62 protein-coding genes and 5 tRNA genes (1 of these 67 cut by a window edge) are annotated in these 56,653 nt (G+C 33.9%); 43 read left to right on the forward strand and 24 right to left on the reverse strand.

Annotation, left to right across the window (positions count from 1 at the left end):
• Positions 1-471 precede the first annotated feature (471 nt).
• Together EBF09_RS02760 and EBF09_RS02765 are read right to left on the reverse strand one after the other, a co-directional pair.
• On the reverse strand, positions 472-1,515 hold the full coding sequence (locus tag EBF09_RS02760) for a type II asparaginase (RefSeq protein WP_121763624.1): 1,044 nt from the start codon (positions 1,513-1,515) through the stop codon (positions 472-474).
• 132 nt (positions 1,516-1,647) lie between these two features.
• Entirely contained in the window at positions 1,648-2,298 is a 651-nt protein-coding gene (locus EBF09_RS02765; protein WP_121763625.1) for an HAD family hydrolase, read from the reverse strand.
• Between the two features lie 109 nt (positions 2,299-2,407).
• Here EBF09_RS02765 and EBF09_RS02770 point away from each other — a divergent pair, with 109 nt between their 5' ends.
• From EBF09_RS02770 to cmoB, 7 genes are all read left to right on the forward strand, one after another.
• The gene (locus tag EBF09_RS02770) at positions 2,408-3,220 is read left to right on the forward strand and encodes a 3'-5' exonuclease (protein ID WP_121763626.1); all 813 of its coding nucleotides are present in this window, start codon (positions 2,408-2,410) and stop codon (positions 3,218-3,220) included.
• Positions 3,198-4,421, forward strand: a complete 1,224-nt coding sequence (nspC, locus tag EBF09_RS02775) for a carboxynorspermidine decarboxylase (protein ID WP_121763627.1) — start codon at positions 3,198-3,200, stop codon at positions 4,419-4,421. The genes EBF09_RS02770 and nspC overlap by 23 nt, the downstream gene beginning before the upstream one ends.
• A gap of 132 nt (positions 4,422-4,553) precedes the next feature.
• Positions 4,554-5,690 (forward strand): efflux RND transporter periplasmic adaptor subunit, encoded by a 1,137-nt coding sequence (locus EBF09_RS02780; RefSeq protein WP_121763628.1) that lies wholly within the window; start codon positions 4,554-4,556, stop codon positions 5,688-5,690.
• A 10-nt stretch (positions 5,691-5,700) separates the two neighbouring features.
• Positions 5,701-8,832, forward strand: coding sequence for an efflux RND transporter permease subunit (locus EBF09_RS02785; RefSeq protein WP_121763629.1), 3,132 nt, complete (start codon positions 5,701-5,703; stop codon positions 8,830-8,832).
• Positions 8,822-10,237 carry an efflux transporter outer membrane subunit gene (locus EBF09_RS02790; RefSeq protein ID WP_121763630.1) on the forward strand — a complete coding sequence of 472 codons (1,416 nt, stop codon included), beginning with the start codon at positions 8,822-8,824 and terminating at the stop codon, positions 10,235-10,237. The genes EBF09_RS02785 and EBF09_RS02790 overlap by 11 nt, the downstream gene beginning before the upstream one ends.
• A gap of 600 nt (positions 10,238-10,837) precedes the next feature.
• Positions 10,838-11,059 (forward strand): hypothetical protein, encoded by a 222-nt coding sequence (locus tag EBF09_RS02795; protein ID WP_121763631.1) that lies wholly within the window; start codon positions 10,838-10,840, stop codon positions 11,057-11,059.
• Positions 11,040-11,957, forward strand: coding sequence for a tRNA 5-methoxyuridine(34)/uridine 5-oxyacetic acid(34) synthase CmoB (gene cmoB, locus EBF09_RS02800; protein WP_121763632.1), 918 nt, complete (start codon positions 11,040-11,042; stop codon positions 11,955-11,957). The genes EBF09_RS02795 and cmoB overlap by 20 nt, the downstream gene beginning before the upstream one ends.
• A 3-nt stretch (positions 11,958-11,960) precedes the next feature.
• Here cmoB and EBF09_RS02805 read toward each other — a convergent pair whose 3' ends face one another.
• From EBF09_RS02805 to EBF09_RS02885, 17 genes are all read right to left on the reverse strand, one after another.
• Positions 11,961-12,728: a complement resistance protein TraT gene (locus tag EBF09_RS02805; RefSeq protein ID WP_121763633.1), complete on the reverse strand. Its 768-nt coding sequence runs from the start codon at positions 12,726-12,728 to the stop codon at positions 11,961-11,963.
• A gap of 183 nt (positions 12,729-12,911) precedes the next feature.
• Positions 12,912-14,018 (reverse strand): redox-regulated ATPase YchF, encoded by a 1,107-nt coding sequence (gene ychF, locus EBF09_RS02810; protein WP_121763634.1) that lies wholly within the window; start codon positions 14,016-14,018, stop codon positions 12,912-12,914.
• Positions 14,018-15,445 carry a leucyl aminopeptidase gene (locus EBF09_RS02815; protein ID WP_121763635.1) on the reverse strand — a complete coding sequence of 476 codons (1,428 nt, stop codon included), beginning with the start codon at positions 15,443-15,445 and terminating at the stop codon, positions 14,018-14,020. Before EBF09_RS02815 ends, ychF begins: the two co-directional genes overlap by 1 nt.
• The gene (locus EBF09_RS02820) at positions 15,426-16,031 is read right to left on the reverse strand and encodes a DedA family protein (RefSeq protein ID WP_121763636.1); all 606 of its coding nucleotides are present in this window, start codon (positions 16,029-16,031) and stop codon (positions 15,426-15,428) included. Before EBF09_RS02820 ends, EBF09_RS02815 begins: the two co-directional genes overlap by 20 nt.
• A 60-nt stretch (positions 16,032-16,091) precedes the next feature.
• Positions 16,092-16,445: a methionine-R-sulfoxide reductase gene (locus EBF09_RS02825; RefSeq protein ID WP_121763637.1), complete on the reverse strand. Its 354-nt coding sequence runs from the start codon at positions 16,443-16,445 to the stop codon at positions 16,092-16,094.
• A gap of 52 nt (positions 16,446-16,497) precedes the next feature.
• Positions 16,498-17,166 (reverse strand): YggS family pyridoxal phosphate-dependent enzyme, encoded by a 669-nt coding sequence (locus tag EBF09_RS02830; RefSeq protein WP_121763638.1) that lies wholly within the window; start codon positions 17,164-17,166, stop codon positions 16,498-16,500.
• Positions 17,167-17,176: 10 nt separating this feature from the next.
• Positions 17,177-18,244 (reverse strand): RIP metalloprotease RseP, encoded by a 1,068-nt coding sequence (gene rseP, locus EBF09_RS02835; RefSeq protein ID WP_121763639.1) that lies wholly within the window; start codon positions 18,242-18,244, stop codon positions 17,177-17,179.
• 8 nt (positions 18,245-18,252) lie between these two features.
• Positions 18,253-18,798: a CDP-diacylglycerol--glycerol-3-phosphate 3-phosphatidyltransferase gene (pgsA, locus tag EBF09_RS02840; RefSeq protein ID WP_121763640.1), complete on the reverse strand. Its 546-nt coding sequence runs from the start codon at positions 18,796-18,798 to the stop codon at positions 18,253-18,255.
• A complete protein-coding gene (locus EBF09_RS02845) occupies positions 18,799-19,581 on the reverse strand; it encodes an enoyl-ACP reductase (RefSeq protein ID WP_121763641.1) in 783 nt (260 codons plus the stop codon).
• The gene (dapA, locus tag EBF09_RS02850; RefSeq protein ID WP_121763642.1) at positions 19,575-20,492 is read right to left on the reverse strand and encodes a 4-hydroxy-tetrahydrodipicolinate synthase; all 918 of its coding nucleotides are present in this window, start codon (positions 20,490-20,492) and stop codon (positions 19,575-19,577) included. Before dapA ends, EBF09_RS02845 begins: the two co-directional genes overlap by 7 nt.
• Before the next feature lie 7 nt (positions 20,493-20,499).
• Entirely contained in the window at positions 20,500-21,771 is a 1,272-nt protein-coding gene (locus tag EBF09_RS02855; protein WP_121763643.1) for a M16 family metallopeptidase, read from the reverse strand.
• 50 nt (positions 21,772-21,821) lie between these two features.
• Positions 21,822-22,877: a quinone-dependent dihydroorotate dehydrogenase gene (locus EBF09_RS02860; RefSeq protein ID WP_121763644.1), complete on the reverse strand. Its 1,056-nt coding sequence runs from the start codon at positions 22,875-22,877 to the stop codon at positions 21,822-21,824.
• A gap of 185 nt (positions 22,878-23,062) precedes the next feature.
• A complete protein-coding gene (gene nusB / locus EBF09_RS02865) occupies positions 23,063-23,479 on the reverse strand; it encodes a transcription antitermination factor NusB (RefSeq protein WP_121763645.1) in 417 nt (138 codons plus the stop codon).
• Positions 23,480-23,950, reverse strand: coding sequence for a 6,7-dimethyl-8-ribityllumazine synthase (ribH, locus tag EBF09_RS02870; protein WP_121763646.1), 471 nt, complete (start codon positions 23,948-23,950; stop codon positions 23,480-23,482).
• 3 nt (positions 23,951-23,953) lie between these two features.
• Complete coding sequence (gene kdsA, locus EBF09_RS02875; protein ID WP_121763647.1) at positions 23,954-24,754, reverse strand: 3-deoxy-8-phosphooctulonate synthase; 801 nt, start codon at positions 24,752-24,754, stop codon at positions 23,954-23,956.
• Between the two features lie 3 nt (positions 24,755-24,757).
• The gene (locus EBF09_RS02880; protein WP_198672522.1) at positions 24,758-25,378 is read right to left on the reverse strand and encodes a carbonic anhydrase; all 621 of its coding nucleotides are present in this window, start codon (positions 25,376-25,378) and stop codon (positions 24,758-24,760) included.
• Between the two features lie 24 nt (positions 25,379-25,402).
• Entirely contained in the window at positions 25,403-26,176 is a 774-nt protein-coding gene (locus tag EBF09_RS02885; protein WP_121763649.1) for an OmpA/MotB family protein, read from the reverse strand.
• A 99-nt stretch (positions 26,177-26,275) separates the two neighbouring features.
• Here EBF09_RS02885 and EBF09_RS02890 point away from each other — a divergent pair, with 99 nt between their 5' ends.
• The 3 genes from EBF09_RS02890 (at position 26,276) to ilvC (ending at position 28,418) form a co-directional block, all read left to right on the forward strand.
• Entirely contained in the window at positions 26,276-26,878 is a 603-nt protein-coding gene (locus EBF09_RS02890; RefSeq protein ID WP_121763650.1) for a DedA family protein, read from the forward strand.
• Between the two features lie 197 nt (positions 26,879-27,075).
• Positions 27,076-27,333 carry a ComEA family DNA-binding protein gene (locus EBF09_RS02895; RefSeq protein ID WP_121763651.1) on the forward strand — a complete coding sequence of 86 codons (258 nt, stop codon included), beginning with the start codon at positions 27,076-27,078 and terminating at the stop codon, positions 27,331-27,333.
• Between the two features lie 59 nt (positions 27,334-27,392).
• Entirely contained in the window at positions 27,393-28,418 is a 1,026-nt protein-coding gene (ilvC, locus tag EBF09_RS02900; protein ID WP_121763652.1) for a ketol-acid reductoisomerase, read from the forward strand.
• Between the two features lie 206 nt (positions 28,419-28,624).
• On the opposite strand, the gene rpsO is transcribed toward ilvC, so the two are convergent.
• Positions 28,625-28,900: a 30S ribosomal protein S15 gene (gene rpsO, locus EBF09_RS02905; protein WP_111229175.1), complete on the reverse strand. Its 276-nt coding sequence runs from the start codon at positions 28,898-28,900 to the stop codon at positions 28,625-28,627.
• A 158-nt stretch (positions 28,901-29,058) separates the two neighbouring features.
• On the opposite strand from rpsO, the gene flhA reads away from it, so the two are divergent.
• The 19 genes from flhA to EBF09_RS03000 all read left to right on the forward strand — a co-directional run bounded on the left by flhA (position 29,059) and on the right by EBF09_RS03000 (position 46,609).
• A complete protein-coding gene (gene flhA, locus EBF09_RS02910; RefSeq protein WP_121763653.1) occupies positions 29,059-31,329 on the forward strand; it encodes a flagellar biosynthesis protein FlhA in 2,271 nt (756 codons plus the stop codon).
• Positions 31,330-31,338: 9 nt separating this feature from the next.
• Positions 31,339-32,394 carry a DHH family phosphoesterase gene (locus EBF09_RS02915; RefSeq protein WP_121763654.1) on the forward strand — a complete coding sequence of 352 codons (1,056 nt, stop codon included), beginning with the start codon at positions 31,339-31,341 and terminating at the stop codon, positions 32,392-32,394.
• Positions 32,387-32,623: a hypothetical protein gene (locus EBF09_RS02920; protein ID WP_121763655.1), complete on the forward strand. Its 237-nt coding sequence runs from the start codon at positions 32,387-32,389 to the stop codon at positions 32,621-32,623. Before EBF09_RS02915 ends, EBF09_RS02920 begins: the two co-directional genes overlap by 8 nt.
• Complete coding sequence (gene purN, locus EBF09_RS02925; protein ID WP_121763656.1) at positions 32,620-33,285, forward strand: phosphoribosylglycinamide formyltransferase; 666 nt, start codon at positions 32,620-32,622, stop codon at positions 33,283-33,285. The genes EBF09_RS02920 and purN overlap by 4 nt, the downstream gene beginning before the upstream one ends.
• Positions 33,275-34,237, forward strand: coding sequence for a glycosyltransferase family 2 protein (locus tag EBF09_RS02930; RefSeq protein WP_121763657.1), 963 nt, complete (start codon positions 33,275-33,277; stop codon positions 34,235-34,237). Before purN ends, EBF09_RS02930 begins: the two co-directional genes overlap by 11 nt.
• Positions 34,234-35,664, forward strand: coding sequence for a DUF6056 family protein (locus EBF09_RS02935; protein ID WP_121763658.1), 1,431 nt, complete (start codon positions 34,234-34,236; stop codon positions 35,662-35,664). The genes EBF09_RS02930 and EBF09_RS02935 overlap by 4 nt, the downstream gene beginning before the upstream one ends.
• Entirely contained in the window at positions 35,661-36,041 is a 381-nt protein-coding gene (locus EBF09_RS02940; protein WP_121763659.1) for a GtrA family protein, read from the forward strand. Before EBF09_RS02935 ends, EBF09_RS02940 begins: the two co-directional genes overlap by 4 nt.
• Before the next feature lie 57 nt (positions 36,042-36,098).
• Positions 36,099-36,875, forward strand: a complete 777-nt coding sequence (locus tag EBF09_RS02945) for a glycosyltransferase family 25 protein (RefSeq protein ID WP_121763660.1) — start codon at positions 36,099-36,101, stop codon at positions 36,873-36,875.
• Complete coding sequence (locus EBF09_RS02950) at positions 36,868-37,845, forward strand: capsular polysaccharide synthesis protein (RefSeq protein ID WP_121763661.1); 978 nt, start codon at positions 36,868-36,870, stop codon at positions 37,843-37,845. Before EBF09_RS02945 ends, EBF09_RS02950 begins: the two co-directional genes overlap by 8 nt.
• Positions 37,845-38,795, forward strand: coding sequence for a protein YibB (gene yibB, locus EBF09_RS02955; protein WP_121763662.1), 951 nt, complete (start codon positions 37,845-37,847; stop codon positions 38,793-38,795). Before EBF09_RS02950 ends, yibB begins: the two co-directional genes overlap by 1 nt.
• 45 nt (positions 38,796-38,840) lie before the next feature.
• Positions 38,841-39,719: a glucose-1-phosphate thymidylyltransferase RfbA gene (rfbA, locus tag EBF09_RS02960; protein WP_121763663.1), complete on the forward strand. Its 879-nt coding sequence runs from the start codon at positions 38,841-38,843 to the stop codon at positions 39,717-39,719.
• Entirely contained in the window at positions 39,720-40,751 is a 1,032-nt protein-coding gene (gene rfbB / locus EBF09_RS02965) for a dTDP-glucose 4,6-dehydratase (RefSeq protein ID WP_121763664.1), read from the forward strand. It abuts the gene before it with no gap.
• Positions 40,748-41,149: a sugar 3,4-ketoisomerase gene (locus EBF09_RS02970; RefSeq protein WP_121763665.1), complete on the forward strand. Its 402-nt coding sequence runs from the start codon at positions 40,748-40,750 to the stop codon at positions 41,147-41,149. The genes rfbB and EBF09_RS02970 overlap by 4 nt, the downstream gene beginning before the upstream one ends.
• Positions 41,139-41,609, forward strand: a complete 471-nt coding sequence (locus EBF09_RS02975) for an acyltransferase (RefSeq protein WP_121763666.1) — start codon at positions 41,139-41,141, stop codon at positions 41,607-41,609. Before EBF09_RS02970 ends, EBF09_RS02975 begins: the two co-directional genes overlap by 11 nt.
• A gap of 191 nt (positions 41,610-41,800) precedes the next feature.
• Positions 41,801-42,472, forward strand: a complete 672-nt coding sequence (locus EBF09_RS02980) for a formyltransferase family protein (protein ID WP_232817637.1) — start codon at positions 41,801-41,803, stop codon at positions 42,470-42,472.
• Positions 42,473-42,522: 50 nt separating this feature from the next.
• On the forward strand, positions 42,523-43,524 hold the full coding sequence (locus EBF09_RS02985) for a glycosyltransferase family 2 protein (protein ID WP_121763668.1): 1,002 nt from the start codon (positions 42,523-42,525) through the stop codon (positions 43,522-43,524).
• The gene (locus EBF09_RS02990) at positions 43,517-44,581 is read left to right on the forward strand and encodes a glycosyltransferase family 2 protein (protein WP_121763669.1); all 1,065 of its coding nucleotides are present in this window, start codon (positions 43,517-43,519) and stop codon (positions 44,579-44,581) included. The genes EBF09_RS02985 and EBF09_RS02990 overlap by 8 nt, the downstream gene beginning before the upstream one ends.
• Positions 44,574-45,521, forward strand: a complete 948-nt coding sequence (locus tag EBF09_RS02995) for an alpha-1,2-fucosyltransferase (RefSeq protein WP_121763670.1) — start codon at positions 44,574-44,576, stop codon at positions 45,519-45,521. Before EBF09_RS02990 ends, EBF09_RS02995 begins: the two co-directional genes overlap by 8 nt.
• Positions 45,521-46,609 (forward strand): DegT/DnrJ/EryC1/StrS family aminotransferase, encoded by a 1,089-nt coding sequence (locus EBF09_RS03000; protein ID WP_121763671.1) that lies wholly within the window; start codon positions 45,521-45,523, stop codon positions 46,607-46,609. The genes EBF09_RS02995 and EBF09_RS03000 overlap by 1 nt, the downstream gene beginning before the upstream one ends.
• Before the next feature lie 5 nt (positions 46,610-46,614).
• Here EBF09_RS03000 and rny read toward each other — a convergent pair whose 3' ends face one another.
• From rny to EBF09_RS03020, 4 genes are read right to left on the reverse strand one after another with little or no spacing between them, the layout of a single operon-like run.
• Entirely contained in the window at positions 46,615-48,132 is a 1,518-nt protein-coding gene (rny, locus tag EBF09_RS03005; protein ID WP_121763672.1) for a ribonuclease Y, read from the reverse strand.
• The gene (locus EBF09_RS03010; RefSeq protein ID WP_232817638.1) at positions 48,041-48,724 is read right to left on the reverse strand and encodes a 5-formyltetrahydrofolate cyclo-ligase; all 684 of its coding nucleotides are present in this window, start codon (positions 48,722-48,724) and stop codon (positions 48,041-48,043) included. Before EBF09_RS03010 ends, rny begins: the two co-directional genes overlap by 92 nt.
• Entirely contained in the window at positions 48,705-49,292 is a 588-nt protein-coding gene (locus EBF09_RS03015) for a hypothetical protein (protein WP_121763674.1), read from the reverse strand. The genes EBF09_RS03010 and EBF09_RS03015 overlap by 20 nt, the downstream gene beginning before the upstream one ends.
• Positions 49,292-51,217 carry a TonB-dependent receptor gene (locus EBF09_RS03020; protein ID WP_121763675.1) on the reverse strand — a complete coding sequence of 642 codons (1,926 nt, stop codon included), beginning with the start codon at positions 51,215-51,217 and terminating at the stop codon, positions 49,292-49,294. The genes EBF09_RS03015 and EBF09_RS03020 overlap by 1 nt, the downstream gene beginning before the upstream one ends.
• A 112-nt stretch (positions 51,218-51,329) precedes the next feature.
• On the opposite strand from EBF09_RS03020, the gene EBF09_RS03025 reads away from it, so the two are divergent.
• The 14 genes from EBF09_RS03025 to EBF09_RS03090 all read left to right on the forward strand — a co-directional run.
• Positions 51,330-51,405: transfer RNA gene (locus EBF09_RS03025), tRNA-Thr, on the forward strand.
• A 33-nt stretch (positions 51,406-51,438) separates the two neighbouring features.
• Positions 51,439-51,523, forward strand: a tRNA-Tyr gene (locus EBF09_RS03030).
• A gap of 12 nt (positions 51,524-51,535) precedes the next feature.
• Positions 51,536-51,612, forward strand: a tRNA-Gly gene (locus EBF09_RS03035).
• An 86-nt stretch (positions 51,613-51,698) separates the two neighbouring features.
• Positions 51,699-51,773 (forward strand) — tRNA-Thr (locus EBF09_RS03040).
• A 112-nt stretch (positions 51,774-51,885) separates the two neighbouring features.
• Positions 51,886-53,088: an elongation factor Tu gene (gene tuf / locus EBF09_RS03045; RefSeq protein ID WP_121763676.1), complete on the forward strand. Its 1,203-nt coding sequence runs from the start codon at positions 51,886-51,888 to the stop codon at positions 53,086-53,088.
• 8 nt (positions 53,089-53,096) lie between these two features.
• Complete coding sequence (rpmG, locus tag EBF09_RS03050) at positions 53,097-53,267, forward strand: 50S ribosomal protein L33 (protein ID WP_005021381.1); 171 nt, start codon at positions 53,097-53,099, stop codon at positions 53,265-53,267.
• Positions 53,268-53,298: 31 nt separating this feature from the next.
• Positions 53,299-53,374: transfer RNA gene (locus EBF09_RS03055), tRNA-Trp, on the forward strand.
• 30 nt (positions 53,375-53,404) lie between these two features.
• Positions 53,405-53,584, forward strand: coding sequence for a preprotein translocase subunit SecE (gene secE, locus EBF09_RS03060; protein WP_111229134.1), 180 nt, complete (start codon positions 53,405-53,407; stop codon positions 53,582-53,584).
• A gap of 20 nt (positions 53,585-53,604) precedes the next feature.
• Positions 53,605-54,129 carry a transcription termination/antitermination protein NusG gene (gene nusG, locus EBF09_RS03065; RefSeq protein WP_198672524.1) on the forward strand — a complete coding sequence of 175 codons (525 nt, stop codon included), beginning with the start codon at positions 53,605-53,607 and terminating at the stop codon, positions 54,127-54,129.
• A 25-nt stretch (positions 54,130-54,154) separates the two neighbouring features.
• Complete coding sequence (rplK, locus tag EBF09_RS03070; RefSeq protein ID WP_121763678.1) at positions 54,155-54,580, forward strand: 50S ribosomal protein L11; 426 nt, start codon at positions 54,155-54,157, stop codon at positions 54,578-54,580.
• Positions 54,581-54,602: 22 nt separating this feature from the next.
• Positions 54,603-55,307 carry a 50S ribosomal protein L1 gene (rplA, locus tag EBF09_RS03075; protein WP_121763679.1) on the forward strand — a complete coding sequence of 235 codons (705 nt, stop codon included), beginning with the start codon at positions 54,603-54,605 and terminating at the stop codon, positions 55,305-55,307.
• A gap of 91 nt (positions 55,308-55,398) precedes the next feature.
• On the forward strand, positions 55,399-55,881 hold the full coding sequence (gene rplJ / locus EBF09_RS03080; protein ID WP_121763680.1) for a 50S ribosomal protein L10: 483 nt from the start codon (positions 55,399-55,401) through the stop codon (positions 55,879-55,881).
• Positions 55,882-55,911: 30 nt separating this feature from the next.
• The gene (rplL, locus tag EBF09_RS03085; RefSeq protein WP_121763681.1) at positions 55,912-56,286 is read left to right on the forward strand and encodes a 50S ribosomal protein L7/L12; all 375 of its coding nucleotides are present in this window, start codon (positions 55,912-55,914) and stop codon (positions 56,284-56,286) included.
• Positions 56,287-56,352: 66 nt separating this feature from the next.
• On the forward strand, positions 56,353-56,653 hold the 5' end (the start) of the coding sequence (locus tag EBF09_RS03090; protein ID WP_121763695.1) for a DNA-directed RNA polymerase subunit beta/beta'. 8,345 nt of this gene lie beyond the right edge of the window; 301 of the gene's 8,646 nt are visible here — the first part of the coding sequence; its start codon is at positions 56,353-56,355; its stop codon lies beyond the right edge, outside the window.

Below are 56,653 nucleotides of genomic sequence, written 5' to 3' on the forward strand. Positions count from 1 at the left end.
CCCCCCCCCCCCCCCCCCCCCCCCCCCCCCCCCCCGCCCCCCCCCCCCCCCCCCCCCCCCCCCCCCCCCCCCCCCCCAAATTTATATTTTAGTAACAAAAAGTAGCGTTTTTGGCTTAAAATGCCTATTTTTTGGAATTTATAAGGCTATATATTGTAAAAATTACTTAATTAAATTAAATATGATTTATTTTAAAAGTAAATAAAGTAATATTTACTTTATTTTATTGTGAAATACTTTGTTGATGCGAGGTATATTTTGTTATTACTTTTGGAGAATTTTAAGGTTTTGTTGTAAGTTTTTTAGATTTGCACCTGTGGATAAGACTATGCTTGTATGCTCCTCTTTTTACATATTCTTAAGGATAAGAATAGGAGTATAAAAGGGGATTACCACGGCTAATAAATAAGTCTTGTAGTGTGAAGGGAGAGGATTATTCTCTTGTAATAAAACCCTCTCCTTCCTATTAAGCTAGTATTTTAAAAAATACTCTTGAATCTTTTTTGGATCTTGAGTTTTAGTGAGTGCTAGCATTAAAAGAACTCTAGCTTTTTGTGGATTTAAATCTTCTGTACTTATAAAGCCTAGCTCTTTATCAGCTTCGCTTACTGCTACTCTTCCAGCTACAACTCTTGAGCTAATGGCTACTTTTAGCCCTTTTGGCATAAGCTCTTTTAAGATGTTTTTTTGATCTTCATGGATACTTCCTGCACCACTTCCAGCGATTACTAAACCTTTTGTGCTATTTTCAAAAAGTGCTTTTGCTGCCACTCCACTTCCATCGTTTGAATAAGTGTAGAGAATATCTACTTTAGGTAAAGTTTCTAGCTTACTTACGTCAAAAGGAGAATCTTTTGTGTGCTCTTTTAAAACTTTGTTGTAAAAAAATACTTTACCATCTACGATATAGCCTAAATCCCCAAAATCAGGAGAAGAGAACGCATCTACATTAAGGCTGTGGGTTTTTACAACGCCTCTAGCGCTTTGAATCTTATCATTCATTGCTACCATTACGCCTTTGCCTCTAGCTTCTTTGCTTGCAGCTAGTGCTACTGCATTATAGAGGTTTTTTGGGCCATCTGCGCTCATTGCAGTTGATGGACGCATAGCACCCACTAGCACCACAGGCTTATCGCTTTTTATTGTGAGGTTTAAAAAGTAGGCTGTCTCCTCCATGGTGTCTGTCCCATGTGTGATAACCACCCCATCAATCCCACTTTTAAAAAGTGAATTAATTTCTTTAGCAAGTTTTAGCCAAATAGCATCACGCATATTGGAACTATCAATATTGGCAATTTGCTCCCCACTAATCTGTGCTAAATCTTGGATTTGTGGGACAGCTTTTATAAGCACATCAACTCCTACAACTCCTGCTGTGTAACCAGTAGTCGCCACTGCACTATCAATAGAACCTGCAATTGTGCCACCGGTTGCTAAAATAGCAATTTTTGGTTTAGCTTCTAGCATACTTACTCCTAAAAATAACGCCACCAAACAAAGTAAAATTTTCTTCATTATCTTTGCCCCCAGTTTTAAAATTTGCCTTAAAATTAAGGCTTATTGAATTATAAAGAAGAAATAAGCAAAAATAAATAAAACAAATTTAAAAACTTAAAATTTTTTATGGCTTTGTTAAAAAATGTAATTTTATAAATCTTTTTCAATCATACAAACCGCTTCTAATGCATCTTTTGCTAAAGAATTTGTATATTTTTCTAAAAGTTCTTTGCTCGCATAACCGCTTAGAACACCAATGGAATTTACCCCTGCACTAGAAGCTGCAAGAATATCTAGCGGAGTATCTCCTATCATAAAAATTTGTTGTTTTGCTAAGGGGATATTTATAAGTTCTAGTGCCTTTAAAATAGGTTCTTTATCAGGCTTTGCATGGATAACATCTTCTCTTCCTATCACACAAGCAAACTTTTCTAAAACCCCAAAATGCTCCAAAAGTAGCTTAGAGTATTTGCCAGTTTTTGTGGTAACAACGCCTAAAGTTGCAAATGTATGGGCTTTTAAAATAGCTTCTTTTGCGTTTGTTAAAAGCTGTGTTTTGGCATTGCAAATTTGTCTATAATGCTCTTTGTAAATATCAATATGTTGTTTTAAATTTTTTTCTTGAACGCCTAGAGTTTTAAACATATCTTCTAGTGTATGTCCAATCTGTGAGCTTACTGCATCAAAAGTAGGCTCTTTTTCTCCTAAAGCTTTAAAGGAGTGGCAAAAAGATTCATAAACTGCTTGTGTAGAATCAATTAAAGTGCCATCTAAATCAAATAAAATAATTCTATTTTTCATAAAATATTCTTACCTTTGTATAAAAATTTATCGTAATTTATCAAATTTTAGCTAAAACAATCCGCTTTTTGTTAAAATATGCAGTTTTATTTTAAAAAAAGTAGGAAATATGCCAAAACGCTATGAAAGCCTTATAGCCTCTTTACTTAAGCGTCCAAATTCTTTGAATGAATTTGAAAGCAAGCTTTGTCAAATTGGCGGTTTATTTACAGATAAAGAAAGCGAATTAGAACTTATAAAAAATAGCGGAATCCCTTTGTGGTATGAATATGATAAGGTTTATTTTCGCCCTAAACTTACAGAGCTTAGTGAAGAATCTTATTGTATTATAGATATTGAGACAAACGGACATGATCCAAAAATCCACCAGCCCATTGAAATAGGTGCAATTCTATACCAAAAGGGCAAAGTGCAAAAAACTTTTTCTACTTTTGTTTTTTGTGAATATATCCCACAAAGCATTACAGAGCTAACAGGTATTTCTCAAGAAATGCTAAAAGATGCACCTCCTATACATCAAGCACTAGAGGCTTTTAAGTTATTTTTGGGGGATAGCATTTTTGTAGCGCATAATGTTTTGTTTGATTTTTCTTTTCTTAGCAATTCTTTAAATCGTCATGGGTTTGGGTATTTATACAATCCCACTCTTTGCACGATTAAACTAGCACAAGCTACCTTTAGTGCGCCAAAATATTCCCTTGCATTTTTAAATGAATTTTTAGGGATTTATCATAGTCCTTTACATCGTGCATTAGAAGATTCTAAGGTGGCGTTAGAGATTTTTAAATATTGCTTAAAAAAATTACCAAAAAATATCCATACAAGCTATGATTTGTTACAATTAGCTTCATCGCAGTTTTTAAAAGGTTATAAAAAACAAAGAAAAACGAGGAGTAAAAATGCTATACAAAAATTATCCTAAAAATTTTAAATCCATTCCAAGCCCTTGCTATGTGCTAGAAGAAGAGAAGCTAGAGAAGAATTTGGAGCTTTTAAAAAGAGTGGAAGAAGAAAGTGGGGCTAAGGTGCTTTTAGCGCTGAAAGGCTATGCACTTTGGAGGAGTTTTCCACTTGCTAGAGAATATTTGAGCGGAATTACTGCAAGTGGGATTTATGAGGCAAGATTGGGATATGAGGAGTTTAAAAAGGAAGTGAGTGTTTTTTCTCCCGCATATAAAGAAGAAGAGATAAAAGAGCTTGTAAAGATTTCAAATCATATCATTTTTAATTCTTTTTTGCAGTGGCAAACTTACAAGGGCTATATCTTAGAAGAAAACAAACAAAGAGAATCCCAAAATAAAGAAAAGATTGAAATAGGGCTTAGGGTAAATCCAGAGTATAGTGAAGTAACTCCTGCAATTTATAATCCTTGTGTTGAGGGTTCAAGGCTTGGGATTAACAAAGAAGAGTTTAAAAAAGGAGTGAAAAAGTATGGCTTAGAGGGGATTAGTGGGTTGCATTTTCATACACATTGTGAGCAAAATAGCGATGCACTAAAGAGAACGTTAAAACACTTTATTAAGCATTTTGGGGAGTATATTCCGCAAATGAAATGGGTAAATTTTGGCGGAGGACATCATATTACAAGAGAAGATTATGATGTGGAATTGCTTATTAAGATTATCAAAAAATTTAATAAAACCTATAATAAACAAGTTTATTTAGAACCCGGTGAAGCAATTGGTTGGCAAACAGGATTTTTAATAGGAAGTGTGGTGGATATTGTTAAAAATGGGGTTAATATTGCACTTTTAGATGTGAGTGCAGCAGCCCATATGCCAGATTGCCTTGAAATGCCCTATCGCCCTATGGTAAGAAATAGCTTTTATGCTAAAGCACAGACTAAAAAGAAACACCTTAGCTTAAAATCAGAAGCCAAATACACTTATCGTTTAGGAGGACCTACTTGTCTAGCAGGAGATGTGATAGGGGATTATGGATTTAGTGAAAAGTTAAAAGTAGGAGATAGGATTATTTTTGAAGATATGATTCACTATACAATCGTTAAAAACAATACTTTTAATGGTGTTCCTTTGCCAAGTATTGGAATAATCCATAAAAATGGAGAGTTTGAATTGCTAAAAAGCTTTAGCTATGAGGATTACAAATATAGGAACAGCTAAATTTTGAAAATTACATTTATATTTTATGTTGATTTAACATAAAGTGAATATAATCTACATCACAATTTATTTTTGTAACAATTATTACAAAACAATTTTAACCCTTTTAAAACTAGGAGAAAAGGAAATACAATGAAGTCAATTCATAAAATACTCGCTTTAGCTTTTTGTTCTCTTGCAATTTTTAGTGGTTGCTCTAAAGAACAAAAGCAACAAGCTCCGCAGTCTTTGCCCGTTAGCACTTTTAAGGTTCAAAAGAGTGATGTTGCAGTAGCCTTTGAATATCCTACGCAACTAAAAAGTCTTCAAAGTGTGGGCATTTATGCAAGAGTGGAGGGCACACTTTTGAAGCAAAACTTTATTGAGGGGGGATTTGTAAAGAAAGGAGATAAGCTTTTTAAAATTGATCCTGCAAAATATTTAGCCAATGTAAATATTGCAAAAGCACAGCTTCAATCCGCACAAGCTTCGCTAAAAGAAGCAAATCGTGATTGGGAGCGTTCTAAAAAGCTTTTTAGTCAAAAAGCCCTAAGCCCAAAAGAACGCGATCAATCACTTTCAGCTTATGAGAATGCGAGTGCAAATGTAGCAAATGCTAAGGCAAATTTAGACAATGCGATGATTGATTTAGGATATACAGATGTAATTGCGCCCTCTAGCGGTAAAGTGGGTATTGTAAATTATGATATAGGAGATCTTGTAGGAAGTGCAGGTTCTAATAATGTGCTTACGACTATTACACAACTAGATCCTATCCACGCAGAGTTTTCAATTCCTAGCAATGATTATTATTTTTTGCGTAGTTTAAACCGCGATAATTTAAAGATTCAATATATTTTACCTAGTGGGCAAATTTATGCTAAAGAGGGTGTACTAGACTTCCTTGATAGTGTGCTAGATACAAGCACTTCTACTATTAAAGCAAGAGCCATTGTAGAAAACAAAGAATCTCTATTAATACCGGGTGAATTTTCAAGAATCCGCTTACAAGGCTTAATCGCAAAAGATGCTATTGCAATTCCGCAAGTTGCTGTTTTGCAAGATGCAAAAGGAAGCTATGTGTATAGAGTGGTAGATGGCAAAGCAGTGCAAACACGCATAGTTTTAGGCAATGCAGTGGATAATAGCTTTTTGGTGCAATCAGGATTAAATGAGGGAGACGAGATTATTACAAATCAGCTGATTAAAATCAAGCCTAATGCACCTGTTCGCCTTATGAATGCACCGAGTGGAGCTACTCCCACACAAAATGCCAAAATGGCAAGTTAAGGTTTTATAGATGTTTTCAAAGTTTTTTATTAATCGTCCTGTTTTAGCAATGGTAATGTCTATTATTATTGTAATTGCAGGTTCTTTATCTATTTTTTCTTTAGCGGTGGAGGAATATCCTCAAGTAACTCCCCCACAAGTTGTAGTGCAGACTACTTATCCGGGTGCAAATGCAGAGGTTATCTCAAGCAGTGTTGCAAGTATTTTGGAAAATAGCATTAATGGGGTTGAGGGTATGATTTATATGCAATCTTCTTCTACTTCAAGCGGGAATCTTTCTATTAATGTTTATTTTACGAATGAAACCGATCCTGATCAAGCAACTATTAATGTAAATAACCGCGTTCAAGCTGTGCTTAGTCAGCTTCCTCAAGAAGTGCAAAGAATGGGGGTAACCGTAGATAAAAGATCTTCCACAATTTTAGCGGTATATTCACTCTCTTCAGACACTCCTAGCCAAAATGCAACCTATATTGCAAACTATGCGACTATTAATATTTTAGATGAGCTAAAAAGGATTCAAGGTGTAGGGGATGCTACACTTTTTGGTAGGGAAGAATATTCTATGCGTATTTGGCTCTCTCCAGATAAGCTTACAAAATATAATTTAACTCCATCCGATGTAATTGCACTTGTGCAAGAGCAAAACTCTCAATTTGCAGCAGGAGCTTTTGGGCAAGAGCCAGTTAGAGATGATTTAGAATTTACCTATTCTGTAACAACACAAGGAAGATTTACCGACGCAAAGGAGTTTGAAAATATTTTAATCCGCACAAATCCTGATGGTTCTTCTTTAAGATTAAAAGATGTAGCAAGAGTAGAGCTTGGTGCAGAAGATTATAGTGTAAATGGCTTTTATAATGGAAAACCAGCTGTTGCATTTGGTGTGTTCTTGCAACCTGGAGCTAACGCACTTAATGTAGCAAAGGCGGTAAATGCAAAGCTAGAAGAGCTTAGTAAAAGCTTCCCAGATGGGCTAACTTATGCGATTCCTTATGATACAACTGCTTTTGTTAATGTATCTGTGAAAGAGGTGATTAAAACCTTTATTGAAGCAATCATTCTAGTTGTAATTGTTATTTATTTCTTCTTGCAAAATTTTAGAGCTACGATTATTCCAGTTCTTGCCGTGCCAGTGTCTATCATTGGTGCATTTGCGGGAATGTATATGTTAGGCTTTTCCATAAACTTGCTTACACTTTTTGGATTGATTTTAGCCATTGGTATTGTTGTAGATGATGCGATTATTGTAATTGAAAATGTAGAACGATTAATCCATGAAGAAAAGCTTTCGGTTAAAGCAGCTACAATTAAAGCAATGGAAGAGATCGCAAGTCCGGTTATCGCCATTGTTTTAGTGCTTTCAGCAGTTTTTATCCCCGTAGCATTTATGGGAGGCTTTTCAGGAGAGATTTATAGGCAGTTTGCCATTACTATTGTAATTTCGGTAGTTATTTCAGGTTTTGTTGCTTTGACGCTTACTCCAGCGCTTTGTGTGTCTATTTTAAAAGCAAAAGAACCAAAACCCTTTTATATTGTAAGAAAGTTTAATGAGTTTTTTGATTGGCTAACCCATCAATTTACTGCAAAAGTAGCCCATGCAATTAGAAGAGGCTTGTTGTATGTGATTTTATTCTTTGGACTTATTGGAATTACTTATGGGATTTTTAAGCAAGTGCCAACAGGGCTTGTTCCATCAGAAGATAAGGGAATCTTGCTTGTTTCTATGAAGCTCCCTCCTGCTACTGCATTAAGCAGGACGACAAACACAGCTTCTTTTATGGAACAAAATGTGAGGGCTAATCCAAATGTAGAAGCAGTAATGGCTTTGGCAGGATATGATATGCTTTCAAGTGCGGTAAGAACTTTTGGGGGAACTGCGTTTGTTAAGCTTAAAGATTGGGGAGAGAGAAAGGAAGCTTCGCAACATTCACAAGCAATCGCGGGTGCTTTGACAGGAACTTTAATGCAAAATCCTAATGCAGTGATTTTTGCACTTAATCCACCGCCTATTATGGGGCTTAGCTTGACAGATGGATTTGAAATGTATATTCAAGATAGAACGGGTGGTTCTATTGAAAATTTACAAAAATATACACAAATGGTGCTAGAAGCAGCAAGCAAAAGACCGGAGCTAAAAGGCGTTAGAACTACACTTAGCGTAGATGTGCCTCAATATAGCGTGTCTTTAGATAGACAAAAAGCAAAGTCTTTAGGTGTGAATGTGAGCGATGTTTTCTCCACGCTTCAAGCTACATTTGGTGCTTATTATGTGAATGATTTTAATCTTTTTGGTAGAACTTATAAAGTAAATATTCAATCTGAAAGCCCTTTTAGAGAAAGTCCCGATGATTTAAGGAATGTTTTTGTGCGTTCAAGCAATGGAGATTTAGTGCCTATTAGCTCTCTTGTAAGTTTTAAAAGGGTGATTGGACCAGATATTTTAGAGCGTTTTAATCTTTTCCCAGCAGCTAAGCTTATGGGGGATGCAGGAGATGGATATTCTTCAGGTGATGCGCTAAAAGCCATTGAAGAAGTGGCTAATGAAATCTTGCCAGAAGGTTATACAATCGCTTGGTCAGGAAGCTCTTATCAAGAAAAAGCAAGTAGCGGAACAGGAACGGTTGCTTTTGTTTTTGGATTAGTGTTTGTTTTCTTGATTTTAGCGGCTCAATATGAAAGATGGCTTATGCCTATGGCAGTTTTAACTGCAGTGCCTTTTGCGGTGTTTGGCGCGATTTTGGCAACTTATTTAAGAGGATTAAATGTAGATATTTACTTTAATGTTGGACTTGTAATGCTTATCGCACTTGCTGCAAAAAATGCGATTTTAATTATTGAATTTGCAATGCAGGCAAGAGAAGTAGAGAAAAAGGATATTTATGAATCAGCCATTGAAGCTGCAAGATTAAGATTCCGTCCTATTGTGATGACTTCACTAGCCTTTACCATTGGGGTTTTACCTCTTGCACTTAGCACAGGAGCAGGTGCTGCAAGTCGCCATGCTATTGGAACAGGTGTAATTGGTGGAATGCTTGCTGCTACTTTTATTGCGACTTTCTTTATTCCGCTTTTTTATACTTATTTTGCTAGATTTAGCGAATATTTAGGAAGACGCTTTGGAGGTAAAGATGAAGAATAAAATTACAACTTTAACTTTTGGTTTGGGATTGCTTTTAGCAGGTTGCTCTCTTTCTCCAAAGTATGAGAAGCCTACGACAAATTTACCCCAAAGTTTTGAAGTGGAAAATCCAAAGCTTGATATGAGTGCTATGGTTTCACAAACTTGGTGGAAAGATTTTGAAGATGAGGATTTAGATGCACTTGTAAAAGAAGCCTTAGAAAATAATTATGATTTAGCAGTGGCTATGGAGAGAGTAAGTCAGGCTAGAAGTATGTGGGGTTATGCAAGGAGTGATCGTTATCCTAGTATTGGAGTGCAAGGAGAAGCTACAAGAAATAAGAAGAATCCACAAAATAATAAACCTAACAATTATAATAATTTCTCGCTCTCTGCAGTGTTTAATTATGAGCTAGATTTGTGGGGGAGAGCAAGAGATGCAGATAGGAGTGCATATGCTACGCTTTTAGCTACTAAAGCTTCAAGGGATACGATTATGTTAAGCCTTGTAGCAGGAGTGGCAGAGAGCTACTTTGCACTTTTAACCATTAACAATCAAGTGCAAATTTCACAAAATACGCTTAAAGCACGCACAGAAAACTATGAATATAGAAAAAAAGAGTATGAAGTAGGAAAGATTTCAGAGATTGATATGCAACAAGCAAAATCAGAAATGGAGAGCGTGAGGGCACAACTTCAAAGTCTTTTAATGGAGCAAAATTCCGCACAAACTGCCTTAATGATACTGCTTGGCAGAGATCCGCAAGGGATTTTTAAAGTGGAGCTTCCAACAAAAGCAAAAGCTCTTCCAAAAGCTCCTATTGTTCCTGTGAATCTGCCTTCAGAGCTTTTAGAGCAACGCCCAGATATTGAAGCAGCCGAGCAGGATCTAAAAGCGGCTAACTTCTCTATTGGAGTAGCTAGAAGTGCTTATTTCCCTACTATTTCTTTAACAGGAATGGCAGGATATGTAAATCCAAAGCTAAATGAGCTTATTAAAAATTCTTCATCCACTTGGAATTATGGAGGGAATTTTGTGGGTAATCTGCTGGATTTTGGTAGGACAAGTGCAAATGTAGAGCTTAGTAAATCTCAATATAGAGAAATGGTGTTAAATTACGCTCAAGTAGTGCGAAATGCGTTTGGAGAAGTTAGGGATTCTTTGTTTAATTATTCTATGAGCGAGCAAAGATTAAAGAGCCTAAAAGATAGAGTAGAAGCACTAAGACGCACTTTGGTTTTAGCAGAATTACGCTATCAAGAAGGATATACAAATTATCTTGAAGTATTAAATACGCAAGAAATGCTTTTTAGTGCAGAGTTAGAAGAGCAAAATGCTATGTTAGAGCATTTAAGTTCAGCAATTAATGTGTATAAATCTTTTGGGGGTGGTTGGGATAAAGCCACTTATGAAGATAGGGATTAAAATTCTTAGTTAATGTGTATTTGTGTTGCAAGTAAAACACTCCCTTGTCATTGCGAGGCACATTGTGCCGAAGCATACAAGCGAAGCGTTATCCACAAGCGATAGCGAAGTGCAAATCTAAAAGAGAGTGGAAGATATTTTATTCAAAAGTAAGTTATCTTAGGCGAGAAGTGGGAGCCCTGAATTTGACAAGCAAATTCTTCCCGTTTGTTGCAAGGCAACCAACCCTATGGAACATCGCGACGATAATTTCTTTTGCAATAAAGAGTTTATCCCTTTTCATTGCGAGATTCACTTGTGAGCCGAAGCAATCTAAAAGGCTACCTTGACGGGTTATTCTTTTAGACTGCCACGAGGTTTTAACCTCTCGCAGTAACACGTTGGGTTGTCCTAAAATTATCATTGCGAACGAAGCGTAGCGGAGTGTGGCAATCTATAAGGGAAGCCACCCTTTTGTCATCGTGGAGGTTTCCCTGTCTTAACCTTGTTTAGAGGGTTTAATGTGTTTTTATCTTAAAATTTTCATTTAAGTAAATTCTTAAAAGTTATTTATGTGCTTGTTTTGTTATAATTCATAAAATTTTTCTAATAAGGAAAAGTATGAAATTAGCATTTTTGCTTTTAGGTTGTGCGTTTCTTTTTAGTGGTTGTGTTTATCATAATAGATGTGGTTTAAGTGCATCTGATTGGGAAGATAAGGGATATTATTATGATTCTCAAGGGAATTATAGAGAAACTTGTCCAGAGGATATGCTTCTTTATAAAGATGATGCGCCAAGAAATACTAATGGAATAGAGCAAGATGAAGCTGAACTCTATTAAAAAAACACGCGAATCTTTGCTTACGCATAAGCATATTTTACCACTTTTGGAGGAATTAAAGAAGATTGAAACGATACCAAAAGAAGAGCTCATGGGTGTTAAATTTTCTTTAAAAGAAGCCATAGAAATTCATTTGCCCCATGCTTCTAGGACGACTTTAGAGCTCATTGAAAGTGTTGCTAGAAGTCTTATTCCTTGGAGAAAAGGACCTTTTAAAATCAATAATCTTTTAATTGATAGTGAGTGGAATAGCTCTATAAAATACAATCTTTTGGCTCCCCATCTTAATATTGAAAATAAAGTAGTGGCAGATATTGGTTGCAACAATGGCTATTATATGCTGCAAATGCTTGCAAAAGAACCTTTGAGGATAGTGGGGTTTGATCCTATGCCACTTTGTAAATTGCAATTTGATTTTATAACTTCTCTTGTGGGTGAAGTTCCTTTGAAGTTTGAAATGCTAGGAATAGAAGATTTACCTTTTTATGGAGTGGAGTTTGATAGTGTGTTGTGTCTTGGCGTTTTGTATCACAGGAAAAGTCCATTAGACTGTATCAAGCTTGTTTTTAATTCTTTAAAAAAGGGTGGGGAGGCTATTTTTGATAGTATTATTATCCCAGGGAATGAATTAACTTGTCTTTTTCCAAAGGAGAGATATGCAAAAATGCCTAATGTTTATTTTATCCCTACACTAGAAACTTTTAAAAATTGGCTTTTAAGAAGCGGTTTTAAAGAAGTGCAACACATTGCGACATTAAAAACAGGTATTGAAGAACAAAGAAAAACAGAATGGAGTTCTAAAGAAAGTCTTGAAGATTTTTTAGATTCTACAAAAGAAAAAACGATTGAGGGATATCCAGCACCCCTTAGAGCGTATCTTAAAGCTAAAAAGCTTTAAGAATTAGAAAATTCCACTAATTTGGTTTGCAATTTTATCTTCTAGCACGGGTATAGCTTCTTCTAAAGTCAAATTAAGCTTTGTAGCTTCTGCAAAAAGAGTGGTTTGTTTTTCTGAATAGTCTGTTGTATAGATTTGCTCATTATAATTAGTGCGATTGTCTTGTAATCTTCCACCGCCTTGTGTATCTCTAACATCGCCTCCAAAGCTATTTAAAAAACCTGCTCTTCTTCCATCAGTAACTGTGGCTTGTCTTGAAGCAGAAGCGTTTGTATTGATGGTTCCACCTTCTACTTTTTGGCGAATGTTAATATCTACTTGCATTTGATAAATCGTATCTTCTGTGAGTTTTCCTGCAATCCCACCTACTAAAGCACCAATCGCACCACCTGCAATAGTTCCTGTCATAGAGCCATGGTTATATCCACCTACGCCTGCACCAACTCCAGCACCTAGAACCGCTGCTCCTGTTGCATTATTTTCTTGCTTTATATTGCAATAAAGCACATTAGCTTGTAAAATAAAATTTGCCATTTTAGGATCATCTACGATTGTATAGCCTTTAGCTTGTAGGTTGCCTAGAACTTTTGATAATAAATTAATATTTTGTCCGCTTGTATTCCGCATCGCTATATAAATAGTTTGTTTATTTTTGGCAACAGGATCAATAAAGATACTCTGACTCATTGTGGCTTTAGTTTGCATTGTTGTTGTTACACAACCACTTAAAAACAAAGCACATAAAATACCTAAAAGATAAAAGCGTTTCATTTGTATTCCTTAAATAATTGTTTTGATAAAGGCGATTATATCTAAAAAATAGAAATAAATAATAAATTTTCTTTTGTTCTTGTAAAATTAGTCTAAGTAAAAATGTGCAGTGCTTTGGTTTGTGAGTTTGTGTAATTTATTTAAAGACTAGCAATCTAAAAAGATTGCTAGAATATTTTAAAATCAAACATTAAAGCGGAAATGCATAATATCTCCATCATTTACGATATATTCTTTGCCCTCAACCCTCATTAATCCAGCTTCTTTGCATTTTGCTTCGCCACCCTGTTTAATAAAGTCTTCATAGGAGATAACTTCTGCTCTAATAAAGCCTTTTTCAAAGTCTTTGTGGATTACTCCAGCGGCAACGGGAGCTTTATCGCCTTTATGGATTGTCCATGAACGCACTTCTTTAACTCCTGCTGTAAAATAGCTAATAAGCCCAAGTTTTGCAAATCCAAGCTTGATAATCGCATCTAAACCGCTCTCTTTTACACCAAGTTCTGCTAAAAACTCTTTTTGTTCAGTTTCATCTAAGCTTACTAATTCTTCCTCAATTTTAGAACAAAGCTTAATCACTTCTGCATTATTTTTTTGTGCGTAAGTTTTAAGCGATTTTACAAGTGCATTATCTTCTAGCAAGGAGGCTTCATCTACATTAGCACCATAAATAATATCCTTATTGGTTAAAAAGCGGAGTTCCTTGTCTAAAAGCAAAAAGCTCTCATCCTCTTTTTTGCTAAAATTTCTTACCGCTTCCCCAGATTCAATATGTGCTAGAAGCTCTTTTGCAATTTCTAATTGAGCTTTTGCTTCTTTATCTGTGCCATTTTTTGTATTTTTAGTTAATCTTTCTACTCTTTTTTGGAGGGTTTGCATATCTGCAATTAAAAGCTCTGTTTCTATAATCTCCACATCACGCAAAGGATCAATGCTGCCTTCAACATGCGTGATATTGCTATCTTCAAAGCATCTTACAATGTGTAAGATCACTTCAGTTTCTTTGATATTTGCTAGAAATTGATTGCCAAGCCCCTCGCCTTTGCTAGCACCTTTTACTAATCCTGCAATATCTACAAATTCTACTTGAGAATGCACGATTTTTTCAGGATTTACGATTTTAGATAGCTCATCTAAACGACTATCAGGCACAGGGACAACTGCCTTATTGGGTTCAATTGTGCAAAAGGGATAATTTGCAGATTGTGCATTTTGCGTTTTAGTAAGTGCGTTAAAAGTGGTAGATTTTCCGACATTTGGCAAACCTACAATCCCAATAGATAAACCCATTATTTTTCCTTTATATTATTTTTGATAAATTCTACACAAGCTCTAACACCAGCACCGCTTGCACCAAAAGGATTCACTCCCCAGCTTTTCTCCACATAAGCAGGTCCAGCGATATCTAAGTGTAGCCATTTGTCTTGTAAGCTTTTTGGAACGAATTCTCCTAAAAACATTCCCGCACTTATAGCGCTACCATATCTTGATGAGGGGATATTGCAAAGATCTGCTACCTCTGATTTATAAAGCTTTTTTAAATAGGGATTAAAAGGTAAAATTGCACTAAGTTCTCCTGCATTATTTGCACTCATTAAAAAAGAGTGTTGCAGTTTTGAATTATATCCCATAACGCCTGTTGTGTATTCGCCAAGTGCTACCACACAAGCACCTGTTAGGGTTGCTAAATCTAGTAGATAATTAGGTTCTAATTCACTTGCATAACTTAGACAATCTGCTAATACCAAGCGTCCTTCAGCATCAGTATTTCTAACTTCTATGCTTTTACCGCTACGAGAAATTAAAATATCATCAGGTTTATAAGCATTTCCGCCAATCATATTTTCCGCTAAACCTAAAATACCATGCACTTCAGCTTCTAAGCCAAGTTTTGCAACACTTTGCAAGATTCCAAGCACCGCACAAGCACCGCTTTTATCTGCTTTCATGGTTGTCATATAATCGCCTGGTTTTAAGCTTAGCCCCCCGCTATCATAAGTTAGTCCCTTGCCTACGAATACAAATTTAGGGATATTTTTATTTTTAGATTTTTTAGGTTTATAGCTTAAATGGACTAAAAAAGGAGAATTTACGCTCGCTTTTGCCACTGCTAAAAATGCACCCATTTTTTCTTTTTCTAAATCTTTAGAATCTAAAACTTTGCACTCTAAATTTAATTCTTTTGCTAATTTTTGCGCATCTTTGGCAATAAATTCAGGAGTGGCTTGCATAGGGGGAGTATTAATGAGATTGCGGACATAATTTACACTATCAGCGATAATATGTGCTTCTAAAATAATAGTTTCTAAGTCTTGTTGCGGTATTTTTGTAGAATTTAGATAAATTTCTTCTAATGTAGTTTCGCTCTTTTTTTCTTTAAAATCTTCAAAAGTATAGTTTCCTAGCAAGATACCCTCACAAGCTTCTTTAGCTTCTTTTATACTTTCTACATTTAAGCTTAGGGTTTTGATATTTAGCTTTTTTAAAAAATTAATTGCTAAGAAAAAAGCATCTCTTATGGAATTACAAAAAGAAGATTCCTCATCAATGCTTACTAAATATATATTTCCATAAGGGACAAAAAGATTTCCCTCTCCTTTGTAGTTTTGAAATTCTAAAAAAGCTTTTTGTTCTTTTGTGAGATTTTTTGGTATTTTTTGGTTTCTTATAAGGATAAGATTAACATTGCCTTTTTTACTACCTGCTAAAATTTTCATTTTTTTCTCCTATGATTTTCTTTTCTACTTTTTTGGTAACTCTATGAAGATAATAATAAATCCCTCCACCTACTATAATCGCAAAAGGAATTGCTACATAATAATGCTCTTTGGCATAATGCACGAGTGCTAAAAGTTGTTCGCCAAAGTAATAAGCAAGCATTATGGTTATAGTTGCCCAAATCATTGCGCTTATTAAATTAATAAAAGCAAAAGTTTTAGCGCTATATCTTGTAACGCCAATACTCATGGGTATCACCGTTCGCATTCCATAAAGATAGCGTTGCACAAAAATAATAGGCCAACCATACTTTTGTAGCAACAAATGTGCAAAGGCAAACTTTCTCCGTTGTGTTTTTAGCTGTTTGTAGATGAATTGTTTATTATAACGCCCAATATAAAAATAAACTTGATCTCCTACAAAACCGCCAAGTCCTGCTACAACGATAGCAATAGGGATAGCCATATCCCCAGTATGGCACATAATCCCTGCCATAATAAGTCCAAGCTCACCTTCTAATGTGCTCCAAATAAAAAGAATAATATAGCCATATTCTTGTAGCCAATGCGTAAAAAGCTCTTCCATGATACTTGCTTCTTTAGTTAATTTTATATTTTATTCTAACAAAAAAATACTTACAAACTACTAATCGGCTTTAAAACTTAAAGAAATTGAATTGACACAATGGCGTGTATTTTTAGCAGTGAATCCCTCTCCTCTAAAAATATGCCCAAGATGTCCGCCACATTTAGCACACACTATTTCTGTGCGTCTGCCATCCCTATCAGGTTGTTCTTTGACTGCATTTTCAATACAAGAATCAAAACTAGGCCAGCCACAGCCAGAATGGAATTTGTCTTTAGAGCTATAAAGGGGGCTTAGACATTGTTTGCATACATAAATGCCTTTTTCAAAAAAGTTTTCATATTTGCCACTAAAGGGAGCTTCTGTGCCTTTGTGGAGAATAATAGCTTTTTCTTCTTTGCTTAAGGGTTGCATTTTTTGCCTTTTTGTTGAAATTCTACCCAAGAATTAGTAAATCGATGGTTTATTATTTAAAAAGAGTGCTTCCTAAGCGCACTAAATTACTTCCACATTCTATGGCTAGAGTAAAATCGCTACTCATTCCCATGCTTAAAATTTGTGCTCCTTCTTTTTGCAGTTTTTCATAAATATTTCTTGTACACTCAAAGCTTTTTTGGATAACTTTTAAATCTTGCGTATGTGCTCCTATACTCATAAGTCCGCACAGCTTGATATTAGGGCATTCTTCTTTTATTTTTAAATAAGATTCATAAGCGACTTCTGGTGCAAAACCACTTTTGCTTTCTTCTTTGGCACTATTGACTTGCAAAAGGGTATTTAGGCTTAAATTTTCTTTTTGCAATCTTTTTTGTAATTCTTGTGCAAGCTCTAAAGAATGGAGGCTTTGTAGCATAAAGGGTTTAATTTTTAAAAGTGCGTTGATTTTGTTTGTCTGCAAAGTGCCTATAAAATGCCATTCTAAAGGAAGAGAATCTAAGCTTATACTTTTAGTTTGTAAATCTTGCACTTTATTTTCCCCAAAGGCTCTTTGTCCACATTGATAGAGCGCTTTAATCTCTTCAGAGCTAGAGTATTTGCTAACTGCTACAAGCTTTATAATTCTATGCCTATCTACGCTAATTCTTGCTTTTTCGATTCTTTCAATCGCATCGATTAAATTTTGTTCCAATTGCATTTTATTTCCTTTAAGGCATTGTGCCATTAAGTAGTCTTAAAATATCATTATAAAGTCCAAGTCCCATTAATCCAAGCAAAATAACCCAGCCTGCCATTGTAAGGCGATAGAGGGTGTTAATAGAAGGGATTTTTTTAGTAATCATCTCATAAAGAGTGAAAATAATATGCCCTCCATCTAATGCAGGAATAGGGAGTAAATTTAAAATTCCAAGATTAACAGAGATTAAAGCCATAAAGGCAAGAAGAGTGATTATGCCAAGCTCACTTGCTTGTTTGGTAATAGATACGATAGAAACTACGCCCCCAACTTCGCTAATAGGCACAACCCCTGTAATTAGCTTCTCAATCCCTTTGACGATTAAATAACTTGCCTCTAATGTTTTTGAAAATGCTACACTAAAGCTTTCTGTGAAAGAATAAGAAACTACTCTAACTTCGCCTTTTGCGATAATGCCAACAAGAGGACGTGAAATCTCTTCTCCAAAAATGTTTTTACTTTTTCCAATTTGGGGAGTGAGAGTTATTTCATATTCTTTATTGTTGCGTAAAATTACCAAGTTTAATTCTCCACTAGATTCTAAAATCTCTTTATTTAAGGCATTCCAAGTTTTAATGAGCTTGTTGTTTATCTCAATAATTTCATCATTAGGAGCTAATTTTGCAATTTGTGCAGGGGAGTTTGGAGAAATTTTGCCAATGGTGGGTGCGAGTTCTTTTTGCCCTGCAAGTGCGATGATAATATAGCACAAAAATGCAAGTAAAATATTAAAAAATGATCCTGCAGCTAAAATCACTAGGCGTTTCCACGAAGCAATTCCATAAAGGCTATCTTTGTCGTAATTACGATTTTTGGGATCAAGATCGCTTTGTCCTTTAAGCTCTACAAAGCCACCAAGGGGAATAGGACGCAAGGAATACTCTGTATCTCCTATTTGCTTTTTCCAAATTTTTTGCTTACCAAAACCTATGCTAAAAGCATTCACTCTAACGCCAAAAAGTCTAGCAGCTAGAAAATGTCCTAGCTCATGAAAAAATACTAAAAAGGATAAAACTAAAATTGAAGTAATAAAGCCCATGTATAACCTTAACGCGATTTAGAATATAATTTTACATAATCATAGCCAGAATATAGGGTGATTGCCACGGCTAACCAAAGCACAAAGGGTGCAAAAGAATAATCCATAAGCAAAAATGCAATGGCTGTAATTTGCATACCTGTTTTATATTTTCCTAAGTTTGAAGCTGCTACTTTTATTCCTTTAGAAGCGGCAACCACTCTTAAGCCTGTAATGAAAAATTCTCTACTTAAAATTAAAAATACAGCCCAAGCATCTGCTCTATCCCATACTAAAAGCCCAATGAATGCACTTAGCATTAAAAGTTTATCTGCTAAAGGATCAAAAATTTCACCAAATACGCTCATTCCACCAAAGTTTCTTGCAATAAATCCATCAAAAAAGTCTGTTGCACTTGCAACACAAAAGATAAGCGTTGCAAAATAGTTAATCCAAGTGGGGTGGATAGGGGGAGGGAGCAAAAAACTCCCATATAAAATAATACATAAAAGCAAAAATGCCAAAAAGATTCTTAAAATTGTCAATACATTAGGTAAATTCTTTAATTCTAGCATTTACTTAAAGCTTGTTCCTCCATCAATTACGATTGTTTGTCCTGTAAGCCACGCACTTGAATTGTTATCGCATAAGAATAAACAAGCACCCGCAATATCTTTTGGATCTCCCATGCGGTTAAGAGGGCTTTGTTCTTGCACGGCAGCTTTGATTTGCTCATAATCTGGGAATGCTTTTAGTGCATCCGTATCAATAGGTCCTCCACTTACAGCATTTACACGGATATTAAACTCTCCTAGCTCCATTGCAGCATATTTTACCATTGTTTCTACCGCATTTTTGGAGTTACCATGCCCTGCATAGTTTGGCATATAGACTAAATTTCCTGTGGAGCTTAGAGAAATAATACTACCTCCACCTACTTTTTGCATTCTTTTTGCGGCTTCTTGCGCACCTACTACGAAAGCTAGAACGGTTGCTGTGTAGATATTGTTTAATCCTTTAGGCTTAAGACGCATAAAAGGAGCAAACCCACCTACAACACTTTTGCCATAGATAATTGCATTGCTAATAAAAAAATCCACCCTTGAAAAATCTTCATCAATTTTTAAAAATAAATCTTTATAGGTTTCTGGTTCTAGCACATTTAGTGGGTAGGCTTTAGCTTTGATATTAAATTTTGCTTCTACATCTGTGATGATTTTTTGTGCTTCTTCTTCGTTTTTGTTGTATGTAAAAGCAATATTTGCCCCATTTTCAGCAAAGCGGTAGAGAATCGCTTTGCCTATACCTCGTGTTGCTCCGCTTATTACAAGTGTTTTTCCTTTGATAGTTTCTAACATTTTTTCACCTCATACTTTGTTAAGATATTTTCTAAATAACGCATACTCTCTGCACTAGGAGGCACAAGAGGTAAGCGATATTCTAGTGTTTGCAATAATCCGCATAAATACATAGCTGCTTTTATGGGAATAGGGTTGCTTTCAATAAAAAGTGCTTTATTGATTAAATAAAGTTCATTGCTGATTTCTTGAGATTTTTTGTAATTATTCTCTTTTAAAATCGCATGTGTAAGCTGTGCAATTTTATCAGGAAGTAGATTGGAAGTAACTGAAATCACCCCCATTCCTCCACAGCATAAAATAGGATAATTAATCGCATCATCACCACTTAAAATGGCTAAATTTTTTTCTTGCGTATTTAAATCAATGATTTTTTCAATATTTCCACTCGCTTCCTTAACTCCATAAATATTTTTAACTTCTCTAAAGAGTTTTAAGATTGTAGCAGTTTCTAAGCTGACGCCGGTGCGTGATGGGACATTATAAAGCATTAGGGGAATCTCAATGGATTCTGCAATGGTTTTATAGTGTTGAAATAATCCCTCTTGTGTAGGTTTGTTATAATAAGGAGTAACGCATAAAATCGCATCTGCTCCATACTTTTGTGCAAATTTAGCAAGCTCTATTGCTTCACTTGTGGAGTTGCTTCCAGCACCTGCTAAAACTTTAACATCCTTGCCTTTTTCTTTGTTTTTTTTGCATACGCTTAAAGCTACTTCAATACATTCTTTATGCTCATCATGGCTTAGAGTTGCAGATTCTCCAGTTGTCCCAACAGGCACGATAGCATCTATGCCATTATCAATTTGTCTTTGGATTAAAGATTCATAAGTTGCTAAATCTAATTTTCCATTTTTAAAGGGAGTAACAAGGGCTGTCATTGCCCCTATAACTTCGTTTGTTAATTGCATATTATCCTCACTTTTGCAAAGTTAGAAGGGAGGCTTGTTGTAAGTTAAAATATTTTTTTGCCACCCTAATAATATCTTCTAGACTTAAAGCTTCAAAGTTTTTTTCAAAATTTAATAAGACTTCTAAATCTCCTCTTGCAGCATAGCTACCAAAGAGATTGGCTACACTACTAGAGCTTTCAAGTTCGTTTAAGAAGCTTGCCTTCATATTTACTTTGACTTTGTCTAGTTGTTTTTGGGAGATTCCACCTTCTTTAATTTGTTCAATTTGTGCTAATAATTCTTTTTCAAGTTTTTGAAGATTTACTCCAGTGTTTGCCAAAGCCATAAAAATAAACATACCCTCATCCATTAAATCCATATTGTAAGCATACACTTCAGCAGCAAGACGTTTTTTATCCACAAGCTCACTTACAAGTTTTGCACTTCTTCCGCCACTTAGGATTTCACTTAAGGCACTAAGAGCAATTTGATCTTTATGATTAAAAGGAGGAATTTTAAAACCTAATGCTAAAATTTCTACTTCTGTGCTTTTGTGGATGGCACTACGTCTTAAACCATCTTGCAAGGGTTCTTTTGTATAAACTTGTGGAATCTCTTCTTGTGTATTTTTGATATTTTCAAAATTTTTCTTAATTGCTTTAAGTGTTTCTTTTTCATCTACATCGCCTGCAACGACAATGATTGCATTTTTGGGTTGATAGTAGGTTTTATGAAATTCTTTAATCTCTTCTATCTTCCAGTTTCTAATATCATCCATAAAACCAATAGGAGTCCAATGATAAGGGTGATATACATAAGCTGTATTAAAAAGCCTAAAATATAAATACCCCATAGGATTATTATCTGTTCTCCAAAGTCTTTCTTCTGCTACGACATTGCGTTCAGGCTGGAACTCTTCATCTTTTAAGCTTAAATTTTGCATAAGCTCTGAAAAAAGCTCTAAAGATTTTTCTAAATTTTGTGTGCTTGATTTAATATAATAATGCGTATAATCAAATCCTGTGGATGCGTTTGTAGCACCCCCAAAACCTTTGACGATTTTATCAAATTCCCCTGCTTTTAGATTCTTGCTAGATTTAAAATTTAAATGCTCTAGCATATGGGCTATCCCACTTTTTCCCATGCTTTCATTGCGACTTCCTACTTTATAAAAAATATCTGTAGTAATCACATTGCTTTTGTTTTTAAGAGGGATAATAATCACTTCTAAACCATTTTTTAAAACACTTTTATAATGTTTGGGTAAAGAAGATTGAAAAGTTGTAACTTGCGCCATTGAAACTCCTACAAACAATGTAAATAAACTCAAAAATTTTATAATCAAACTCATAATTTTGCACCTACTGCTAAGCTTATATTATTAAAACCATCTTGTTGCAACAAACTAAGTAAATCTTGTTGCATTTTTTTGACTACAAAAGGACCTTCATAGATAAAAGCTGTATAAATTTGCACCAAAGAAGCTCCGTATAAAATCCGCTCATACGCATCTTTTGCACTAGCAATACCCCCTACACTGATGAGAGTAGCTTTCTTTTTTAGTATTTTACCTAATTCTTTTGTAATTTCTAAACTTTTTGCCTTTAAAACAGCTCCGCTCAATCCCCCCATTTCTTTTGGGTTTGGCACAAGGGAGTAGTCTAGGGTTGTGTTGGTAGCAATAATACCTTTTGCACCCTTGCTTATTGCTTCATTAGATAATTCTAAAATATCTTGCATAGCTAAATCTGGAGCAAGCTTCAAATAAATAGGCTTTTTATAAACCTTGCAAAGTTCTAATAGCAACTCTTTTATAAAGCTTTTGTTTTGTAAAGCTCTTAAGTTTGGGGTGTTAGGCGAAGAAATATTAATGCTTAAATAATCACTCAAAGTTGCAAAATCTTTAGCAAGTTTTATATAGTCTTCTAAGGCTTTTTCATCAGGAGTTGTTTTATTTTTGCCAATGTTAATTCCTAAGGGAATGGAGAAAGGATAGAGCTTTTGTATTCTTTTAGAGATGGCTAAAGAGCCCTCATTATTAAAGCCCATAGCATTTTGTATGCTTTCTTCTTTGATATGCCGCCACACTCTTGGTTTTGGATTCCCATTTTGTGGTTGTGGCGTAACCGCACCCAGCTCTAAATGCGAGAAGCCTAAAGCGCAAAGGGGTCTTATCATCGTAGCATTTTTATCAAAGCCTGCTGCAAGTCCAATCGGATTATAAAAATGCATTCCGTCAATGTTTTGTGCTAAAGCATTATTTTCTACCTCTGTTTTTTGGGATAAATAAGACAAAATAGGAGGAAAAAAATCAGCAATTTGGCACATTGCATTTGCTAGTGCATGAGCTTTTTCACAATCTAGCTTAAAAATATAAGGGCGTATAGATTTGTAATAAGACATTTATACCTCTTTAGACACAATAATTGCTTAAATTGTAGCATTTTTTATTTAATATTGCATAAAGCTTTTTTATATTTTTTAAAATGTAAAAAAACTCTATGCTATTTTGGTGGCTTTTAGAGTTTTATTATTTTAAGTTTGTATGCTATATAAATGCAATTTTGCCACTTTGAATAAATAGAAAATTAATTTTCTAAAGGAGTATTAATGTTTTTGGCTATGCCATCTAAGACACCATTGATAAACTTTTTAGAGTTTTCAGTGCCAAAATTTTTAGCTATTTCAATAGCTTCATTAATCACAATGGCTCTATCTTGTTTAGCATAGACAATCTCATAAGCTCCAAGCCGTAAAATCGCCCTTTCCATATCGCCAATTTTTGTAAAATCCCAGCTTTTTAATTGTTGTGCTATTTTTGTATCTAGGGATTCTAGATTTTCAATAACTCCCATGAAAAGCCCTCTAGCAAATTCCTTTTGGGCATTTTTGATTTTTTGTTCTTCTAAAATCTCATCAAAAAATTTTCCTATTTCTTCATTTCCGCTTCCATAAGCGTATAAAAGCTGGACTACCGCTTCTCTAGCTTGAGTTCTTGTTGCCATTTATGCTCCAATTTTACGATAAAGATTCACAAGCTCAATAAGCCCACTCATTGCTTCAAAGCCTTTATTTCCTGCTTTTGTTCCTGCACGCTCAATGGCTTGTTCTATGCTATCTGTTGTTAAAACGCCAAAAGTAACCGCAGCTCCATAGCGGATAGTAACATTTGCAATTCCTTTGGTAGCTTCTGCACTTACATAATCAAAATGAGGGGTAGAGCCTCTAATAATAGCACCCAAACAACAAACACCATCATAATTGCCTTGTGCTAAGACTTTTTCTAGCACAAATGGAATCTCAAATGCTCCTGGCACTAAAATGTGAGAGAGATTTTCCTCTTCTCCACCATGACGCAAAAAGCAATCCCTTGCACCTTCTACTAAACGATCTGTGATTAAGTGGTTAAAACGACTTGAAATAATAGCGATTTTCTCATCGCCTAGTAATGATAAATGTCCTTCTATAATCTGCATAATTTATCCTTTAATAATATGATTGATTTCTAAAATTTGCGAAAGTAAGTTTTCTAGCTCTTTTGGAGTTAGCATATTAGGGCCATCGCTTAGTGCGTTTTTAGGATTTGTATGCACTTCGCTAAATAATCCATCAATCCCAACAGCACTCGCTGCTCTTGCTAAAAGGGGTGCAAATCTAGCATCTCCTCCGCTTTTGCCTTTTGCACCTCCTGGCATTTGCACTGCATGTGTAGCATCAAAAATCACAGGAGCAAATTCTCGCATAATCGCTAAAGATCGCATATCTACAACTAAATTTCCATAGCCAAAAGTGCTTCCACGCTCACTTAGATAAATTCCATATTTTAGCGATTCTTTGAAAGTTGCTTTTTCTCCACCTCTTGTTTTGATGGCTTTTAGCACGGAATATTGCATATCAAGAGGATTCATAAATTGCCCCTTTTTGATATTTAGTTTGCAATCACTCTTTGCAGCTTCTACGATTAAATCTGTTTGGCGACAAAGAAAAGCGGGGATTTGCAACACATCTACAACCTTAGCTACTTCTTTAACTTGTGAGGTTTCATGAATGTCTGTTAAGAGTTTATAGCCAAATTTTTGTTTTATTTTTGCTAGGCTTTCTAAGCCTTTCTCTAAGCCTGGCCCACGATAGGATTCCAAGCTTGTGCGGTTTGCTTTATCAAAACTTGCTTTAAAATAAAAATCCACTTCTTTATTTTGGTTAATAGGCTTTAATGCCTCTGCAATTTCTTCTAAAATTTCATCATTTTCAATAACACAAGGTCCTGCTATTATAATCATAAATTATCCTTTAATTAAATTAAATTCATGCTTTTTAAAATCATAACTATATACTTCCCCGCTTTCAATAATATAGTGCCAACCATAAATATTAAGTGTGCGTGCTAGATATTTTTCTTTAACCTCTGGATAGGTAAATAAATTTGCAATTTGTCGTTCAATATTAAGCTGTTCTGTGAGGTAAGAACGCATTGTTTTAGTTTTTGGTTTGAGTGCTAAAACTTGTTCTTTGACTTTGTCTAAGAGTTTAAGCCAAGTCTTGACATTTGGCATCTTAGCAAAATGCTCTTCTTCATAAAGTGCTGCACAACCTCCACAATGAGAATGTCCGCAAATTATAATGTTTTCAACCTTTAGTTCTAAGAGTGCGTATTCAATGGCTGAAGTCGTCGCTAAAAACTCATCTGCCAAGCGGTAGGGAGGCACGATATTTGCTATATTTCTAACTACAAAAAGCTCCCCTGGAAGCGTGTTTGTGATGAGGTTTGGCACCACACGAGAATCCGCACAACCCACAAAAAGAGTATGTGGATTTTGCCCTTCTTTTAAATTTTCAAAAAGGGTTTTATAGTTTTCAAAATCTTCTTCTTTGAATTTAATCGCACCTTCAAATAATAAATCAATAGAATTTTGTGCCACTTATTTCCTTTAAGGTTTTAAATTTGTGATATTTCCTAATTTCTCTGAAACATCTTCGCCAATGCTATAAAGATAGAGCTCTACACGACGATTCTTTGCTTTTAAATTTGGGATAGCATTGCTTACAACGGGGGAAAACTGACCTTCTCCTCCTCCACTAATTCTTTCTTTTGCGATTCCTTCTTTTTGCAAAAATTCTGCAATGTTGGTTCCTCTTGCGATGGAGAGTTCTAGATTGTCTTTAAATTGTGCGCCTATTTTCATAGGCGTATCGTCTGTATGCCCTATTGCTTTTATGAGAACTTCTTTTGGAAGTTTGTTAAGCTCAATACTTAAGCGCTTTAAAAAGGATATTCCACTGCTTTGTGTAAGAATCGCACTACCGCTTTCAAACAATAAAGAATCAGGTATGCGGATAATCACTCCTTTTTCGGATTCTTCTAGCTCCACAGAGGGACCTTTTGCAAGGCGGTTGATTTCATTGTAATCAGTGATTAAACTTGCAAAAATATTTACAACATTATCCATTTCAATATCGGTTTCAATAGGTGTTGCTTTCACGATAGAGGGAGGATTTATCTGTGTCATAGAACCTTTTTCTAATACAGATAAAGAACCTTCTAACGATCCGATAGCTTGTGCGATTCTTTCTTTATCAAAGCTTGCCATAGAAAGCAAAAGGATAAAAAAGGTAAGAATCAAAGTTACCATATCTCCATAGGTTCCAAGCCAAAGAGGAACGCCATTTGGACAATCACAAGGCGGACATTTTTTCTCTGCCATTTTATCCCTTTTTGTTAAATTTTTAGAAAATTTATTTACTATTATAGCTTTTAATTAGTTATAATAAAATTTAAAATCTAATATTTTTAGAGGGAATTTTTGAGTAGCATTATTGATTTTATTGTAAATTTAGTGAGCGATTTAGGTTATTTTGGTATTTTTTTTATGATGTTTTTAGAGAGCAGTTTTATTCCTTTTCCTAGTGAAGTGGTGATGATACCTGCAGGATATTTAGCACATAAGGGTGAAATGAATCTGTTTTGGGCTATTTTTAGTGGAGTGCTTGGATCGCTTGTTGGTGCATTGCTTAATTATTTTTTGGCGTTGTTTTTAGGGAGAGCATTTTTAATCCGTTATGGAAGATATTTCTTTTTCACAGAAGAAACCATGCAAAAAATGGAAACTTTTTTTAAAAAACATGGGCATATCTCTACATTTAGTGGGCGTTTAGTGCCTGTTGTAAGACAATATATTTCTTTACCTGCTGGGATTGCTAAGATGAATCTCTCACTTTTTTGCTTTTATACAACTTTAGGGGCTGGAATTTGGGTGGTTATTTTAGCAATTCTAGGGTATTTTTTAGGGCAAAATGAAGAGTTGATTAAAGAATATTTGCATTTAATTACTTTGGGCTTATTAGTGTGTATTGCTATTTTGGTGGGATTTTATATCTTGTGGAAAAGACATACTAAGACACTCTAAGCAAAGCTTTTTTAATTTTAAGAAGGTTTGAAAGCTAAAAATATACAAAAGGGTAAAAAGGTTACATTTTAAAGATTTATTTAAAAGTATGTGTTGTGTGGCTTTGTGGTTAAATTAAGGGAAAATTCTAGGTGCTATATGGGGCTATTTTCTAGAAATTGTGTTATATTTTAATGAATCATATTTAAGGAAATAAAATGAGAGGAATTAAAATATTATTTTTATTGAGTAGTTTTTTGTTTGCTAGTTTTAATTTTAATACCGCTACAAAAGAAGAGTTAATGAGTATTAAAGGAATAGGGGAAGTTAAAGCAAATGCAATTTTAGAATATAGAGAACAAAGAGAGATTAAAAGAGTGGAAGATTTGCTTTTTATTAAAGGTTTTGGGAAAAAGAGTGTGGAAAATATCAAAGAATATCTAAAGACAATAGAAGAAAAGAATATGGAAGAATAATAAAAATTAAGCTTCATTGACTTATAATAAACGCTAAAATTTAATAAAGAGGGCAAAATATGGCATTGCAAGTGTATTATGACAAAGATTGTGATTTAGGATTGATCCAAAAGAAAAAAGTAGCGGTAATTGGTTTTGGTTCTCAAGGGCACGCACACGCAGAGAACTTAAGGGATTCTGGTGTGGAAGTTGTGATTGGTTTGTATAAAGGTGGCAGAAGCTGGGCAAAGGCTGAAGCGAAAAACTTCAAAGTGCTAGAAGTGAGTGAAGCTACAAAAATGGCTGATGTGATTATGATTTTAATCCCTGATGAGCTTCAAGCAGATGTGTTTGAAAGGGATATTAAGTCATATCTTAGCGAGGATAAAATCATTGCATTTGGGCATGGATTTAATATTCACTTTGGACAAATCAAAGCACCAAAAGGCGTGGGCGTGATTATGGTAGCACCAAAAGCCCCAGGACATACTGTAAGAAGTGAGTTTGTGCGTGGGGGTGGGATACCTGATCTAATCGCAGTAGAGCAGGATACAAGTAAAGGTGATGCAAAAGCTATCGCACTAAGCTATGCAAGTGCTATTGGTGGTGGTAGAAGTGGGATTATTGAAACTACTTTTAAAGATGAAACAGAAACGGATCTCTTTGGCGAACAAGCGGTGCTTTGTGGTGGTGTGAGTAGTCTTGTAAAAGCTGGATTTGAAACTTTAGTAGAGGCAGGTTATCCTGAAGAAATGGCTTATTTTGAGTGTTTGCATGAGTTAAAACTTATTGTAGATTTAATCTATGAGGGAGGCTTGGCAAATATGCGTTATTCTATCTCAAATACTGCAGAATATGGCGATATGGTAAGTGGTCCTAGAGTAATCAACGAAGAATCTAAAAAAGCAATGAAAGAGATTTTAAAAGACATTCAAGAGGGACGCTTTGCAAAAGATTTTATTTTAGAGCGTAAAGCAGGATATGCAAGAATGAATGCAGAACGCAAAAATCTAGCTAACCATAAAATTGAAAATGTAGGTGCAAGACTTAGAGCAATGATGCCTTGGATTGGGGCAAATAAGCTTGTAGATCAAGATAAAAACTAATTTTAAGCACAATTTTTGTGCTTAATTGATACAAATTCTACTAAACCTTTTAAAATAATCTAAAATCATTAGTGTTTTTATGGCTTATCTTAGAAAATAAAAACAAAATTAAAAAGAAATTTTTGGATTTGGATATGTGATAAAAAAGGGAAAAATTATATTAGAATGTGAAGTATTTTATAATGAGAGTTTTAAAGAGAGAGGGATTAACCTCTATCTTTTAAGCCTAATTTTTCAATCAAACTTGCATAGCGTTTAAAATCGCTTTTTCTTAAATAAGAAAGTAATCTTTTTCTATGAGAAACCATTTTTCTCAAACCTAAACGGCTTGAATGATCTTTTTGATTGATTTTTAAATGCTCGGTTAGAGTTTTAATTCTATCGCTTAAAAGTGCTACTTGCACTTCAACTGAACCTGTATCTTTTGGATTTCTAGCAAAAGCAGAAGTAATTTCTCTTTTTTTCGCCGAATCTTGAGCCATGATAAGACCTCCTGATTGGTAATTTAAAATTAAAGCTAAAATTCTAGCATAATTTTACAAAAAAACACTAAAATTTAGAAAAATATTTGCCCTTTTTAGCTAAAAAAGGCTAAAATTACAGATTAAATTTAAAAATATAAAAAGTTTTGGGAGTAAAATTGGCAAAGAGTAGTGGTGCTAAATCTTCATTTTTCAGTAAAATAACCCCATTTTTTGGGTTTTTAACCGGTTCAAAAGATTTAACAGTCGTCTTTTTTATCGTAGCGATTTTAGCAATTATTATTGTGCCTTTGCCTAGTGCATTGCTAGATTTTTTCTTAGCTGTTTCCATTGCACTTTCTGCTCTTATTATTTTAATCGCACTTTATGTGAGAAAGCCCACAGATTTTTCAGCATTTCCGACTTTGCTTTTGATTGTTACGCTTTTTAGGCTTTCTTTAAATATTGCCACCACAAGAATGATTTTGAGTAATGGACATATGGGGCCAGAGGCTGTGAGTGATATCATCACTGCATTTGGGCAGTTTGTAGTGGGTGGAAACTATGTGATAGGTGTGATTTTATTCATTATTTTAGTCATTATTAATTTTATGGTTGTTACTAATGGTTCTACGCGTGTATCAGAAGTAAAGGCAAGATTCACACTTGATGCGATGCCAGGAAAACAAATGGCTATTGATGCGGATTTAAATACAGGACTTATAGGACAAGAAGAAGCAAAAGCTAGACGCGATGAGCTAGCAGCCGAAGCGGACTTTTATGGATCTATGGATGGTGCGAATAAATTTGTAAAAGGCGATGCGATTGCAGGGATTATCATCACGCTTATTAATATTATCGGTGGATTTTTAATCGGTGTGTTTCAAAAGGATATGAGTGCTGCAGATTCTGCTTCTACTTTTACTATTCTTACTATTGGTGATGGGCTTGTTTCACAGCTTCCAGCACTCATTGTATCTACTGCTACGGGTATTATTGTTACGCGTTTTAGTAAAGAGGGCGAAAATTTTGCAGCAGGGATTATTGATCAGCTTGTAAATGAATCTAAAACACTTTTGATTGTGGGTTGTATTTTGCTAATGTTTGCCTTAGTTCCGGGACTTCCTACACTTTCTTTAGGGTTTGTGGGGCTTTTGTTTTTGACTTTAGCTTTGCTTTTAAGTAAGCAAAAAGATGGAGAAGCGTGGAAGTTTGTAGAAAATCTCCTTAAAAAAGCCAAAAAACCTAAAAAAGCAGAAGAGGGTAACAAAGAAGCAAATCTTCCACAAAGAGCACAAGCAGGTGGTGCTAAAGGAGCGCAAGCAGGACAAGAGGCTATCAAGCCCCCAGCCCCTAAAGAAAGTGAAGAAGAGAGAAGAAAAAGGGAAGAAGCAGAGATTGATAAAGCACTCAAGGTTAAGATTTTACGCGTGGAGCTTGGATACCAGCTTATTAAATTTGCAGATCCAGCTCAAGGTGGAGAGCTTGTAAATAAAATCCGCTCCATTAGAAAAGCTATGGCAACAGACTATGGGATTTTAGTGCCTATGGTGCATTTAAGAGATGATTTAAACTTAGCACCCGATGAATATAAAATCTTGCTAAAAGAGATTGAAATAGGGCGTGGAAAGATTATGGTGGATAAATACCTAGCGATTGCTTCTAGTGGATTTGCAGGGGAATTGCCCGATGGGATTCCTACAAAAGAGCCTGTTTTTGGGCTTGATGCGTATTGGATTAGCGAAGGGCAAAAAGAAGATGCCATTATTGAAGGCTATACCACAATTGATGGAGCAACAGTCATTAGCACACATATTCAAGAGCTTATTAAGCTTTATGCAGAGGAGCTTCTAACGCGTCAAGAAGTGCATAACTTGCTTGGGAAATTAGCACAAGATTATCCAGTCCTTGCAGAAGAGATTAAAGGCGTGGGTGTAGGGACAATCCAGCATATTTTAAAAGAGCTTTTGCATGAGCAAATACCTATTAAAGATATGCTAAGCATTTCAGAAGCGATTGCAGATGGATTCCCAGCTTATAAAGGGGATTTGCCAACTTTAACAGAATATGTAAGAGCTTGTTTAAAACGCCTTATTACGCATAATTTTCAAAATGAAGAGGGGATATTGCGTTATTTTGTGTTCTCGCCAAGCTTGGAGCAGTTTTTATTAGAAAAGCTACCAGATGCACAAAAAATTGGACAAAGATTGCGTCTAAGCCCTACAGAATCACAAAGTCTTTTAGATGCGATTAATGTGGCAAGGCAGAAAAGTAGTTCTCTAGGTGCAGTGCCGATGATAATAGGTGGGATTCCTATGGTTTTACGCAAACCTATTGCAATATTCTTAGAGCAGTATGGGTTTGGTAGAAATGTGATCGCACTAAGCAATGCAGAGATTGACTATCAAAGCAAATATGAAATTTTAGGGGCTATTGAATTCCCTATTTAAAGGAAATAAATGAATTTTTATCATCTTTCTCATATTGATTTAGATGGCTATGGATGTCAGCTAGTTTCAAGAGAGTTTTTTAAAGAACATAATTTGTTTTTTTATAATGCAAATTATGGCAAAGAAGTTATAGCAAGATTAGAGCAGATTTTTAAAGCTATTAGAGCGGACATTAGAAGTGAAAGTTATATTTTAATCAGCGATTTAAATCTAACTTTAAGTGAATGTGAGGAGCTTAAAAAAGCAGTTTTAGAGCTTAATTTGGAGGGTGGCAGGGTTAGCTATGAGCTTTTAGATCATCATAAAAGCGGACAAGAGTGTGCCTCTAAATATGAATGGTATTATTTGGATACTAAAAGATGTGCGACTAAGATTGTGTATGAGACATTTTTGGAGCGTTTTTCTATAGAAGATTCCACAAAAGAATGGCTAGAGCCTATGGTGGATATGATAAATAGCATTGATTTATGGCTAGAAAATGGAGTGAATTTTGAATTTGGCAAAGTGGCAATGCGACTAATCGTAGAGGCAAAAGAGCTAAATAGATTTATGTTTGATGATGAAGATAGAGCCTATAAAATAGAACTTCTTAAAAAAAGTGCAAAATTTTTAAAAGAGGAAAAAGGCTATATTAAGCTAGATAATGCGATTTTAGCACTTAAAAAAGAGTTTTTGGGAGGGGATTTAAATAGTGATAGCTTGGATAATTTAGTGTCTAATTATCAAGTAGCACTCTTAGAAGAGAAAAAAGAGCGTTGCAGTGTGTATTGTGGGAAGTTTAGAGGATTTTTGACTTATAGCATAGGCAATATTTCAGTGCTTGCAAATTTATTTTTGAAAAAAAATCCGGATTTTGATTTTTTTATGGATGTGAGTGCTAGGGGGAATGTGAGTTTGAGGGCGAATAATGCGTGTGATGTGAGCGCGATTTCGCAAAAATATTTTAATGGCGGGGGGCATTTAAATGCGAGTGGAGGTAAGATAGAGAGTTTTAGGGAAAGTTTTGTGTATGAAGACATTAAAGAAATAATTAAAGAGATTTTTATAGGAGAAGAAAATGGATAAGATAAAAGAGCTAAAAGAAGAGATAGAAGAACTCTCTATTCAGCTTAGTGATATGCTATGTGTAGCATTAAGGCTTAGTGGAGTGAGAGAAGATGCATTACAAGAGGCACTTGATAGCTATATTGAGCTAATAGATGAAGGATGCGAAGAATACGGACAAGAAGAGATTTTAGCTACTTTAGAGAAGCTAAAAGCGACAAAACCTAAGCTTTTTGGAGTGAAAGAATGATAAAACGCATTGCGATTTTATTTAGCGGTAATGGAAGTAATTTAGAAGCACTAATTAAGGCGTTACATAATCGTTGGTTTAAAAAAAGTGGGAATGCTTTTAAAAAAGAGCAAGAAGGTTTTATCATCGGTGGGATTAGAGATGACTTTATAGAGGCAAAAGAGGGGGAGAGCGGGGCTTTTAAGATAGAAGTAATCCTAGCACTTAGTAATAAAATAGAGGCTTATGGATTAGTGCGTGCTAAGAATTTAGGGGTAAAAACGCAAGTGATTGAGAGCAAAGGAAAAGCAAGAGAGGAGTTTGATAGAGAATTAGTGGGGGTTTTAAAGCCTTTAGGGCTTGATTTATGTGTTTTGGCAGGATTTATGCGAATCTTAACTCCTGTATTTACCACACAAATAAATGCGATTAATATCCATCCTTCACTTTTGCCGCTTTTTAAAGGGGCGCATGGCATAGAAGAGAGCTTCAAGTCTAGTATGAAAGTGGGTGGAGTGAGCGTGCATAGGGTGAGCGAGGAGCTAGATGGTGGGGAACTCATCGCACAAGCAGTGATGGCAAAAGAGGGAATGAGTCTAGAAAACTATGAAGAAAAAATCCATAAAATAGAGCATATTTTATATCCATTAGCGGTGCTAGAGGAGCTTAGCAATGAGCGATAAAATTACTTTAAGTATTGTAGTGCCTGTTTTTAATGAAGCGGAGAATTTGGAGCTTTTTTATAAAAAAGTTAAAGAGGAGATTTGTAAAATTAATTCTCAAATAATAGCTATTGATTATGGTTTTGTCTTTGTGAATGATGGAAGCAAAGACAATTCACTAGAAGTTCTAGAAAATCTTAAATATAAAGATGAAAAGATTAAAATTGTTGATTTTTCAAGAAATTTTGGCAAAGAAGCTGCTATTTTGGCGGGATTACAAGAAGCTTATAAACAAAGGGTTGATTGTGTAGTATTAATTGATGCGGATATGCAAGATCCCATAGAATTTATTTATACTATGTTTGAAAAATATTATAAAGAAGGCAAAGAGATTGTTTTTGCAAGAAGAATTGACAGGGAGGGCGAGGGAGTAATCAAGCGATTTTTAAGTGAGAGTTTTTATAGACTTAGTAATTGCATTAGTGAAGTGAAGATTCATAGTGGAGTTAGGGACTTTAGGCTGATGAGTAGAGAGGTGGTAGAGGCAATTTTAGAATTAAAAGAATACCATCGTTTTTCTAAGGCGATTTTTGAATGGGTTGGGTTTAATAAAGAGATTTTGGAATATAAATACATTCCTAGAAATTCTGGTGTGAGTGGTTGGAGTTTTTGGAAGCTTTTTAAATACGCAATAGAGGGACTTATTAGCTTTTCAACTCTGCCTTTGCGATTGGCATTTGTGGTTGGGTTTTTGGCTAGTTTTTTGGCATTTTTGTATGGAATTTGGATAATTTTTGATACTTTGTATTATGGAAGTGATGTGAAAGGCTATCCATCGCTTATGTGTGTGATTGTATTTTTTGGAGGGTTGCATTTAATAGTGCTTGGTGTGATAGGAGAATATATTGCAAGAATTTATGAGCAAGTTAAGGGGCGTCCGCATTTTATTGTGAGAAAAAGGAAAATAAAATGAGAGCTTTTATATTCTTTTTGGGTTTGTATATTTATTTGTTTGTTTTAAATTTGCTTGTGCTTCCACAATCTGATGATATTGGCTTTTGGCTGAATGCTGATAAGGCTCAGTTGCTAGGAACTTATTTGGGTTCTAATGCAAGAATTGGTGAGATTCTTTATAGTGGAATTTTTGCAAAATATAGCTTTGAGGTATGGTATGATGTGTTAAATGCACTTGTTGGGACAATCTTCTTTTATGTTTTGTTTGTGTTATATTTTGCTAGGAAACCAAAAGATAGGCTAGATTATTATATGTTGTTTTTAGTGATTGGACTTGTGGTGATGTTTAGTGCTTTTGGTTCTACATTTTTATGGGGGGCTGGAAGCTTTAACTATCTTTGGGGTATTTCTTTTATTATTTATTTTTTGCTTCCTTTTAGGGTTTTTTATCAAAGGATATACGAGGGAAATTTGCCTAGAGAGCAGAGTATTTTGATGAATCTGTTTTTTGGAATAGGATTATTTTTACTAGGGATTTTAGCGGGTATGGCAAGTGAGCATGTGGGCCTAATAGTGTGTATTGGGTTATTTATCTCATTGGTGTATTTGTTTTATGGAAAACTCAAAATTCCTTTATGGCAGTATTTTGGCACAATGGGTTTTTGGTGTGGTTGGTTGCTTTTATACTTTGCACCAGGACAACAAGCAAGAGCGTTAAATTCTGCTAATTATTTAAGTTTTGGGGAGTTTTTTGAGCTTGGATTTTTAGGTATGGTGTCTAGAATCTACACAACTTTTAATGGTTATTTTAATTATTCTTTTTTAGCATTTTTATTATTATTTTTATTGATTTTTATGGTGATTAAAGGGATAAAAATAAAGGCGTATCACTATATTGGATTATTATTTGGTATGGTAGTTATTGGAGTAATTATGAAGCATGTTGGAGCTTTTGTTATTTATCTTTTTGTGCTTTATTTAGTCTATAAACTTTATAAGATGGATAAGAAAAAGTATCTTTTAGTTTTGGGGCTTTATGGGATTTATTTATTTATGGGACTTGTGATTTTTCAAGTGGGAGAGTTGCCTAAAAGAGCACATCTTGGGACAAGTTTATTTTTGTATGCGATTATAGTTTATTTGGTTTTGGATTTGTATGCTAAAAGTATGCAAAAAGAAAAATACTTTAAAGCAATTAAGCTCATTTGTGGTGGATTCTGTCTGGTTTGTTTTATAAATTATTCTTATGGATTATATCAATGGAGTGTGGTTTATAAAGAAGCAAAAAACGCTAAAGAAAAGGGGGAGGAAGAGCTGAATATAGAAGCTAGGTGGTTTAAGCGTTATTTGCCTTTTGATGATTGGAATAGGCCAAATATCGAGCCAAATTGGGTGAATGATCTTTATGCAAGATATTTTGGGTTTAAGAAATTTAATCTAAAATGAAAGAGTTTTTAAAATATTGCTTAGTGGGGGTTATTAATACTTTCGTAGGTTTTGGAGTAGTTTTGCTTTTAACCTATTGTGGGCTATTTGCAGAGGGAGCGAACTTTTTGGGTTATTGTGTAGGGATTGTTTGCTCGTTTTTTCTTAATCAAAAATTTACTTTTAGGATAGAAGGGAAGGCTTGTAGGCAAATAATAAATGCTAAATTTGTAAGATTTTTGATTTTTATGGGGATATCTTATATAATTAACTTATTGGTTTTGTTTGTAAGCTATCGCTTAGTGGGGCTAAATGTGTATCTATCACAAGTTTTAGCCGCTATTAGTTATACATTAAGTGGGTTTGTTTTTAGTAAGATTTATGTGTTTAAAGGCTGACAATTTTTAAAAATAAGGTAAATAGATTTAAATTTATGGCAATTTTAAGAGGAAATAATGAAATTTTTTATAATTAATTTAGAAATTGCAAAAGATAGAAGAGAATATATTTCTAGTTTGTGTGAAAAATATGGGCTAGATTATGAAATAATTCAAGCGGTAAATGGTAGGGAGCTAGGGAGTGATTTTATCCAAAGTATTAGCGATGAAGAGATAAGCAAAAAAAGGCTTGGAAGAGTTTTGAGTGTAGGAGAGATAGGCTGTGCGTTAAGCCATAAAAAAGTCTTTCTTAGAATGTTTGAGCTGGATTTAAAAGAAGCGGTTATTTTGGAAGATGATGCATATTTTGATGAAGAGCTATTAAGGGTGCTTAGGTTCAAAGAGAGATTTCCAAAAGATTTAGAATTACTGCTTTTGGGGCATTATAGGCAAGTGTATTTAGATGATGGATTTAGGATTGAAACTCCTTTTTCTAGGAGATTTGATTATTATTTAGATGAAAAATATAGCTTAAAAAGGATTGTTGGGGGTGGGTTTGGCACACATGGGTATTATATTACCAAAAAAGGTGCTAAAAAAATGTATGAAGCCTTGCAAAAAATCATTGTGCCTTATGATCATTGCACAAGCAATGATAAGATTACAAATTTATATGCACTCTATCCTGTGGTGGTTAGGACTGATGAGATTTTTGGTAAGCAGACTTATATTCAAGATGGTAGTTTAAAAGTAAGATATAAAAAAAGAAATTTAATTTCTAAAATAATTAAGAGAATAAAAAAGGAAATATTATTTTTAATACCTAGTTTTAGGAGGTTAAGAGAGTATGAATAATGCCTCTAAAGTGCCTTTTTGGGCGAATAATTTTACACTAGCTATAAGCAAAATGATACCTTTTAAAAGTCTAAGAAGGCAGATTAAAGGTAAAATAACTTATAAAATGGAACATAGTAAAGTGGCAGATTACCTTAAATTGCATTATGTAGAGCCTTATTTTAAGGGAGAGTTGCAAAGATGGGATTTTGCTCCCAAGGTGGATTTTAAAGATGATAAGATTATATGGCAGTTGTGGTTTCAAGGGGAAAGTGAAGCTCCGGAAACCATTAGAGTATGCTTTGATTTTGTAAAGAAACATATGGGCGAAGAGTATAAAGTCATTATTTTAGATCAAAATAATATTAAAGATTATATTGATTTGCCTTCTTTTGTGTATGAAAGAGCGCTAGATAAGGACTTTAGCGCAAAGCCCATTACTATTTTTTCTGATCTTTTAAGGGTGGCTTTGCTATCTACTTATGGGGGTGTGTGGATGGACGCTTCTCTCTATCTTAGTGCACCTTTGGATAAGAAGATTTTAGAATCAAACTTTTTTGCATATTTGCGTTCACAAACTCCACCAAAAGATTATAAAAAGTGGATTGGCTTTGATTGTAATTATTTTAATTGGGAAGAAGATTTTAGGGTGAGGATATTAAATGGATTTTTAGTTGCCAAAAAGAATAATTTACTGATTAGAGCAATTAAGGATATTTTTATGAATTATTATATAAAAGAGAAAAAGCATATTCATTATTTCACTTTTCAAATTTTATTTGATTTGCTATATAGGAGCGGGAGATTTACAAAGTATATGCCAAAAGATACAAATGATACTGATGTGCATCTTTTACATTTTTATGCTAAGGAGAAATGGAGTAAAGAAAGGTGGGAGTGGATTTGCTCTAAAAGTCCCATTCATAAGCTTACAAATTTAAAATTATTACAGGGGGGGGGGCGAATAATTGATTATTTATTGGAGAAGTAATGGCACAAGATGAGATTACAATAGTAAGTGCATTTTATGATATTAAAAGAGAAAATTTAGATGATTTTAAAAGGGATAATACAAAGTATTTTGAATATTTTTCTTTCTGGGCGGGTGTTAAAAATCAGCTTATAGTCTATACCACAGAGGAGTATAAAGAGAGAATTTTAGAGATTAGAGCAAAGCATGGCTTAGAAGATAAGACTATCATAATCACAAAACCTTTAGAAGAGTTTGATAGAGAAGCATTGCAAAGGATACAAAAAACTTTTAGTGAGTTTAATCAAAGCAAAGGTAGAAAAAATCCACAAAATATAGAGTGTATTTCTCCACTTTATTGTTATTTGACATATTTGAAGCCTTTTTTTGTGTGTGATGCAATTAATAGAGGGATTGCTACCCAAAAGATTGTATGGTTTGATTTTGGGTTTAATCATGGAGGAAGTTATTTTCTAAATAAAGAGCAGTTTAATTTTAAATTGATAGAACAAAATGGTTTGCAAGAAGATAAAATAAATCTATTTTGTATCAAGCAAGAAATAAAAGAGCATATAGCTGAAATTTATTTTAATATGGATGTATTTTTGATTGCAGGATTAATGTATACTAATCAAGAGAATTGGTTAAAGTTTAAAGAATATTTTAAAGAGGCGTTAGAAGTATTTTTGTCTTTTGGCATAGTGGATGATGAGCAAGTTTTGATGGTATGGATATATAGAAAATATCAAACAAGTTTTAATATTATATGCTGTTATTTTTGGTTTGATAGCCTTTTGAATTTTATTCCACAAGAGATTGCTAAAAGATTAGAAGTTAGAAAACAAAAATATTATAAAATTATAAAACAACAAATGCAAGAAAAAATAATAAATAAGCAATATGTAGCAGCAATGAAATTGTATTGTAAATATGTATTTTACAAGTTTATAAAAGCAAATGTAATAAATTAATCTTTTAGTTGTTATAATATTAAAAATTTTAAATGTGTGGTAATTATGAAAGGTATTATTTTAGCAGGTGGTAGTGGTACAAGGCTTTACCCTAGCACTTTAACTTTATGTAAGCAACTTTTGCCAATTTATGATAAGCCTATGATTTATTATCCAATGTCTGCGTTAATGCTTGCTAAAATTCGTGAAGTTTTGATAATCTCAACTCCTAAAGATATAGATAAATTTAAAGAGCTTTTTGATGATGGATCTTGGCTTGGTATGAGAATGGAATATCTTATTCAACCTAAGCCTGAGGGTTTAGCACAAGGATTGATTTTAGCACAAGATTTTATAAAAGATGATGATATGGCTTTGATTTTAGGGGATAATATTTTTTATGGGCAAGGATTTAGCGAATTATTACAAAGCGCCAAAGAAGAAACCAAAAAGGGTTATGCTAGTATATTTTCTTATCATGTGAAAGATCCAGAGCGTTTTGGCGTTGCAAAGATTTCCAAAAATGGAGAAGTATTGAGTTTAGAAGAAAAGCCAGAAAATCCCAAGAGTAATTATGCAGTAACAGGACTTTATTTTTATGATAATTCTGCTATTGAAATAGCAAAAAATATCAAACCTAGTGCTAGAGGAGAGCTAGAAATCACTGATGTAAATATAGAATATTTAAAACAAAATAGATTAAAATCACAAATTTTAGGGCGTGGTTTTGCTTGGATTGATACAGGCACACATGATAGCCTAATAGAGGCTTCTGAATTTGTCCAAACCATAGAGCTTAGACAAGGCTATAAAATAGCATGTTTAGAAGAAATTGCCTTTAGAAACACTTGGATTGGTGAAGAAAAATTATTAGATCGCGCAAGATTGCTTGATAAAAGTGGCTATGGAGCATACCTTAGAAAATTATTAGAACAAGGTATTTAAATGAATAATATTTTAATCACTGGTGGAGCAGGATTTATCGGATCAAATTTCATTGAGTTTTATTTGCAAAAACACCCCAATGATAAAATTGTTAATCTTGATTTATTAACATATGCAGGGAATTTAGGGAACTTAAAAGATGCTAGTAGTAATAAAAATTATACTTTTTATCAAGGCGATATTTGTGATGCAAAATTAGTAGAAAAAATCATCAATACACATAAAATTAATATTATTATCCACTTTGCTGCAGAATCCCATGTGGATAATTCTATTGCCAACCCCGATGTATTTATTAAAACAAATGTAAATGGAACTTTTAATCTTTTGCATAATGCCTATAAAGCATGGTTTGATGAGCCTTTTAAGGCTAAAGCAGGATTTAAAAATACTTTGTTTTATCATATTAGCACTGATGAAGTTTTTGGAAGCTTAGGAATAAGTGGTTATTTTAGCGAAAGCACTCCTTATGCGCCAAATTCCCCTTATTCTGCCTCTAAAGCTTCTAGTGATATGCTAGTAAGATCTTTTCATCACACTTATGGTTTAAATGCTGTGATTTCAAATTGTTCCAATAATTATGGAGCTAAACAACACGATGAAAAACTAATCCCTACTATAATCCGTAAAGCATTAAATGGAGAAAATATCCCTATCTATGGTGATGGAAAAAATATTAGAGATTGGCTTTATGTGAGAGATCATTGCGAAGCGATTAATAAAATTTTAGAATTTGCCTTACAAAGCAAAGAAAACTTTTTTGATAGTTTTAATATAGGTGGTAATGAAGAGTGGCAAAATATAGATATTGCTAATTTAATCTGTGAAATTTTAGATGAAAAATTTCCAAAAGAAAAACCTTTTAAAGAACAAATTGCTTTTGTAAAAGATAGAGCAGGACACGATAGGCGTTATGCAATTGATTCTTCAAAATTACAAAAAAAACTTAGCTGGAAACCTAAAGAAAGCTTTAAAAGCGGAATTTTAAAAACTATTGAATGGTATGTGGAAAAATATAAAGGCAAATTGTGAATTATAAAATATTAAATTTTAATACAAAAAGCGATAATAGAGGAAGTTTAATAGCTTTAGAAAATTTAAAAGAAATTCCTTTTGGGATAAAGAGAATTTATTATATTTATGATACTAAGCCAGAATTTCCAAGAGGAGCTCACGCGCATAAGGAGTTGGAACAAGTTTTGATTATGATAGATGGATCATGTGAGATTGTTTTAAATGATGGAAAAAATACTCAAAGTGTGATTTTAAATCGTCCAGATATGGGACTTTTTATAGGTAAAAATATATGGCGTGAAATGAAAAACTTTTCTTATGGGGCAAAATTACTTGTAATTGCAAGTGATTTTTATGATGAAAATGAGTATATTAGAGATTATGATTTATTTTTGAGGGTGGTAAATGATACATAAATTAGCAGATGTTCAGAGTGAAAATATAGGGAGTGGCACAAAGATTTGGCAATTTTGTGTAGTTCTTCCTAAGGCAATTATAGGCGAAAACTGCAATATCTGCTCGCATTGCTTTATAGAAAATGATGTTAAAATTGGAAATAATGTTACCATTAAATGTGGAGTTCAAATTTGGGATGGGATAGAAATAGAAGATGATGTCTTTATAGGGCCGAATGTAACCTTTTGTAATGATAAATATCCAAGATCTAAGCAATATCCTAAGGAATTTTCTAAAACAATTATTAAAAAAGGTGCCAGTATAGGAGCAAATGCAACTATTTTACCAGGTATCACTATAGGGGAAAACGCTATGGTAGGAGCTGGAGCTATCGTCACTAAAAATATTCCAGCATTTACAAAAATTTTTAACAATGTGAAGCATGTCAAGCAAATTTTATTAGCGGGGGGGGGGGGATAATCTCCTAATTGTTCTATTTTGTAAGCTTAAGATGTAAAAGGCTATACAATGGTTAAATTTGTATAGCAGGGAAAAACGATATTGCGGTCAATGCATTAGAGTTTTTATTAAAGAATTTTTATAGTTGTGATGAGATAGCAATTATTCCTAATGTAATAGATGATGGTAGCGATACTTGGCAAAAATCTCTAGTGAGATGTGCCAAAAAGAATAATATAAAAATAATAAATTTAGAAGAGGCTTATAATATTGAAAATTTACTGTTTATATCTTTAGAATTTGATAGAATTATAAAGCCTAGTAATTTTTTAACTTCAAGATTATTTAATATTCATTTTTCGTTGTTACCTAAATATAAAGGAGTTTATACCTCTATAATGCCTATTTTATTTGGAGAGGCTAAAAGCGGAGTAAGTCTGCATCGTATTGATGAGGGTATTGATACGGGTGCAATCATTGCTCAAAAGAGCTTTAAAATAGATATAAATGATAGTGCTAGGGACTTGTATTTTAAATATTTAAAAAATGACTTTCTTTTATTTAAAGCAAATATTGATAAATTAATCGGAAATAACTTTATAGCAATTCCGCAAAATAATTTAGAGTCAACTTATTTTTCTAGAAAAGAAATTGATTTAAATTTTGAGATTAATTTTAATAAAACTAGTTTTCAAATTCATAATCAAATTAGAGCTTTTATATTTAGAGAATATCAGTTACCAAAAATTAAGGATAATAGAATCTGTCAATCAATTTTAACAAATGAATTTGTGGGTAAAAGAGTTTTTGAAGAATATGAAAATAGGTTTGAGATTTCTGGTATAGATGGATTTAGAGTGGTGTGTTATAAAAGCATGGATTAATATTAGAAATGTTAGAATTTTTTAAATTTAGGCAATTTTGAGGTATTTGAGTGTTTAAAATTTCAATCATTATGGCTTGTTATAACTCTGCTGCTTATCTACAGAGAAGCATAGGTTCTGTTTTAAAACAAACTTATCAAAATTGGGAATTAATATGTGTAGATGATGAATCTAATGATGGAACATATGATAAGTTGTTGGAATTTTCTAGAAAAGATAATAGAGTAAAAGTTTTTAGTAAAAAGAATAGTGGAATGGCTGCGCCTAATTTTAATTTTGCATTAGATTATGTTAGTGGAGATTTTATATTTGTATTGGGACATGACGATGAAATAAATAGTATTTGTTTGGAAAGTTTTATAAAAAGATATGATGAAATAGGAGATGAAGAGATAGATGCTATTGTGCCTAGAAGTGTAATGCACTTTCCAGAAGATACAAGGAAAAATTGGATGTTATGTGGCATAGATAGAAAGTTAGAGACAGAAAATAAAGTATTAAGTGGTTTGGAAGCTTTTGAGTTAAGTATTTTTTGGAAAATATCTGGTTTTGCCTTTTTTAGAGCAGATATTGTCAAAAAGCTTGGTTTCTATGAAGAAGGTATGAATGGTGATGAATATTCATGTAGAGAGTTTTTTTTAAACTCTAGAAAAGTGGCTTTTGTTAGAGAGGGAATTTATAAATATTATCAGCTAGAAACAAGTATTACCAAAAAGCTGAGCCCCAAAATTTTTGATACCTATAAGACATTTTATAGGTTGGAAGAATTGGCTAAAAAAAATAACCTTAAGTCATCTTTGATTAAAAAAATTAATAAAGAAAGATATGCGCAGGCTTATAATTTATGGGAAAAATATTTGAAAAATAAGTATCTTTTTTCACAAGAAGAGTTACAAAAGATAGAGAGGCATTTTGAGGAAAACTATCGACTTTTAATGCCATATAAAACTTTTAAAGATTTGTTTTTTAGAAAAAGTAGGGATAGGAGGGGCAAGTCTATCGTGATTCTTGATAGCCTAAAATTCTATTATAAAAAGTTAAAAAATGTCTAAAATTTCCATTTTAACTCCTTGTTATAATCATGAAAAATATATTAAGGATTATTTACAGAGTGTATTAAATCAAACTTTTGGTGATTTTGAATTAATTATCGTTGATGATTGTTCTAGTGATAGAAGCGTAGAGGAGATAGAGAAATTTCATGATAAGAGAATTAAGCTAATAAGGCACTCTTTTAATAAAGGTATCAATGCAGGTTTAAATACAGCATTTGCAAATTCTAGTGGAGAGTTTATTGTCTTTATGGCAAGCGATGATGTATTTATGCCTAATGCCTTAGAGGTTTTGTATAAGGCTTTAAGCCAAAGTGAAGCGATAGTGGCATATCCTAGAACTTTATGGATTGATGAAAACAATAAAATCATCAAAACAAATCATAAAGAAGCTTATCAAGATAGAATAGAGCTCTTACATCATTTTTTTATGAAAGGAAATGGGCTTACTTCGCCTGGAATGATGATTAAAAGGGAGTTTTGTGACTTTTTTCCTTTGCAAAATTCCATATGTAATCAGCAAGATACACAAATTCACATTGATTTGCTTTTAAGAGGAGAGCCTATTTTTATAGAAGAACCACTTATAAAATATAGAAGAGATTCTAAAGGTGGAAATATTAGTAGTATTAGTTTATCTACACAAATGCGGGAGAGCTTGGAAAAGTCTAGCGTTATGGATACTTTTTTGCAATGCAAAGATATTGAACTTTTAAAAAAGATATTTAAAGATGAAATTAAAATGCTTGATTTTGAGCCATCTAGTGATATTTTAGAATTTTTTATGGGCAGAATGGCACTTTTATCGCCTAAAAAAGAACAACAAGTTTGGGGTTATCATAAAATTATGCACTTTTATAGTGATATAAAAAATGTAGAAATTTTAAAAGAAAAATATAGCTTTACTTTTAAAGAATATTTGGGATTGGTAAAAGAAATAAAACAAGATGAAATAGTGCAAAAATATAAAAAATATAAGAAGCTTTTTAATGAAAGTGTGGCTTTGATTGTCGTTTTAACGATTGTTATAATATGGCTAGGAGTAAAAAATGCGTGATGATTTAGTGATTATTAGAGTGGATGGCGGTATTGCAAGTCAAATTGATTTTATAGCACTTGGACTAGAGTTTGAGGCAAGAGGACATAGGGTAAAGTATGATATTAGTTGGTTTGAAGAGTGTGGGGGGGGGGCATATAATATGAAAAATGGCTATGATAAGTCCTATGATATTACTTTTGATATTCCAAAAGCATTCCCTAAAATTAAATGTGATATAGCAACAAAAGAGGAAATAGAGCATTATAGGAAAAGATATTTTATTGATGATGAAGAGGTTGCAAGATATATTCCTCCTTTGTATGTTGGCGGTTATTTAGGGAGAAATTACAGTGTAAAATTTAAGAATTTTTTAATTGATAATTTTGTACCAAAGGAAGTAGAAGAGAGCAATACAGCCTTTTATTTGCTATTAACAGATATTATGAATACAGATTCATGCGGAATACATATTAGAAGGGGTGATTTGGCTAAACCTCATTTTTACTATGGTAATCCAATAAGCGTTGATTATTTTGCGAAAAATATAGAGCTTGTATTAAAATTACAACCAAAAACCACTTTTTATCTTTTTAGTGATGATTTGCAATGGATAGAGAAATATATTGTCCCCTTATTTGGTCATAGTAAATTTAGAATATGTAATGTTAATAGTGCAGATAAGGGTTACTTAGACCTTTATCTGTTAAGTAAGTGTAAATTGATGATAGGTTCACAAGGCAGTATGGCAAGATTTGCTAAAATTTTATCTCCTAGCGATCCATTGTTAATAGTTCCAAGGCAAATAAAAATGAAAAATACAATTGCAACATGCTGGAATGAGGATGATATACATGAGGGTTATAAAGCAGATCCAGTTAATCTAACGATATTAAATAAGATTCGTCTTAAGTTATTCAAATATTTAAGAAACAAACTGATGCAAAAAGGAATTTTATAATGATACCCTTTTTAGATCTACACAAAATTAATCAGCGTTTTGAAGAAAAAATAGAGCAGGTTTTTAAAGAAGTTTTGGATAGTGGCTGGTATCTTTTAGGAGAAAAAAATAGGATTTTTGAAGAGAATTTTGCAAAATATTGTGGGGTAAAAAGATGTATAGGTGTAGCAAATGGACTAGATGCGTTGCGTTTGGCAATAAAAGCCTATGAATTTCCACAAGATAGCGAGATAATCGTCCCTGCCAACACTTATATAGCTTCTATTTTGGCTATTAGTGATTGCGGGTTGAAACCTATTTTAGTGGAACCAAGTCTTGAAACATATAATATTGATGTGGATTTAATTGAAGAAAAAATTACCCCAAAAACTAGAGCGATTTTAGTGGTGCATTTATATGGGCAAGTGGTGGAAATGGCAAAAATTTGGGAGCTTGCAAAGAAATATAATTTAAAAATCATTGAAGATAGTGCTCAAGCTCATGGTGCAATGTATCAAGGTAAAAGAGCAGGGAGTTTAGGAGATGTATCAGGGTTTTCTTTCTATCCGGGTAAGAATCTTGGTGCATTGGGTGATGGAGGTTGTGTTACTACAAATAATGAAGATTTAGCTATTAAAATTAGGGTATTAGGAAATTATGGCTCGCTTGTAAAATATGAAAATATTTATAAGGGGTTAAATTCGCGACTTGATGAGATCCAAGCAGCTATTTTGGATATAAAATTAAAAAGTTTAGATGAAGATAATAAAAGGCGTCGCCATATCGCAAAAATCTATCGAGAAAATATAAAAAATGATGCTATTGTTCTCCCGCAAACTTATGATGAGAAAGCACATGTTTGGCATTTGTTTGTAATCCGCACGCAAACTAGGAAAAAGTTACAAGAATACTTAAAGGCTAGAGGCATTCAAACGCTTATTCATTATCCTATCCCACCCCATAAACAAAATGCTTATAAAGAGTGGAATAGCCTTAGCTATCCCATTACAGAAAAGATTCATAAAGAAGTCTTGTCTTTGCCTATTTCTCCTATATTAACAGATGATGAAGCGTATAAAGTGGCGGAAGCTGTAAATTACTTTAATTGATATTTTTACCCTGCTATCGCATAAGCGCGCATTTCGCGTATCACGCTAACTTTAATCTCTCCTGGATATTGCACTTTGCTTTCAATCTCTTTTGCGATTTCTCTAGCAAGCAGATAGGATTCATCATCACTAATCTCATCGGCTTTGACGATTACGCGTATTTCGCGTCCTGCATTGATTGCATAGGCATGGAGCACACCAAGCTTAGAAGTGGCAATGCTCTCTATCTCGCTAACGCGTTTTAGGTAGGTTTCTAGCACTTCACGCCTTGCACCTGGGCGTGCAGCTGAAAGTGCATCTGCTGCACAAACTGCGGCTGCTTCTATGCTTTTTATCTCTTCATCGCCATGGTGAGAGAGAATTGCATTTAATACGGTGGGGTGCTCGTTATATCTTCTGCAAATTTCAGCACCTAGTTCTACATGTGTTCCTTTAAATTCATGGGTGCGTGCCTTGCCTATATCGTGCAGTAATCCTGCACGCGTTGCAAGTAAGCAATCTCCCCCAAGCTCTGCTGCAATGATCCCTGCTAAATTTGCAACTTCTAGTGAGTGTGCAAGTGTATTTTGTCCATAGCTTGCACGGTAGCGGAGCTTTCCGATAAGCTTTTTGATTTCAGGGTGTATATTGTTTAGTCCTAGATCAAAAGTAATTCTATCGCCTTCATTATAGATTTCCTCCTCAAATTCATCATAGCATTTTTGATAGGTTTCTTCTATTTTAGAGGGTTGTATTCTTCCATCTTCTACTAATTTTTCTATGGTTTTTACAGCGATGGCTCTGCGATAGAGGTTGTGTGAACTTACAATAATAACACCCGGAGTATCATCAATGATAATATCCACACCACAAATCATTTCTAAAGATTTGATATTGCGTCCTTCTTTGCCTATGATTCTAGCCTTTAAATCATCACTTGGAAGCACGATTGTGTGGATGAGGCGTTCTGCTGCAAATTCTCCTGCAAAGCGTGTTGTGGCTTGTGCTAGGATAAAATTCGCTTTTTGTTTGATTTCTTTTTTGGCTTCTTCTTCGTAAGTTCTTGCGAGTTTTGCAAACTCATGTTTGTATTCTTCTTTTAGTTGTTCTAGCAAGATTTCTTTGGCTTCATTTTTAGAGAGATAGCAAACATCTTGGGCTTTATGGATAAGCTCTTCTAGGGTTTTTTTGTATTGTTGTTTTAGATGTTTGATGGCTTTTTTATCATCTTGTAAGATGCGTTTTTCTTTTTCTAATTCTAGTTTTTCTAATTCTAGTTTTTGTGTGGCTTTTAATTTTTCCTTTTCAAATTGCAAGTTTGCATTTTTATATTTTTCTTTTTCTTCTAGCTCCAATTCCTTTGCCTTGATTGTGGCTTCTTGTAGCTTCCTTTCTGCTTCGTGTTCAATTGCTTTTGCTTTAGCTTGTGAGTTAGCTAAGAGAACTTCAGAACTACTGCGTGAGAGCCTCTTTGATATGATGTAGCTTCCTCCTCCTGCTAGAAATGCGGAGAGAATGGAGCTTGTTACAATCCAAGTTACCATGGTTTTTCCCTTTAAGTTTCAAGGATAAAAAAGGTGTGATAAATGAAGAAGCTTGTATGTCGTGAGATTGTGTAATGGAAGAATGAGTATAGTTGAAAGCACGACAAATAAAGATATTATAAGGTTTATTTTTTAAAGAGTAAAAAGCTCTATCATACATACCTTTACCAAATCCTATGCGTTTAAAATTTTGATCCATTCCAATTACAGGTATTATAGCTATATCTATTTTTTTGCTGGGATTAGAAGAATTTGGAGGCTCATAAACTCCAAATGCTTTTTTCTGTAATGGAAGTCTAAATTTTACCATTTTAAAGCCAAAATTGTGCATAAAGGGAAGAAAAATTTTAACATTTTGTTGCTTTTTGTAATAGTAAAGTAGTTTTTTGCAATTAAATTCTAGCGCCAAAGGGTAATAAAAAAGGATATTTAATGGCTTATTACCCTTTTTTAGTTTATTATTTTTAATAATATTATGCAGTTCTTTTGTGAGTTGTTTTTGGATTTTATAATCCAGTGCAATTTTATTTTTAGAATGCTTTATTTTTGTGAGCTTATCTTTAAAAAGTTGTCTAAAAATCGCTTTTTGCACTTTTATTCCTTTTGTTTAGTGAGATTATAAGGGTTATAAAAACAAAGCATTGTATCAAAAGAAGTGCAAAATGCAGGTAATAAACTTGCAAAATCTTATCTTTAATCTCTAAAGATTCTAATATAAAATAAAAGCAAAATGCTAAGAAAAGTCCTGCTAAATAGCCGCTTTGTTTGAGTTTGTCAAAGTTGGCTAGAATCTCTTTTTGATGAAAGATTAATGTTTCGCTTCGCACAAGATAATCCCCAAAAATAAAGCTAAGCTGATAAAGACTATAAACTAAAATAGCCCCTTTAAATGTATTTGGAAATAATAAAAAGGCTAAAACATATAAAAAGGGGATAATTTCTATAAAAACCAAAATTTTTTTATAGGGTTTTTCTTTTATGAGTTGTGTATAAAATAGGGTTAAAATAAAAGCACAAAGTGCAAGCAAAATGCCCCCTATGGAATAAACTTTAGGGGGTAAGGGCGAATAGATAGTAAAAATAGTTCCCAAAGCAACCCCACTAAAAAGGGAATTACTAAACTTATATAAATAATAAAAGGGTAATAAAAAATTTTGCATTAGAATCTATATTTCACTCCCGCTCCAAATGTGGTTTCAAACTCATAAAGATAATATCCACCACTTGCAACTACTGCATTTTTATGCCCTGTTAGATTGTTTGCAAAAGTATAAAACTCCCAGTCTTTTTTTGTATAGCTAATCGTTGCATTTAGGCTTTGATAATTTGGCATTTTTTCGCTCGTGTTAGTAAAATCATCATAATCATAAGCTCTAGAACCATATTTATAAGAAAGTCCAAGATTGATAGAGGGTAATGGGAGATAGTTTGCACTTACCACAAAAGTGTGTTGTAAGATTCCGGGAATTTCTTTGTTGTAGTAGGCATTTTCTTTATTTTTGGCTTCTACATATGCGTAGCTAAGAGTAGAGTAGAAATTGCTTGCATAATGCGTGGTAAATTTACCTTCAAATCCTATTCTTTGGGTTTTGCTTAGACTTTTGTTTGTGAAAGTGTTTGGTTCATAAAAGGCTTCATTTTTTCCTTCTATAAAAAAGAGCGAAGTTTCTAGTCTATGTAATCCAAAAAAGCTTGTTTGCCCTATTTGATAGGTGTCAAATGTGGCGGTTTTAATGAGAGGATTAAGCTTCCCGCTAAAATCAAACATATAATCTACATTAGGGGCAATAAAACTTCTAGTATAGGAAGCAAAAAGGCTAATTTGTGGGTGAATTTTATAAGAGATTCCAAGTTCTGCACCCATTTTGTTGTCTATGCTTTTAGAATCGGCTAGTTTGGAATTGATGTGATTAAAAGAGAGCCCCCCGTTTAGCGTAATGTCATCAAAGTATTTTTCGCTATTTGCATAAAAAAGTGCTTCTTTTACATTTGCCAGATTGCTTTGGTTGTCTCTTTTGCTGTTTTTTAATGTATTACCGAATTCTACCAAGTAAGAGTTATTTTGATATTTTGTATTAAAAATAGTATAGAGTGAGTTTCCCTCCATTTTATTATTGAAATTTACAAAATCACTTTCACTTCTTGTAGTGCCAAAGTTAAAATCACTTACAAATCCATTACTAGAAAAATAGCTTAAAGCTGCATTGTATTGCAAAGTCCAGTATTTTTGCTGTGTGAAAGTATCGCCACCCCATAGTGGTGGTGTAGGAGGTTGTGTGGGGTCTTTTATAAATTGTTCTTTTGTTAGAGGGTTTGCATATTTTATGCCATATTTTGAATAGTTGAATGTTGTTTTTAAAAGCAAATCATCGCTAGGTGTGTAATAAAGCGAAAAACCTCCATTTTTGTTATAGCTTCCATCTTTTTCATCTTGTGTGATATTTCTAGAGCCTTGTGTGTTTTGGTATTGTCCATAAACACCTGCATTTAGATTGTTTGCTACATGACGCATAAAGATTTGTGAATTAGCACTTTTGTAGCTAGAGTAGCTAAAATGAAGTTGTTTAAAATCTTTGCTTGAAGTGGTAATTTTTAGAACCCCACTCGTTGCCCCATTGCCATATTTTAGGGTATCTCTGCCCTTTAAAATCTCTATTTTAGCAACAGCATCTAAAGGGATAGAGCTTAAAAGAATAGGAGTTGAATCTATATTGTTATAATAGATTCCATCTATTACAATAGCAAGATTTTTATGTCCATTGATACCAAAGCCCCTTAAATCAATGCTTTGATTATAGGGGTTACCATAGTTTGTGTGGATATTTAATAAAGAATGCTTAGAGAGGAAATCATAAAGCGTTTGGGAGTTGCTTTGTGCGATTTCTTCACTTGTAAATTCTTCTTTAAAACCTTCCTCTTTTTGTGTTGTGTCAAAATAGGACTTTAGATTATGTGCTTGTTGCGATTTTTCTTCTAGGCTTGCATTTTGTGCTTGCAGGCTAAGAGTGCTATGCAAAACTAAGATGGCAGCAAGAGAAAAGTATCTCTTAAAGCCTTTTGTCTTTAGTTGTCTGTATTTTTTCATCTTTATGATTTCCTTGTCTAGTAAAATAAAAGTGTAAATTATATAGTATTTTTTAAAAAAGTATTGACTTATGCTAAAAGTTTTGCTAAAATCACACTTCATTTTTAAAAATGCTGGTGTAGCTCAGTTGGTAGAGCAGCTGCCTTGTAAGCAGCAGGCCGGGGGTTCGAGTCCCTTTACCAGCTCCATTTTTTCAGTGTTTGACCAGTTTAAATAATTGGGGTGAGATACTCAAGTGGCCAACGAGGGCAGACTGTAAATCTGCTGGTTCTACCTTCCGTGGTTCGAATCCACGTCTCACCACCATTAATAGCCATTGCGGGAGTAGCTCAGTTGGCTAGAGCATCAGCCTTCCAAGCTGAGGGTCGCGGGTTCGAGCCCCGTTTCCCGCTCCATATATACTGGGAGCTGATTCTACATAAAGTTTATTTATTTCAATCAGCCTAACACTATTAAATTTATTGTTAAAAATGTGATTTTTGCCCATATAGCTCAGTGGCAGAGCACTTCCTTGGTAAGGAAGAGGCCGGCGGTTCAATCCCGCTTATGGGCTCCAGTTTTTCAAAAGTTGCGATGGAATTGTAGAAAATGTTACGATTCTTAATTTTAAAATTGGTAAAAATAGTGTAGTATAACGGCTATTTAACTTAAAATTTTAGGAGAAGCTTATGGCTAAGGAAAAATTTAACAGAGGAAATAAACCTCACGTAAATGTTGGTACAATTGGGCATGTTGACCATGGTAAGACAACTTTAAGTGCTGCAATTTCTGCTGTTCTATCACAAAAGGGTTTAGCAGAATTGAAAGATTATGATAATATCGATAATGCTCCTGAAGAGAAAGAGCGCGGTATTACAATTGCAACTTCACACATTGAGTATGAAACAGAGAAAAGACACTACGCACATGTAGATTGTCCTGGACACGCTGACTATGTTAAAAATATGATTACAGGTGCTGCTCAAATGGATGGAGCGATTCTAGTAGTTTCTGCAGCAGATGGTCCTATGCCTCAAACAAGAGAGCATATTCTATTATCACGCCAAGTAGGTGTTCCCTATATCGTTGTTTTTATGAATAAGCAAGATATGGTAGATGATGCAGAACTTTTAGAGTTAGTAGAAATGGAAATTAGAGAACTTCTATCCAGCTATGATTTCCCAGGTGATGATACTCCAATCGTTGCAGGTTCAGCTTTAAAAGCATTGGAAGAAGCTAAAGCAGGTAATCTAGGTGAGTGGAGTGATAAAATCATGAAGCTAATGGATGCGGTAGATGAGTATATCCCAACTCCAGTGCGTGAAACAGATAAAACTTTCTTGATGCCTATTGAAGATGTTTTCTCAATCGCAGGTCGTGGAACTGTTGTTACAGGAAGAATTGAAAGAGGTATCGTAAAAGTAGGTGATGAGATCGAGATCGTAGGTATCAAAGACACTCAAAAAACAACTGTAACAGGTGTTGAGATGTTTAGAAAAGAGCTTGATCAAGGTGAAGCAGGTGATAATGTTGGGGTTCTTTTAAGAGGAACAAAGAAAGAAGAAGTAGAAAGAGGTATGGTATTATGTAAGCCAGGCTCAATCACTCCACATAAAAAATTTGAAGGTGAAATCTATGTTCTATCAAAAGAGGAAGGTGGAAGACATACTCCATTCTTTAATGGTTATAGACCACAATTCTATGTAAGAACAACAGATATTACAGGTTCAATCCAATTACCAGAAGGTACAGAAATGGTTATGCCAGGTGATAATATTAAAATCACAGTTGAGTTAATCAACCCAATCGCGCTAGAAGAGGGAACACGCTTTGCTATCCGTGAAGGTGGTAGAACTGTTGGTGCGGGTGTTGTTACAAAGATTATTGAATAGGCTAAGTTATGGCAAAAGGTAATCGTGTAAAAATTGGACTCAAATGTTCTGAATGCGGTGACATTAATTACAGTACTGTAAAAAATGCTAAAACCCAAACAGAGAAACTGGAGCTAAAAAAGTTCTGCCCAAGGTTAAATAAACATACAATTCACAAAGAAGTGAAACTTAAGAGCTAAAAGAGTTTATCTCTTTTGGCTTTCATTATATAGGTCAGTAGCTCCAATGGTAGAGCGTCGGTCTCCAAAACCGAGTGTTGGGGGTTCGAGTCCCTCCTGGCCTGCCATTTTTGGAATAAAGAGAGACAAATAAAGTTATGAAAAAACTAATCACTTATTATAGATTATCCAAAGAAGAACTATCAAAAGTAATCTTCCCTACAAAAGAACAAGTAAGAAATGCTTTTATTTCAGTTGTTGTGGTTGTAACGGTTGTAGCTCTATTTTTAGCATTGGTTGGTTTTATTCTTGGAAGTTTTGTTTCAAACATTTTATAAAATAGGATTTGTCTATGGCTTTGTATTGGTATGCGATTCAAACATATTTTGGTAGTGAGCAAGCTGTAAAGCGAGGTATTGAAAATCTTGTAAAAGAACATCATTTGCAAGAAAGACTTACGGACATTGTTGTGCCTACTGAAGATATTATTGAAGTAAAGAACAACAAAAAAAAGATTAGTGAAAGAAGTCTATATCCTGGTTATGTTTTTATCAAAGTAGATCTTGATACGCAATTGTGGCATACCATTCAATCTTTACCAAAAGTTAGTCGCTTTATTGGTGAAGCAAAAAAACCAACGCCTTTAAGTGAAGCGGATATTAATCATATCATTGAAAAAGTTCAAAATCGTGCAGCTCCTAAACCAAAGATTATTTTTGAAGCAGGAGAAGTTGTAAGGATTATAGAAGGTCCTTTTGCAAACTTTACAGGAACGGTTGAAGAATATGATATGGAGCATAGAAAGCTAAAGCTAAATGTGTCTATTTTTGGTCGAAGCACACCTATTGAAATACTTTATTCACAAGTGGAAAAAATAGTTTAACAACTAATAAAAACAAGGATAAGTTATGGCAAAGAAAATAATTGGCGAACTTAAGCTCCAAATCCCTGCAGGAAAAGCAAATCCATCTCCACCCGTAGGTCCAGCATTAGGTCAGCGTGGTGTAAATATTATGGAATTTTGTAAAGCTTTTAATGAAAAAACAAAAGATATGGGGAATTTTAATATTCCTGTAATTATTACAGTTTATCAAGATAAGAGCTTTACATTTATTACTAAAAAGCCACCTGTTACAGATTTGATTAAAAAAGCAGCAGGTATTCAAAAAGGTTCTGATAATCCTCTAAAAAATAAAGTAGGTAAGCTTACAAAAGCTCAAATTTTGGAGATTGTTAAAACAAAGATGGATGATTTGAATGCAAATTCTGAAGAAGCAGCAATGAAAATTGTTGAAGGAAGTGCTCGCAGTATGGGCATTGAAGTTGTAGATTAAAAAGACGCGTTGGAGTATAAATATGGCAAAAAAATTAACAAAAAGAATGCAAAATCTATTAAATAAAGTAGATTGCAAAAAAATATACGATATTACAACCGCTTCTGCAACTGTAAAATCTCTAGCATCTGCTAAGTTTGATGAAACAGTTGAGGTGGCATTAAGTTTAGGAGTAGATCCAAGACATGCTGATCAGATGATTCGTGGAGCTGTTGTATTGCCTAATGGAACAGGTAAAAGCGTTCGTGTTGCGGTTTTTGCAAAAGGTGTGAAAGCAGATGAAGCAAAAGCAGCAGGTGCAGATGTTGTAGGAGATGATGATTTAGCAGATCAAATTAAAGCAGGTGATTTGAATTTTGATATGGTGATTGCAACTCCAGATATGATGGCGCTAGTGGGTAAAGTAGGTAGAATTTTAGGCCCTAAAGGTTTAATGCCAAACCCAAAAACAGGCACTGTTACTATGGATATTACAAAAGCCGTAAGCAATGCAAAAAGTGGTCAAGTAAATTATCGTGTAGATAAAAAGGGTATTATCCATGCTCCAGTTGGTAAAGCAAGCTTTGATGCTAAAAAGCTAGAGGAAAATATCATTGCCCTTGTTAAAAATATCAATAAGCAAAAACCAGCAAGTGCAAAAGGAAAATATATTAAAAATGCTACACTATCATTAACTATGAGTCCTTCATTAACTTTGGATACTCAAGAGTTAATTGATATGAAATAATTTATTCTTGTTTTTATCTTAGACTAATGACTATGGGGGCTTAAGCTTAAAATCTACCCTATATAAGTCTTTCGTCTGAAAGGAGGTTAAAATGACTAAACAACAAAAAACAGCTTTGATTGAAGCTTTAAGTGCAGAATTTAAGAATGCTAAAGCTATTGCAGTATGTGATTATAAAGGTTTAAGCGTTAAAGAGCTTGAAAGCCTAAGAGCAAATGCAAGAAATAGCGATTCTAAAGTGCAAGTTATTAAAAATACACTCGCATCAATTGCATTGAAAAATTCTGGAATTGAAGGCTTAGAGTTTAAAGAAAACAACATTTTTGTTTGGGGTGAAGATCAAATTTCTTTAGCAAAAACAATTTGTAAATTTTCTCAATCAGTTGGCGGAAAACTTGTGATTAAGACAGGTTATTTTGAAGGTGAAATTGTTGATGCTAAGCATATTGATGCGGTTTCTAAACTTCCTTCAAAAGAAGAGCTTATTGGAATGTTGTTGTCCGTTTGGACTGCCCCTGCTCGTTACTTTGTTACAGGGTTGGATAATTTGCGCAAACAAAAAGAAGAAGCGTAAGACAAATTAAATTATTTTAGGAGATTTGATATGGCAATCACAAAAGAAGAGGTTTTAGAATATATTGGCAATCTTTCAGTTATGGAACTTTCAGAGCTTGTAAAAGCTTTTGAAGAGAAATTTGGCGTTTCTGCTGCTCCAACAGTAGTTGCAGGAGCTGTTGCTGCAGGTGGTGGAGCAGCTGCTGAAGAAAAAACAGAATTTGATATTATTCTTACAGATAGCGGAGATAAGAAAATCAATGTTATTAAAGTAGTAAGAGAAGTAACAGGACTTGGATTAAAAGAAGCAAAAGATGCAGTTGAGCAAACTCCATTTACTGTTAAAGAGGGCGTTAAGAAAGAAGACGCAGATGCAATTAAAGCAAAATTTGAAGAAGCAGGTGCTAAAGTCGATATTAAATAATTTAAGAGGGCATTGCCCTCTTTTTCATTTTTCTTCCAAAATTCTACAATTATAGAGGTAAAAGATATGCCAGTAAGTTTAAAATCCGGAAATAGATTAAGAGTTGATTTTACTAAGATTCCTCAAAATATCGCAGTTCCAAATTTGTTGCAATTGCAAAGAAGCAGTTATGAAACTTTTTTAAGAGCAGATAATGAGGGTGATTCAGGAATTGAGAAAGTTTTTAAATCTATTTTTCCTATTCATGATGTTCAAAATAGAATTAGCCTAGAGTATGCAGGTTGTGAGTATGGCAAACCGCGATATACCGTTAGAGAGGCTATGGAGAGAGGTTTAACTTATTCAATCCCTTTAAAAATTAAAATCC

Source organism: Helicobacter burdigaliensis (assembly GCF_003670295.1).
Classification (GTDB): domain Bacteria; phylum Campylobacterota; class Campylobacteria; order Campylobacterales; family Helicobacteraceae; genus Helicobacter_D; species Helicobacter_D burdigaliensis.

Bases quoted from the DNA above. Each gene is read 5' to 3' on its own strand.
- rpsO (WP_111229175.1), bottom strand. From the start codon at position 28,900: ATGGCTCAAGATTCGGCGAAAAAAAGAGAAATTACTTCTGCTTTTGCT.
- cmoB (WP_121763632.1), top strand. From the start codon at position 11,040: ATGAAGCTGAACTCTATTAAAAAAACACGCGAATCTTTGCTTACGCAT.
- yibB (WP_121763662.1), top strand. From the start codon at position 37,845: ATGGCACAAGATGAGATTACAATAGTAAGTGCATTTTATGATATTAAA.
- EBF09_RS02805 (WP_121763633.1), bottom strand. From the start codon at position 12,728: ATGAAACGCTTTTATCTTTTAGGTATTTTATGTGCTTTGTTTTTAAGT.
- EBF09_RS02780 (WP_121763628.1), top strand. From the start codon at position 4,554: ATGAAGTCAATTCATAAAATACTCGCTTTAGCTTTTTGTTCTCTTGCA.
- rplA (WP_121763679.1), top strand. From the start codon at position 54,603: ATGGCAAAAAAATTAACAAAAAGAATGCAAAATCTATTAAATAAAGTA.
- EBF09_RS02860 (WP_121763644.1), bottom strand. From the start codon at position 22,877: ATGTCTTATTACAAATCTATACGCCCTTATATTTTTAAGCTAGATTGT.
- dapA (WP_121763642.1), bottom strand. From the start codon at position 20,492: ATGCAATTAACAAACGAAGTTATAGGGGCAATGACAGCCCTTGTTACT.
- EBF09_RS02760 (WP_121763624.1), bottom strand. From the start codon at position 1,515: ATGAAGAAAATTTTACTTTGTTTGGTGGCGTTATTTTTAGGAGTAAGT.
- EBF09_RS02845 (WP_121763641.1), bottom strand. From the start codon at position 19,581: ATGTTAGAAACTATCAAAGGAAAAACACTTGTAATAAGCGGAGCAACA.
- EBF09_RS02940 (WP_121763659.1), top strand. From the start codon at position 35,661: ATGAAAGAGTTTTTAAAATATTGCTTAGTGGGGGTTATTAATACTTTC.
- EBF09_RS02770 (WP_121763626.1), top strand. From the start codon at position 2,408: ATGCCAAAACGCTATGAAAGCCTTATAGCCTCTTTACTTAAGCGTCCA.
- rplK (WP_121763678.1), top strand. From the start codon at position 54,155: ATGGCAAAGAAAATAATTGGCGAACTTAAGCTCCAAATCCCTGCAGGA.
- purN (WP_121763656.1), top strand. From the start codon at position 32,620: ATGATAAAACGCATTGCGATTTTATTTAGCGGTAATGGAAGTAATTTA.
- rseP (WP_121763639.1), bottom strand. From the start codon at position 18,244: ATGGGCTTTATTACTTCAATTTTAGTTTTATCCTTTTTAGTATTTTTT.
- EBF09_RS02820 (WP_121763636.1), bottom strand. From the start codon at position 16,031: ATGGAAGAGCTTTTTACGCATTGGCTACAAGAATATGGCTATATTATT.
- EBF09_RS03015 (WP_121763674.1), bottom strand. From the start codon at position 49,292: ATGCAAAATTTTTTATTACCCTTTTATTATTTATATAAGTTTAGTAAT.
- secE (WP_111229134.1), top strand. From the start codon at position 53,405: ATGAAAAAACTAATCACTTATTATAGATTATCCAAAGAAGAACTATCA.
- rpmG (WP_005021381.1), top strand. From the start codon at position 53,097: ATGGCAAAAGGTAATCGTGTAAAAATTGGACTCAAATGTTCTGAATGC.
- EBF09_RS02785 (WP_121763629.1), top strand. From the start codon at position 5,701: ATGTTTTCAAAGTTTTTTATTAATCGTCCTGTTTTAGCAATGGTAATG.
- nusB (WP_121763645.1), bottom strand. From the start codon at position 23,479: ATGGCAACAAGAACTCAAGCTAGAGAAGCGGTAGTCCAGCTTTTATAC.
- EBF09_RS02815 (WP_121763635.1), bottom strand. From the start codon at position 15,445: ATGAAAATTTTAGCAGGTAGTAAAAAAGGCAATGTTAATCTTATCCTT.
- EBF09_RS02920 (WP_121763655.1), top strand. From the start codon at position 32,387: ATGGATAAGATAAAAGAGCTAAAAGAAGAGATAGAAGAACTCTCTATT.
- rfbA (WP_121763663.1), top strand. From the start codon at position 38,841: ATGAAAGGTATTATTTTAGCAGGTGGTAGTGGTACAAGGCTTTACCCT.
- EBF09_RS02795 (WP_121763631.1), top strand. From the start codon at position 10,838: ATGAAATTAGCATTTTTGCTTTTAGGTTGTGCGTTTCTTTTTAGTGGT.
- rplL (WP_121763681.1), top strand. From the start codon at position 55,912: ATGGCAATCACAAAAGAAGAGGTTTTAGAATATATTGGCAATCTTTCA.
- rny (WP_121763672.1), bottom strand. From the start codon at position 48,132: ATGGTAACTTGGATTGTAACAAGCTCCATTCTCTCCGCATTTCTAGCA.
- EBF09_RS02995 (WP_121763670.1), top strand. From the start codon at position 44,574: ATGCGTGATGATTTAGTGATTATTAGAGTGGATGGCGGTATTGCAAGT.
- EBF09_RS02935 (WP_121763658.1), top strand. From the start codon at position 34,234: ATGAGAGCTTTTATATTCTTTTTGGGTTTGTATATTTATTTGTTTGTT.
- EBF09_RS02945 (WP_121763660.1), top strand. From the start codon at position 36,099: ATGAAATTTTTTATAATTAATTTAGAAATTGCAAAAGATAGAAGAGAA.
- EBF09_RS02885 (WP_121763649.1), bottom strand. From the start codon at position 26,176: ATGGCAGAGAAAAAATGTCCGCCTTGTGATTGTCCAAATGGCGTTCCT.
- tuf (WP_121763676.1), top strand. From the start codon at position 51,886: ATGGCTAAGGAAAAATTTAACAGAGGAAATAAACCTCACGTAAATGTT.
- EBF09_RS03000 (WP_121763671.1), top strand. From the start codon at position 45,521: ATGATACCCTTTTTAGATCTACACAAAATTAATCAGCGTTTTGAAGAA.
- ychF (WP_121763634.1), bottom strand. From the start codon at position 14,018: ATGGGTTTATCTATTGGGATTGTAGGTTTGCCAAATGTCGGAAAATCT.
- EBF09_RS02790 (WP_121763630.1), top strand. From the start codon at position 8,822: ATGAAGAATAAAATTACAACTTTAACTTTTGGTTTGGGATTGCTTTTA.
- EBF09_RS02855 (WP_121763643.1), bottom strand. From the start codon at position 21,771: ATGGCGCAAGTTACAACTTTTCAATCTTCTTTACCCAAACATTATAAA.
- kdsA (WP_121763647.1), bottom strand. From the start codon at position 24,754: ATGATTATAATAGCAGGACCTTGTGTTATTGAAAATGATGAAATTTTA.
- nspC (WP_121763627.1), top strand. From the start codon at position 3,198: ATGCTATACAAAAATTATCCTAAAAATTTTAAATCCATTCCAAGCCCT.
- EBF09_RS03020 (WP_121763675.1), bottom strand. From the start codon at position 51,217: ATGAAAAAATACAGACAACTAAAGACAAAAGGCTTTAAGAGATACTTT.
- pgsA (WP_121763640.1), bottom strand. From the start codon at position 18,798: ATGCTAGAATTAAAGAATTTACCTAATGTATTGACAATTTTAAGAATC.
- EBF09_RS02975 (WP_121763666.1), top strand. From the start codon at position 41,139: ATGATACATAAATTAGCAGATGTTCAGAGTGAAAATATAGGGAGTGGC.
- EBF09_RS02915 (WP_121763654.1), top strand. From the start codon at position 31,339: ATGAATTTTTATCATCTTTCTCATATTGATTTAGATGGCTATGGATGT.
- EBF09_RS02895 (WP_121763651.1), top strand. From the start codon at position 27,076: ATGAGAGGAATTAAAATATTATTTTTATTGAGTAGTTTTTTGTTTGCT.
- ribH (WP_121763646.1), bottom strand. From the start codon at position 23,950: ATGCAGATTATAGAAGGACATTTATCATTACTAGGCGATGAGAAAATC.
- ilvC (WP_121763652.1), top strand. From the start codon at position 27,393: ATGGCATTGCAAGTGTATTATGACAAAGATTGTGATTTAGGATTGATC.
- EBF09_RS02825 (WP_121763637.1), bottom strand. From the start codon at position 16,445: ATGCAACCCTTAAGCAAAGAAGAAAAAGCTATTATTCTCCACAAAGGC.
- rfbB (WP_121763664.1), top strand. From the start codon at position 39,720: ATGAATAATATTTTAATCACTGGTGGAGCAGGATTTATCGGATCAAAT.
- EBF09_RS02830 (WP_121763638.1), bottom strand. From the start codon at position 17,166: ATGCAATTGGAACAAAATTTAATCGATGCGATTGAAAGAATCGAAAAA.
- EBF09_RS02950 (WP_121763661.1), top strand. From the start codon at position 36,868: ATGAATAATGCCTCTAAAGTGCCTTTTTGGGCGAATAATTTTACACTA.
- rplJ (WP_121763680.1), top strand. From the start codon at position 55,399: ATGACTAAACAACAAAAAACAGCTTTGATTGAAGCTTTAAGTGCAGAA.
- EBF09_RS02765 (WP_121763625.1), bottom strand. From the start codon at position 2,298: ATGAAAAATAGAATTATTTTATTTGATTTAGATGGCACTTTAATTGAT.
- EBF09_RS02990 (WP_121763669.1), top strand. From the start codon at position 43,517: ATGTCTAAAATTTCCATTTTAACTCCTTGTTATAATCATGAAAAATAT.
- EBF09_RS02930 (WP_121763657.1), top strand. From the start codon at position 33,275: ATGAGCGATAAAATTACTTTAAGTATTGTAGTGCCTGTTTTTAATGAA.